This window comes from Comamonas aquatica NBRC 14918 (assembly GCF_000739875.1).
In the GTDB taxonomy this organism is placed as follows: Bacteria; Pseudomonadota; Gammaproteobacteria; order Burkholderiales; family Burkholderiaceae_C; genus Comamonas; species Comamonas aquatica.
The window spans coordinates 56,043-112,003 of the sequence record NZ_BBJR01000021.1; the positions used below are offsets into that span (position 1 = coordinate 56,043).

52 protein-coding genes, 1 pseudogene and 1 riboswitch (1 of these 54 only partly in view) are annotated in these 55,961 nt (G+C 67.8%); of the genes and pseudogenes, 29 read left to right on the forward strand and 24 right to left on the reverse strand.

What is annotated here, in order from left to right; genetic code table 11:
- Positions 1–184: 184 nt before the first annotated feature.
- A complete protein-coding gene (locus CA2_RS01620) occupies positions 185–526 on the forward strand; it encodes a YqcC family protein (protein WP_042411941.1) in 342 nt (113 codons plus the stop codon).
- A 74-nt stretch (positions 527–600) separates the two neighbouring features.
- Here CA2_RS01620 and garD read toward each other — a convergent pair.
- Positions 601–1,056 (reverse strand): annotated as a pseudogene (garD, locus tag CA2_RS17415) (galactarate dehydratase); the annotation flags it as partial.
- 20 nt (positions 1,057–1,076) lie between these two features.
- Positions 1,077–1,976, reverse strand: coding sequence for a YihY/virulence factor BrkB family protein (locus CA2_RS01635; RefSeq protein ID WP_042412130.1), 900 nt, complete (start codon positions 1,974–1,976; stop codon positions 1,077–1,079).
- 270 nt (positions 1,977–2,246) lie between these two features.
- On the opposite strand from CA2_RS01635, the gene scpC reads away from it, so the two are divergent.
- Positions 2,247–3,809, forward strand: a complete 1,563-nt coding sequence (gene scpC, locus CA2_RS01640) for a succinyl-CoA:acetate CoA-transferase ScpC (protein WP_042411947.1) — start codon at positions 2,247–2,249, stop codon at positions 3,807–3,809.
- A gap of 72 nt (positions 3,810–3,881) precedes the next feature.
- Here the strand turns inward: scpC and CA2_RS01645 are convergent, their stop codons facing one another.
- On the reverse strand, positions 3,882–4,577 hold the full coding sequence (locus tag CA2_RS01645) for an LrgB family protein (protein ID WP_042411949.1): 696 nt from the start codon (positions 4,575–4,577) through the stop codon (positions 3,882–3,884).
- Between the two features lie 3 nt (positions 4,578–4,580).
- Positions 4,581–5,048, reverse strand: a complete 468-nt coding sequence (locus tag CA2_RS01650) for a CidA/LrgA family protein (RefSeq protein ID WP_042411951.1) — start codon at positions 5,046–5,048, stop codon at positions 4,581–4,583.
- A 77-nt stretch (positions 5,049–5,125) separates the two neighbouring features.
- On the opposite strand from CA2_RS01650, the gene CA2_RS01655 reads away from it, so the two are divergent.
- Positions 5,126–6,037, forward strand: a complete 912-nt coding sequence (locus CA2_RS01655) for a LysR family transcriptional regulator (RefSeq protein WP_042411953.1) — start codon at positions 5,126–5,128, stop codon at positions 6,035–6,037.
- Between the two features lie 50 nt (positions 6,038–6,087).
- Here CA2_RS01655 and argE read toward each other — a convergent pair whose 3' ends face one another.
- On the reverse strand, positions 6,088–7,248 hold the full coding sequence (gene argE, locus CA2_RS01660) for an acetylornithine deacetylase (RefSeq protein WP_042411955.1): 1,161 nt from the start codon (positions 7,246–7,248) through the stop codon (positions 6,088–6,090).
- A 531-nt stretch (positions 7,249–7,779) separates the two neighbouring features.
- On the opposite strand from argE, the gene CA2_RS01665 reads away from it, so the two are divergent.
- On the forward strand, positions 7,780–9,810 hold the full coding sequence (locus CA2_RS01665) for an acetate--CoA ligase family protein (protein ID WP_052369790.1): 2,031 nt from the start codon (positions 7,780–7,782) through the stop codon (positions 9,808–9,810).
- Between the two features lie 104 nt (positions 9,811–9,914).
- On the opposite strand, the gene CA2_RS01670 is transcribed toward CA2_RS01665, so the two are convergent.
- A complete protein-coding gene (locus CA2_RS01670; RefSeq protein ID WP_042411957.1) occupies positions 9,915–10,976 on the reverse strand; it encodes an NAD(P)-dependent alcohol dehydrogenase in 1,062 nt (353 codons plus the stop codon).
- Positions 10,977–11,100: 124 nt separating this feature from the next.
- On the opposite strand from CA2_RS01670, the gene CA2_RS01675 reads away from it, so the two are divergent.
- The 5 genes from CA2_RS01675 (at position 11,101) to CA2_RS17870 (ending at position 13,782) form a co-directional block, all read left to right on the forward strand.
- Positions 11,101–11,592: a copper resistance protein NlpE N-terminal domain-containing protein gene (locus CA2_RS01675; RefSeq protein WP_052369791.1), complete on the forward strand. Its 492-nt coding sequence runs from the start codon at positions 11,101–11,103 to the stop codon at positions 11,590–11,592.
- Between the two features lie 219 nt (positions 11,593–11,811).
- Positions 11,812–12,192, forward strand: coding sequence for a hypothetical protein (locus CA2_RS01680; protein WP_156105933.1), 381 nt, complete (start codon positions 11,812–11,814; stop codon positions 12,190–12,192).
- Between the two features lie 198 nt (positions 12,193–12,390).
- The gene (locus CA2_RS01685) at positions 12,391–13,041 is read left to right on the forward strand and encodes a HEPN domain-containing protein (protein ID WP_042411959.1); all 651 of its coding nucleotides are present in this window, start codon (positions 12,391–12,393) and stop codon (positions 13,039–13,041) included.
- Positions 13,042–13,326 (forward strand): hypothetical protein, encoded by a 285-nt coding sequence (locus tag CA2_RS17865; protein WP_156105934.1) that lies wholly within the window; start codon positions 13,042–13,044, stop codon positions 13,324–13,326. It begins immediately after the preceding gene.
- A 21-nt stretch (positions 13,327–13,347) separates the two neighbouring features.
- Positions 13,348–13,782 (forward strand): hypothetical protein, encoded by a 435-nt coding sequence (locus tag CA2_RS17870; protein ID WP_156105935.1) that lies wholly within the window; start codon positions 13,348–13,350, stop codon positions 13,780–13,782.
- Between the two features lie 49 nt (positions 13,783–13,831).
- On the opposite strand, the gene metH is transcribed toward CA2_RS17870, so the two are convergent.
- Both metH and CA2_RS01695 read right to left on the reverse strand, forming a co-directional pair.
- On the reverse strand, positions 13,832–16,570 hold the full coding sequence (gene metH / locus CA2_RS01690) for a methionine synthase (RefSeq protein ID WP_081888824.1): 2,739 nt from the start codon (positions 16,568–16,570) through the stop codon (positions 13,832–13,834).
- Positions 16,571–16,608: 38 nt separating this feature from the next.
- A riboswitch (S-adenosyl-L-homocysteine riboswitch) is annotated at positions 16,609–16,718 on the reverse strand.
- A 147-nt stretch (positions 16,719–16,865) separates the two neighbouring features.
- The gene (locus CA2_RS01695; RefSeq protein ID WP_154164011.1) at positions 16,866–17,354 is read right to left on the reverse strand and encodes a PACE efflux transporter; all 489 of its coding nucleotides are present in this window, start codon (positions 17,352–17,354) and stop codon (positions 16,866–16,868) included.
- Between the two features lie 70 nt (positions 17,355–17,424).
- On the opposite strand from CA2_RS01695, the gene CA2_RS01700 reads away from it, so the two are divergent.
- From CA2_RS01700 to CA2_RS01710, 3 genes are all read left to right on the forward strand, one after another.
- Positions 17,425–18,345: a LysR family transcriptional regulator gene (locus CA2_RS01700; RefSeq protein WP_042411962.1), complete on the forward strand. Its 921-nt coding sequence runs from the start codon at positions 17,425–17,427 to the stop codon at positions 18,343–18,345.
- A 129-nt stretch (positions 18,346–18,474) separates the two neighbouring features.
- Entirely contained in the window at positions 18,475–19,446 is a 972-nt protein-coding gene (locus CA2_RS01705) for a Bug family tripartite tricarboxylate transporter substrate binding protein (RefSeq protein WP_042411963.1), read from the forward strand.
- A 64-nt stretch (positions 19,447–19,510) separates the two neighbouring features.
- Complete coding sequence (locus CA2_RS01710; protein ID WP_052369792.1) at positions 19,511–20,839, forward strand: hypothetical protein; 1,329 nt, start codon at positions 19,511–19,513, stop codon at positions 20,837–20,839.
- A gap of 1 nt (position 20,840) precedes the next feature.
- Here CA2_RS01710 and CA2_RS01715 read toward each other — a convergent pair whose 3' ends face one another.
- Entirely contained in the window at positions 20,841–21,743 is a 903-nt protein-coding gene (locus tag CA2_RS01715) for a LysR family transcriptional regulator (RefSeq protein WP_042411966.1), read from the reverse strand.
- Positions 21,744–21,894: 151 nt separating this feature from the next.
- Here CA2_RS01715 and CA2_RS01720 point away from each other — a divergent pair, with 151 nt between their 5' ends.
- The 7 genes from CA2_RS01720 to CA2_RS01750 all read left to right on the forward strand — a co-directional run bounded on the left by CA2_RS01720 (position 21,895) and on the right by CA2_RS01750 (position 29,168).
- Positions 21,895–22,788, forward strand: a complete 894-nt coding sequence (locus CA2_RS01720; protein ID WP_042411969.1) for an HTD2 family dehydratase — start codon at positions 21,895–21,897, stop codon at positions 22,786–22,788.
- A 69-nt stretch (positions 22,789–22,857) separates the two neighbouring features.
- Positions 22,858–24,024: an acyl-CoA dehydrogenase family protein gene (locus tag CA2_RS01725; protein ID WP_042411970.1), complete on the forward strand. Its 1,167-nt coding sequence runs from the start codon at positions 22,858–22,860 to the stop codon at positions 24,022–24,024.
- A 62-nt stretch (positions 24,025–24,086) separates the two neighbouring features.
- Positions 24,087–25,259: a CaiB/BaiF CoA transferase family protein gene (locus CA2_RS01730; protein ID WP_042411972.1), complete on the forward strand. Its 1,173-nt coding sequence runs from the start codon at positions 24,087–24,089 to the stop codon at positions 25,257–25,259.
- 105 nt (positions 25,260–25,364) lie between these two features.
- The gene (locus tag CA2_RS01735) at positions 25,365–26,729 is read left to right on the forward strand and encodes an MmgE/PrpD family protein (RefSeq protein ID WP_042411973.1); all 1,365 of its coding nucleotides are present in this window, start codon (positions 25,365–25,367) and stop codon (positions 26,727–26,729) included.
- Positions 26,730–26,835: 106 nt separating this feature from the next.
- Complete coding sequence (locus tag CA2_RS01740; protein WP_042411974.1) at positions 26,836–27,843, forward strand: tripartite tricarboxylate transporter substrate binding protein BugD; 1,008 nt, start codon at positions 26,836–26,838, stop codon at positions 27,841–27,843.
- A gap of 63 nt (positions 27,844–27,906) precedes the next feature.
- Complete coding sequence (locus CA2_RS01745) at positions 27,907–28,284, forward strand: VOC family protein (RefSeq protein WP_042411975.1); 378 nt, start codon at positions 27,907–27,909, stop codon at positions 28,282–28,284.
- Between the two features lie 11 nt (positions 28,285–28,295).
- Complete coding sequence (locus CA2_RS01750) at positions 28,296–29,168, forward strand: HpcH/HpaI aldolase/citrate lyase family protein (protein WP_042411978.1); 873 nt, start codon at positions 28,296–28,298, stop codon at positions 29,166–29,168.
- 49 nt (positions 29,169–29,217) lie between these two features.
- Here the strand turns inward: CA2_RS01750 and CA2_RS01755 are convergent, their stop codons facing one another.
- Positions 29,218–30,525 (reverse strand): Glu/Leu/Phe/Val family dehydrogenase, encoded by a 1,308-nt coding sequence (locus CA2_RS01755; RefSeq protein WP_042411979.1) that lies wholly within the window; start codon positions 30,523–30,525, stop codon positions 29,218–29,220.
- Between CA2_RS01755 and CA2_RS17875 the strand changes: the two genes are divergently transcribed.
- Complete coding sequence (locus CA2_RS17875; RefSeq protein ID WP_156105936.1) at positions 30,524–30,865, forward strand: hypothetical protein; 342 nt, start codon at positions 30,524–30,526, stop codon at positions 30,863–30,865. The genes CA2_RS01755 and CA2_RS17875 overlap by 2 nt on opposite strands.
- A gap of 9 nt (positions 30,866–30,874) precedes the next feature.
- Positions 30,875–31,813, forward strand: coding sequence for a fumarylacetoacetate hydrolase family protein (locus CA2_RS01760; RefSeq protein WP_081888825.1), 939 nt, complete (start codon positions 30,875–30,877; stop codon positions 31,811–31,813).
- 202 nt (positions 31,814–32,015) lie between these two features.
- Here the strand turns inward: CA2_RS01760 and CA2_RS01765 are convergent, their stop codons facing one another.
- The 5 genes from CA2_RS01765 to CA2_RS01785 form a co-directional block, all read right to left on the reverse strand.
- Positions 32,016–35,330 (reverse strand): bifunctional diguanylate cyclase/phosphodiesterase, encoded by a 3,315-nt coding sequence (locus CA2_RS01765; RefSeq protein ID WP_042411981.1) that lies wholly within the window; start codon positions 35,328–35,330, stop codon positions 32,016–32,018.
- 259 nt (positions 35,331–35,589) lie between these two features.
- Entirely contained in the window at positions 35,590–36,654 is a 1,065-nt protein-coding gene (locus CA2_RS01770) for a homocysteine S-methyltransferase family protein (RefSeq protein ID WP_042411983.1), read from the reverse strand.
- 96 nt (positions 36,655–36,750) lie between these two features.
- On the reverse strand, positions 36,751–37,413 hold the full coding sequence (gene alkB, locus CA2_RS01775; RefSeq protein ID WP_042411985.1) for a DNA oxidative demethylase AlkB: 663 nt from the start codon (positions 37,411–37,413) through the stop codon (positions 36,751–36,753).
- Positions 37,414–37,417: 4 nt separating this feature from the next.
- Positions 37,418–38,224 (reverse strand): N-formylglutamate deformylase, encoded by an 807-nt coding sequence (hutG, locus tag CA2_RS01780; RefSeq protein WP_042411987.1) that lies wholly within the window; start codon positions 38,222–38,224, stop codon positions 37,418–37,420.
- A 65-nt stretch (positions 38,225–38,289) separates the two neighbouring features.
- A complete protein-coding gene (locus tag CA2_RS01785) occupies positions 38,290–39,672 on the reverse strand; it encodes an FAD-binding oxidoreductase (protein ID WP_042411989.1) in 1,383 nt (460 codons plus the stop codon).
- A 285-nt stretch (positions 39,673–39,957) separates the two neighbouring features.
- Here CA2_RS01785 and CA2_RS01790 point away from each other — a divergent pair, with 285 nt between their 5' ends.
- Positions 39,958–41,826 carry a phosphoenolpyruvate carboxykinase (GTP) gene (locus tag CA2_RS01790; RefSeq protein WP_042411992.1) on the forward strand — a complete coding sequence of 623 codons (1,869 nt, stop codon included), beginning with the start codon at positions 39,958–39,960 and terminating at the stop codon, positions 41,824–41,826.
- A gap of 162 nt (positions 41,827–41,988) precedes the next feature.
- Here the strand turns inward: CA2_RS01790 and CA2_RS01795 are convergent, their stop codons facing one another.
- Positions 41,989–42,204, reverse strand: a complete 216-nt coding sequence (locus CA2_RS01795) for a hypothetical protein (protein WP_042411994.1) — start codon at positions 42,202–42,204, stop codon at positions 41,989–41,991.
- A 146-nt stretch (positions 42,205–42,350) separates the two neighbouring features.
- Between CA2_RS01795 and CA2_RS01800 the strand changes: the two genes are divergently transcribed.
- From CA2_RS01800 to CA2_RS01810, 3 genes are all read left to right on the forward strand, one after another.
- Positions 42,351–43,307: a LysR family transcriptional regulator gene (locus tag CA2_RS01800; RefSeq protein ID WP_042411995.1), complete on the forward strand. Its 957-nt coding sequence runs from the start codon at positions 42,351–42,353 to the stop codon at positions 43,305–43,307.
- 55 nt (positions 43,308–43,362) lie between these two features.
- A complete protein-coding gene (locus CA2_RS01805) occupies positions 43,363–44,217 on the forward strand; it encodes a metallophosphoesterase (RefSeq protein WP_042411997.1) in 855 nt (284 codons plus the stop codon).
- 102 nt (positions 44,218–44,319) lie between these two features.
- The gene (locus CA2_RS01810; protein WP_042412000.1) at positions 44,320–44,745 is read left to right on the forward strand and encodes a universal stress protein; all 426 of its coding nucleotides are present in this window, start codon (positions 44,320–44,322) and stop codon (positions 44,743–44,745) included.
- A gap of 77 nt (positions 44,746–44,822) precedes the next feature.
- On the opposite strand, the gene CA2_RS01815 is transcribed toward CA2_RS01810, so the two are convergent.
- From CA2_RS01815 to CA2_RS01825, 3 genes are all read right to left on the reverse strand, one after another.
- Positions 44,823–46,091 carry an ATP-binding protein gene (locus tag CA2_RS01815; protein ID WP_042412002.1) on the reverse strand — a complete coding sequence of 423 codons (1,269 nt, stop codon included), beginning with the start codon at positions 46,089–46,091 and terminating at the stop codon, positions 44,823–44,825.
- 7 nt (positions 46,092–46,098) lie between these two features.
- Positions 46,099–46,827, reverse strand: a complete 729-nt coding sequence (locus CA2_RS01820; protein ID WP_042412004.1) for a response regulator — start codon at positions 46,825–46,827, stop codon at positions 46,099–46,101.
- Positions 46,828–46,965: 138 nt separating this feature from the next.
- Positions 46,966–48,309 carry an AmpG family muropeptide MFS transporter gene (locus tag CA2_RS01825; RefSeq protein ID WP_042412005.1) on the reverse strand — a complete coding sequence of 448 codons (1,344 nt, stop codon included), beginning with the start codon at positions 48,307–48,309 and terminating at the stop codon, positions 46,966–46,968.
- A 58-nt stretch (positions 48,310–48,367) separates the two neighbouring features.
- Between CA2_RS01825 and CA2_RS01830 the strand changes: the two genes are divergently transcribed.
- The 3 genes from CA2_RS01830 to CA2_RS01840 all read left to right on the forward strand — a co-directional run bounded on the left by CA2_RS01830 (position 48,368) and on the right by CA2_RS01840 (position 50,984).
- Positions 48,368–49,054: an AraC family transcriptional regulator gene (locus CA2_RS01830; RefSeq protein ID WP_042412006.1), complete on the forward strand. Its 687-nt coding sequence runs from the start codon at positions 48,368–48,370 to the stop codon at positions 49,052–49,054.
- Positions 49,055–49,120: 66 nt separating this feature from the next.
- On the forward strand, positions 49,121–50,017 hold the full coding sequence (locus CA2_RS01835) for a DMT family transporter (protein WP_042412008.1): 897 nt from the start codon (positions 49,121–49,123) through the stop codon (positions 50,015–50,017).
- Positions 50,018–50,066: 49 nt separating this feature from the next.
- On the forward strand, positions 50,067–50,984 hold the full coding sequence (locus tag CA2_RS01840) for a M48 family metallopeptidase (protein ID WP_081888826.1): 918 nt from the start codon (positions 50,067–50,069) through the stop codon (positions 50,982–50,984).
- A 96-nt stretch (positions 50,985–51,080) separates the two neighbouring features.
- Here the strand turns inward: CA2_RS01840 and CA2_RS01845 are convergent, their stop codons facing one another.
- From CA2_RS01845 to azu, 5 genes are all read right to left on the reverse strand, one after another.
- Positions 51,081–52,031 carry a lactate/malate family dehydrogenase gene (locus CA2_RS01845; protein WP_042412009.1) on the reverse strand — a complete coding sequence of 317 codons (951 nt, stop codon included), beginning with the start codon at positions 52,029–52,031 and terminating at the stop codon, positions 51,081–51,083.
- Positions 52,032–53,540, reverse strand: coding sequence for an SLC13 family permease (locus CA2_RS01850; protein WP_042412010.1), 1,509 nt, complete (start codon positions 53,538–53,540; stop codon positions 52,032–52,034).
- Between the two features lie 272 nt (positions 53,541–53,812).
- Positions 53,813–54,046: a hypothetical protein gene (locus CA2_RS01855; RefSeq protein WP_042412011.1), complete on the reverse strand. Its 234-nt coding sequence runs from the start codon at positions 54,044–54,046 to the stop codon at positions 53,813–53,815.
- The gene (locus CA2_RS01860; RefSeq protein ID WP_042412013.1) at positions 54,046–54,684 is read right to left on the reverse strand and encodes an MBL fold metallo-hydrolase; all 639 of its coding nucleotides are present in this window, start codon (positions 54,682–54,684) and stop codon (positions 54,046–54,048) included. Before CA2_RS01860 ends, CA2_RS01855 begins: the two co-directional genes overlap by 1 nt.
- 99 nt (positions 54,685–54,783) lie before the next feature.
- Entirely contained in the window at positions 54,784–55,239 is a 456-nt protein-coding gene (azu, locus tag CA2_RS01865) for an azurin (protein ID WP_042412014.1), read from the reverse strand.
- A gap of 427 nt (positions 55,240–55,666) precedes the next feature.
- On the opposite strand from azu, the gene CA2_RS01870 reads away from it, so the two are divergent.
- Positions 55,667–55,961 carry the 5' portion of a flavin reductase family protein gene (locus tag CA2_RS01870; RefSeq protein ID WP_231499101.1) on the forward strand. 212 nt of this gene lie beyond the right edge of the window, so the window shows 295 of its 507 coding nt (coding positions 1–295); its start codon is at positions 55,667–55,669; its stop codon lies beyond the right edge, outside the window.

The window sequence follows — 55,961 nt, forward strand, 5'->3', positions numbered from 1 at the left end:
GTCCAGACTAGGGCCAGCTTTTGCAAATAAACAGTGGGAAATTCCGCTGTGCAGAACAATTCCGGGCAAACCCCGAAGGTTTGAAGGCCCGCGCAGTAACCTAGTTGACGCGGCCTGCGGGGAAACCTTATGAGGGCAACCACGGTGACCTGTCAGGGATTGGCGAAGCGGGGACAATGGCGCCATGAGCGATACATCCACCACCTTGCGCCACCACCTGCAGCAACTGGAAGCCGAACTGCGCGCGGCCGCCTTGTGGGGCGCGCAGCCGCCGTCGGAACAGGCACTGGCATCGACCATGCCCTTCATGTACGACACCCTGCAGATCGAGGAATGGCTGCAGTGGGTGTTCGTGCCGCGCCTGCATGCGCTGCTGGACGCCAACGCCCCCCTGCCGGGCAACTGCAGCGTGCACCCGCTGGCCGAGCACGAATGGAACAGCCGCTTTCCCCAAGGCCCCCACGCCACGGCCTTGCAGGTGTTGGCCCGGATCGATGCCACGCTGACCGTGGCCGCCGCGGGCTAGGCCACACCCGGGCATCCCCCCAAAAACAAAGCGCTGCCTCGGCAGCGCTTTTTGCAGGGTGCGGCGCCGTGCGCTCAGGTCACCGGCGCCGGGTTGAACAGCACCAGCTGGTTGGCCAGCTTCCACTGTTCGGCCCAGGTCTTCTTGCGACCACTGGCCACGTCCAGCATGAACTGGAACATCTCCCAGCCCACGTCGGCAATCGTCTTCTCGCCCGTGGCGATGGTGCCGGCATTGATGTCCATGAGGTCGTGCCAGCGGCGCGCCAGATCGTGGCGCGTGGCCACCTTGATCACCGGCACCTCGGCCAGGCCTTAGGGCGTGCCGCGGCCCGTGGTGAACACGTGCAGGTTCATGCCAGCCGCCAGCTGCAACGTGCCAAAGATGAAGTCGCTGGCCGGCGTGGCCGCATAGGTCAGGCCCTTGCGCTGCAGCTTCTCGCCGGGCGAGAGCACGCCCGTGATGGGGGCGCTGCCGCTCTTGACGATGGAGCCCATGGCCTTCTCGACGATGTTGGACAGGCCACCTGCACCGCTAAATGCACCCGGGCTCAGGGCGGCGCTGCAGAACTGAGGTCCAGCGCCTTGGCCACGCTGGCGGCCAGCAGCAGGATGGCGGACGTCACGTAAATCCACATCAGCACCACCACCAGCGACCCCGCCGCGCCATAGGCCGAGACCACGGCCGCCGTGGACAGGTACCAGGCCAGGGCCTGCTTGCTCAGCGTGAACAGCGCGGCCCCGACCACGGCGCCGCAGACCAGGTGGCGCAACGCCGGGCGGATCCCGGTACCCAGGCGCATCAGCCCCACGAACAGCACCGTGACCACGGCAAAGGACACGGCTTCGTTGAGCACGCTGATGAGCAGCCCCGGCGATGCCATGTCCAGCCAGGCGCCGGCCAGTTGGGTGAACAGCTTCAGCGCGGTGGACAACAGCATGGTCACCAGCAGCAAGAAGCCCAGCACCAGCACATAGGCCAGCCCGCGCAGGCGCAGCGTGGCCAGCTTCCACCAGACTTTGCGCGGTGGCGGGGCATCGCTGCGCCCATAGCGCCACAGCTTGTCCAGGGCGTTCTGCAGTTCCACAAACACACCGGTGGCGCCCGACAGCAGCAGCACAAAGGCCACCAGCGATGCCAGCCGCCCCTCGGCGGGCCGCTGCGCGCTGGCCATGGCCGCCTGCACCACGCTGGCGCCGCGTTCGCCCATCACGCCGTGCACCTGCTCCAGCAAGGTGCTTTCGACCACGCTGCGGTCCATCCACCAGCCCAGCAGGCCGACCACCAGCAAGACCAGCGGCGACAGGCTGAGCAGGCCATAGAAGGTCATGGCCGCGCTCATGCGCAGGCCGTCGGCATCCAGCCACAGCCGCACGGCGTCGATCAACGGGGTGAAGGGGCGCGCCAGTCGTGCCGCGCCAGCTATCCAGCGAGAAAGTGCAAAGGCCATGCCGGCGATTGTGACCGCCACCGTGGTCGGCCCCGTGTCAGCCCATGCCGTCGCCGCGCCCACGGGGTTGGCCTGCGCCGGTTTTTGGGGGCGCCCGGCGTGGACCAAAGCACGGCTGGCACCCTCTGCGCCACCCGCGTTTTCCCTGATCAACTACGCTGGCATTGGGCTGGGGCTTGTGTTTCACTGCGGGTTGCCACCTAAGGTGCAACCCGAAAAAAGACAACAAGGCGCACATGCAACGACAGTGCCGCCGTGGAGACCGCCCCTATGCACACGACTTTCACCCACGCTTCCCCCGCGGACCGCGTGCTGTGCCCCGCCCTGCGCGAACGCATCATGACGGCCGACCAGGCAGCCAGCCTGATCCAGTCCGGCATGACGCTGGGCATGAGCGGCTTCACGCCAGCCGGCGCCCCCAAGGCCGTGCCCCAGGCGCTGGCGCGCCGCATTGAAGAACAGAACGCGCAGGGCGGCAACTTCCGCATCAGCCTGTGGACGGGGGCCTCCACCTCGGCCGAGCTGGATGGCGCCCTGGCCAAGGTGCACGGCATCGAACGCCGCCTGCCCTACCAGTCCGACCCGACGGTGCGCAAGGAGATCAACGACGGCCGCATGCAGTACGTCGACATCCACCTCTCGCACGTGGCGCAGTACGTGTGGTTCGGTTTTCTGGGCCACCTGGACGTGGCGGTGATCGAGGTGGCGGGCATCCTGCCCGACGGGCGCCTGATCCCCTCGACCTCGGTGGGCAACAACAAGACCTGGCTGGAGCAGGCCGACAAGATCATCCTGGAAGTCAACAGCGCCCAGCCGGCCGAGCTGGAGGGCATGCACGACATCTACTACGGCGCCGCCGTACCGCCCAAGCGCAAGCCGATTCCCATGGAGCACCCGTTCGACCGGATTGGCGCCCCCTACCTGCACTGCGACCTGAGCAAGGTGATTGCCGTGGTGCCCACACAGCAGCGCGACAAGCTGGCCGGCTTCACGCCGCCCGATGCCGACTCGCAGCGCATTGCCCAGCACATCATTGACTTCCTGCAGCACGAGGTGCAAGTGGGCCGCCTGCCGCCCGAGTTGCTGCCCCTGCAGTCCGGTGTGGGCAACATCGCCAACGCCGTGCTGGCCGGCCTGAACCACGGCCCCTTCGACCACCTGAACGCCTACACCGAAGTGCTGCAGGACGGCATGCTGGACATGCTGGAATCCGGCAAGCTGGATACGGCCTCCACCACCTCACTGGCGCTCAGCCCCGCCGCCATGGAGCGCTTTCTGGCCAACATCGAGTACTACCGCCAGCGCATCATCCTGCGCCCGCAGGAAATCTCGAACCACCCCGAACTGATCCGCCGCATGGGTTTGATTTCGATGAACGCGCTGATCGAGGCCGACATGTACGGCAACGTCAACAGCACGCACGTGATGGGCTCGTCCATCATGAACGGCATCGGCGGCAGCGGCGACTTTGCGCGCAACGCCTACCTGTCCATCTTCATGACGCCGTCCATGGCCAAGGGCGGCAAGATCAGCTGCATCGTGCCCATGGTGTCCCACGTGGACCACACCGAGCACGATGTGCAGGTCATCGTCACCGAGCAGGGCCTGGCCGATCTGCGCGGTCTGGCGCCGGTGCAGCGCGCGCGCTTGATCATCGAGAAATGCGTGCACCCCGACTACCAGGCCGCGATGACCGACTACCTGGAACGCGCGCTGCGCGAGGCGCCGGGCAAGCACACGCCGCACCTGCTGGACGAAGCCTACGCCTGGCACCAGCGCTACCTGAAGACCGGCAGCATGCACGCGCCCGCCCCGATCCTGCGCGCCGCCTGAGTGGCAACGCCACGCAATTCAGCACCTCATTGGCTTCTAGCGCTTGCCCCATCAGCGCTAGAAGCTATATTTTTAGAAGAATATATTCCGCACCCAGGGCGCCGCCAGCACATTCACGGCGCCGGCAATCATCATCACCAGCGAGGCCACCACGGCCTGCACCTCGCCGAACTGGCGCGCCTTGGCCACACCGCTGCCGTGGGCCGCACCGCCGAAGATGGCCCCGGCCGCCAGCTTGCTGCGCACGCGCGGCAGCAGGCGCAGCACGGTCTCGCCCATCAGCATGCCGCTGACGCCGGTCAGCAGCACGAACAGCGCCGCCAGATCGGTGGGGCCGCCCAGCACCTTCTCGGCCTCGATGGCGAAGGGCGTGGTGACGGAGCGCACGGCCAGGCCCTTTTGCAGTGCTTCGGACAGGCCGAACAGATCGGCAAACGCGATGGTGGTGGCGATGGACACCGTGCTGGCCACCAGCACGCCGGTGGCGATCGACATCCAGTGCTTGCGCAGCAGCTGGCGGTGTTCGTGCAGCGGCAGCGCAAACGCCACCGTGGTCGGCCCCAGCAGCCACACCAGCCAGTGCGTCTGGGCGATGTACTGCGGGTAGCTGACCCGGGTCAGCAGGGCCAGGCCGATCAGCACCATGGGCGTGGCGACGATGGGCATCAGCAGCGGGTGCGGGTGCTGGCGGTACAGGCGCTTGTTGAACGCGTAGCAGGCCACGGTGGCCAGCAAGGACAGCACGCCGATGACTTCGTTCGACAGCATGGCTCAGCCCCTCCCTGGCGCGCTGGTCTCGCGCGAGGACCGGCGCCGCGCCAGCCACAGCTCGAAACGGTAGACCCGGTCCACGGCCAGGGCGGTCGCGGCCATCACGCAGGCGGTGCTGGTGACGATGACCGCCAGGATGCGCAGGCCCTGGTGGCGGATCAGGTCGGGGTATTCGGTGACCACCAGCATGGCGGGCACAAAGAACAGCAGCATCTCGGCCAGCAGCCAGTTGGTGCCGCTTTGCAGCCAGCGGGCCTGGACCAGGCCGGTGAACAGGCCCACGGCCAGCAGGCCGAAGCCGATCAGGCCGGCCGGCATGCCCCAGCCAAAGTGCTGGCGCAGCACGTCCATGCTCACCCAGATGGCGCTGAGCAGGCCCACCTGCAGCACCCCCTTGGCCAGCGGCCAGGCACGCTGCGCGGCACGGGCGGTGAAGGGTTGGGCGGACAGGAACGAAAACTTTGACATGGCGCAAAGTCTAGGGTTTACCCATATATTCGTAAAATGAATAATTCCCATCAAAGCGATGCCATAAAGGAATCCCTATGGACCTGCGTGCCCTGCGCTATTTCATCGAGGTCGTGCGCCAGAACGGCTTCACCCGCGCGGCCGAGACGCTGCATGTGACCCAGCCGACCATCAGCAAGATGGTCAAGGCGCTGGAGGACGAACTGGGCGGCCCGCTGCTGCTGCGCGAGGGCCGGGGAGTGCAGCTGACCGACGCCGGCCAGGTGGTCCATGACCGCGGTCTGGAAATGCTGGAGCAGGCCCGGCTGCTGCGCCAGCAGGTGGCCGAGGTGGACGACATCACGCGCGGCGAACTGTCGGTGGGCATCATGCCCACCGCCGGCCACTACATGGCGCCGGTGATCGCCCGGTTCCAGCAGCGTTTTCCGGGCGTGAACCTGCAGGTCAACGAACAGGGCGCGCGCGCCCACTACCAGATGATCCAGGAAGGCCAGCTGGACCTGGCGCTGGGCCTGTTCGATGCGCCCGACCCGGCGGTGGAACGCTACACCGTGGCGCGCCAGACCACGCGCGTGGTGCTGCCCGCGCACCGCGTGACCGACCCCAACCTGCCGATGCGCTGGCAGGACCTGCGCGAGCTGCCGCTGGTGCTCTACACCTCGGACTTCGCGTTGCACGAGCATGTGTTGCAGCAGTGCGCGGCGGCGGGCTTCACGCCCCGGGTCACGCTGCAGACCCGCTACTGGGACTTCATCGGCCACCTGGTGGCCGCCGACGTGGGCGTGGCCGTGATGTTCGAGCACGTCATCGCCCAGTACGACCCGCAGCGCGTGGCCAGCCGCCCGCTGGTCGGCCCGGCGATCACCTGGGACGTGGCCCTGATGTGGCGGCCGGGTTATCTGTCACGCGCCGCCCGGGCCTGGCTGGACTGCGTGCGCGAGGTCTATCCGCCCGCGGATGGCCACGCCCCAGTCACAGAAAAAACATAGCTGCCCGCGCAGGCAGGGCAAGCGATACAGCCTGTTTTGACTTCAACTCGTTAGAGCGACTGCGCCAGCTTGCGCAGGAACTGCTCGCAGCGCGCCAGCTGCGCCAGCTCCACGTATTCGTTGGCCTTGTGCGCCTCGGTGATGGCGCCGGGGCCGCAGACCACACTGGGAATGCCGGCCTGCTGGAACAGGCCCGCCTCGGTGGCGTAGGCCACCTTGCGCTTCTCGCGGTCGCCGGTCAGCGCCTGCACCAGGACGTTGATGGCCTCGGTGTCGGCGCTGTCGAAGGACGGTGCGCCGGCCAGCGACTCGAACTCGATGCGCGCCTCGGCAAACTCGCGGCGCATGCGCGGCAGCAGCTCCTGCTGCACATAGGCCTCCACCTGGGCCTGGATGTCGTCGGGCGCCATGCCGGGCAGGTTGCGGAATTCGTAGGCGAACTCGCAGTGCTCGGGGATGGTGTTGACCGCAATCCCGCCGCTGATGCGGTTGGTGGTCATGGTGGTGTAGGGCACGTCGAAGAACGGGTCGTACGGCCCCTGGGCCTTGAAGGCCTCGGCCAGGTCGCGGATGCGGCAGATCAGGCGCGCCGCGTATTCGATGGCGTTGCTGCCGCTGGGCGTCAGCGAGGAATGCGCCGCCTTGCCATGCACCTTGCAGCGCCACACGTTGATGCCCTTGTGCGCCACCACGGGCTGCATGCTGGTGGGCTCGCCCACGATGCAGCCGTCCAAGCGCTGGCCCTGCAGCTTCAGCTGCTCCAGCATCACGGGCGCGCCGATGCAGCCCACCTCCTCGTCGTACGACAGGGCAAAGTGCAGCGGCTTGCGCCGCGGCATGGCCAGGAACTCGGGCACCAGGGCCAGCCCGGCGGCGATGAAACCCTTCATGTCGCAGGTGCCGCGCCCATACAGGCGGCCGTCGCGCTCGGTCAGCGCGAACGGGTCGGTGTCCCACTGCTGGCCATCGACCGGCACCACGTCGGTGTGGCCCGACAGCACGATGCCGCCCTGGGTGCCGCCATCCTGGGCCGGCAGCGTGGCGAACAGGTTGGACTTGGCGCCGTCGGGCGACTTGAACAGCTGCACCGGCACGCCGTGCGCGGCCAGCGCATCGCGCACATGCTCGATCAGGTGCAGGTTGGAGTTGCGGCTGGTGGTGTCGAAGGCCACCAGGGTCTGCAGCCAGTTGCGGGTGTGGGGTGTGGTCATGGAAAGGTCGCTCGGCAATCCGCCCGGGCGCACCGCGCCGGGCCTCACGGCGAGTGTACGGTGCAGCCCGGCTGTGCCGGCGGCCCGGGCGGCCATCGCCCCTGCACCCGGCGTGGCAAACCCCGCCCCTTGGCGGACTGTTGCCCAGATGGCCCGCCATCCTGTTAAGCTGGCGCCCGTTGTTTTCTGCCGATGGAGCGATGGCAGACAATGGTTGCCCGGCGGCATCGCTCCGCTCTTTTGAACAGGCCCCACACCGCAAGCCAGCAGTCCGCGCACGTGGGCTGGGCTTGGAAAGTCCCGTATGACTGACATTCACATGCCGTTGCGCGTGGATGGGCCTGCCCTGGTGCAGCGCCGCTGACCCCCTGGCCCCGCCACTGCCTGCATCCATGCCTGCGTCCAACGCACCCCTTTTCCCCGTGTGCTGGCACACCACCGCCGGTGGTACCCTGCACCGCGCCTGCTGGTCCTGGCAGCGCGGTCCACGGCCAGCAGACACCCCCCGTTTCAGACCCTGAAGGCTTGCTTATGCGCGTCCTCAACCCCTCTGTCCCGCACATCGAGAAAGTGCACAACTGCCAGCAGGCCTACGTCCTGCGCACCCGCCACTGGACGGGCAACAACCTGTGGAGCCCGCACCCGGTGCTGGAGGCCCAGCTGCTCGACATGGAGACGCCCCTGTGGCCCCAGCTTGAAGAACTGCTGCACGCCCTGCTGCAGGCCGTGGCCCTGCCGGACCGCGTGTGCGAAAGCCACCCCCAGTCCAACGGGCGCGGCACCATCGTGCTGGAAGCCAGCGAGGCCGCCCTGGGCCGCTGCGTGCTGCAGCAAGCCCTGGAACTGCTGGCCCTGTCCGCCACGCAGCGTGCGGTCGAATGGGCTGCCGCCCTGGCCCGCATCCGCTTCGTGATCGATGAGGAATGCCTGGGCCCCAGCACCGCCTGCATCGCCAACGCCGCCGTGCAGCGCTACCTGCCCGCCTACCGCCTGTTCCCCAAGGGCAACCTGGTGCAGCTGGGCATGGGGGCGGCGCAGCAGCGCATCTGGACGGCCGAGAGCGACCAGACCGGGGCCATCGCCCAGGACATCGCCTCGGACAAGGCCCTGACCAAGCGCCTGCTGGCGAATGCCGGCATTCCCACGCCCCAGGGCGACCTGGCCGCATCGCCGGCCCAGGCCTGGCAGATCGCCCAGCGCCTGGGCGTGCCGGTGGTGGTCAAGCCGCTGGATGGCAACCGCGCACGCGGCGTCAGCCTGGACCTGGTGGACCAGGCCTCGATCGAAGCCGCCTGGCAGCTGGCCAAGCGCGAAGGCACCCAGGTGCTGGTGGAGCGCTGCATCCGCGGCCATGAGCACCGCGTGCTGGTGGTCGGCCACCAGGTGGTGGCGGCCACGCGCGGCGAGACCCTGGGCGTGGTCGGCGACGGCCAGTCCACCGTGGCCGAGCTGGTGGAAGCCCAGATCAACCAGCACCCACGCTGCCTGGTGGACATGACGCTGGAGCGCATCGAGCTGTCGCAGAACGCCAAGATCCTGGTCGAACTGCAGCGCCAGCAGCTGCAGCCGGAATCCGTGCCCGCCGCCGGCCAGGAAGTGCTGCTGCTGCGCACCGGCAACCTGACCGTGGACTGCACCGACGAAGTCCACCCCGACGTGGCCCACCACGCCATCATGGCGGCGCGCACCATCGGCCTGGACATTGCCGGCATCGACATGGTGCTGCAGGACATCCGCCAGCCCATGCTGGAGCAAGGCGGCGCCATCGTCGAAGTCAACGCCGGCCCCAGCCTGCTTATGCACCTGTACCCCGTGCACGGCCAGCCGCGCGCCGTGGGCGAGGCCATCTGCACCCACCTGTTCCCGCACCCGGCCGACGGCCGCATTCCCGTGACCGGCATCCTGGCCGAAGCCGACACCGGCCTGCGCATCGCGCAGACCCTGGCCGTCTGGCAGCAGGCCCAGGGCCACACCACGGGCGTGGCCAGCGGCAATGCCATGTACCTGCAGGCCCAGCGCATGCTGCCGCCCGCCAGCCCAGCCCCCTCGGCCGGCCAGCGCGTGCTGATGCACTGCGCCGTCACGGCCGCGGTGATTGCCCAGGACCTGGACACCGTCGTGCAGGACGGCTGGGCCTACGCACAGTGCGACCTGGCCATCATCCAGCCCGAATCCGGCACCGACGCCGCCGTGCAGCGCCGCGTCCTGGCGGCCCAGCTGCGCAGCGTGCGCCCCGGCGGCACGGCCGTGCTGACCCCGGGCGACGCCGCGCTGGAAGACCTGGCGCTGACTTGCCCCGGCCGTGTGGTCTGGGTGCACCCGGATGAACAGCACCCTGTGCTGCAGTCGCACCGCCGCCAGCAGGGCAGCGTGGCCTTCCTCCGCGACGGCCAGGTGGTCTGCGCCGACGGCGCCACCGAAACCCGGCTGCCCCTGCCACCCCAGCAGGCCCACTGGGATCTGTACGCCTGGCTGGGCGTGGCCGCCGCCGGCTGGGCGCAGCAATGGCCGCTGCCGGTGCTGGACGTGATCGCCCAGCAAAGCGGCGTGGATAAGCGCTGAGCACCTGCACAGAGCTTTTCAGCTTTCATAGCTGACTGCGCAGACGGGACGTGCCTGGGAGGTGATTTTCACCCCTCAGGCGCGCGCGGACTGCAAAAGCCTTTTCAACCCTGGCCCGCGAAGCGCGCCATGTCGATCACGAACCGGTACTTCACGTCACTGCGCAGCATGCGCTCGTAAGCGGCGTTGATGTCCTCCAGCGCGATCACCTCGGTATCGGCGGTGATGCCGTGCTGGCCACAGAAATCCAGCATCTCCTGCGTCTCCGCGATCCCGCCGATCAGCGAGCCCGCTAGCGCCTTGCGCCCGACCACCAGGGCGCTGGTGTTCAGCGGCGGCTCCTGGCTGCCCAGAAAACCCACCAGCACCAGCGTGCCGCCCGTGGCCAGGGTGGGCGTGTAGGGATTGAGGTCGTGGGCATACGGCACGGTGTCGAGGATCAGCTCGAACTGGCCGCGCACCGCCTTCATCTGCGCCTTGTCGGTGCTGATGACCACGCGGTCCGCGCCCAGGCGCCGGGCGTCGGCCTCCTTGCCGGGGGAACGGCTGAACAGCGTCACCTCGGCCCCCAGAGCCTTGGCCAGCTTCAGGGCCATGTGCCCCAGCCCGCCCAGGCCGACCACGGCCACCTGGCTGACCGGCCCCACCTTCCAGTGCCGCAGGGGCGACCAGGTGGTGATGCCGGCACACAGCAGCGGCGCCGCACCGGCCAGGTCCAGCCCACCGGGCACCTTCAGCACGAATTCCTGGCGCACCACGATCTGTTCCGCATAGCCGCCCTGAGTGGGGCTGCCATCCACGCGGTCGACGCTGTTGTAGGTGTAGGTGGCGCCGCGCTCGCAGTACTGCTCCCAGCCCTTGGCGCAGGCGCGGCAGGCCTGGCAGCTGTCCACCATGCAGCCCACGCCGACCACGTCACCGGGCTGGACACGCTGCACCGCACTGCCCACGGCGCGCACGCGGCCGATGATCTCGTGCCCAGGCACCGTGGGATAGACCGTGCCCCCCCAGTCGTTGCGCGCCGTGTGCAGGTCCGAGTGGCACACGCCGCTGTAGAGGATGTCGATCACCACGTCCTCGGGACGCGGGTCGCGCCGCACAAAATGGAACAGCCCGAGCGGGCTGGTGGGCGACTGTGCGGCATAGCCGCGGGTGGCTTGGCTCATGGAATGCTCCTGTGCAGGGGTAAGAAATGGCCTACATGCTTTCACTGGCCGGGGCGATAGGCAGCACGGCCATTGTCCCTAGCATGGCCACAAGCACCATTAAAAAACGCTATCGTTCCTGCCCATGACGCACCACCCCACCGCCCGCCGGGCCCTTCTGCTGTCGCTGGCCACGGCGGCCCTGCTGGCCGGCTGCCAGAGCCCGCCCCCCACCGAAAACGTGCCGCCGCCGCGCATCGACCTGCTGGGCCGCGGCCCGCTGGGGGACGTGCCGCAGACCATGCTGGACTGGGCCGGCACCTACCAGGCCATCCTGCCCTGCAACGGCTGCCCCGGCATTGCCATGAGCGTGCAGCTGCGCGCCGACCAGACCGCCGTGGTGCGCGAACGCCGCCTGGGCGGCGATGCCGAGCCCACACCGGCCCAGACCTACCAGGGCCCCTTCCGCTTCGACCCGCCCGCCGGCAGCATGGTCACGCTGGGCCAGGAGGCCGAGCCCCCGGCCTACCGCTTCTTTGTGGCCGAAGGCTGGATCGAACTGCGCGACCGCCACACCGGCGCCGCGCTGACCAGCACCCCGGCCTACCGCCTGCGCAAGACCAGCCTGTCGCCGTAAGGCACGCGCCTCGTCCCCAGCGACCGCCCTGGCGGCACCGCATCGGCCCATGGTGTCGCCCCCGCCAGACACGCAGGGGACACGCAGGCCGGCGCGCCGACGCCACACATTCGCTTGCATGCAGTAACAATTGTTAAACTTTGGTACTTCGAGGCCTGCCCCGCGCAGCTGCCATCGGGCTGAAAACGGTTTCAGTCGTGCTGCCAAGAGAAATTGTTCATGCGTTTGCCACATTCGGCGGCACTGGCCGCTGCGTTCGTTCTGTCCGGGTGCTTTGACGAGCGCGCCCTGCCTGAGACCCTGATGTTTCCACCCGGGATCGATATCGAATACCTGGGCAAGCCCGCCAAGCTCTACGGCACCTCGCAGTGCGCCCAGGGCCAGCTGACCGGCAACTCCTGCCTGATCTTCCCCCCGCACGAACCGCGCGCCACCGGCGTCATCCTGTCGGGCCAGCAAGTGCGCGAAGTGGCCCTGACCGCCATCCGCGACCCGCAGGACCCCGTGCGCTTCATCGTCCAGGACGCCCAGGGCCGCCGCCTGCTCAGCACCACCGGCCGGCACGACGAACACGCCAACATCCAGCTGGCACCGTACTGAGCCGGCCTGCGGGTGGGCGCCTGCAAGTTGCAAGCCTTTTTGGACTGCAGCGCTTGTACAGCAAGCGCCAGCAGCTCTCTTTTTCAGCCCACCGCAGCGCCCACAACTTGCACCACCGCGACACCGTCCATGCGGTAAGTCGTTGCTCGCCTAGCGCCGGCCCCGCTAAGCTGCGCCCCAACCATCCAGGAGGGGACGATGCAGGCCATCCACGCCACACTCAAAGACCGCCACCGTGCCACGCGCGACGGCCTGCCCGCAGGGCTGAACCTGCGCGTGCACCGCGCCCTCAGCTGGCTGCAGCGCGCGGCGCAGTGCGACGACCCCGACGCCCGCTTTATCTTCCTGTGGATTGCCTTCAACGCCGCCTATGCGCAAGACATTCCATCCCAGCAACGCCTGTCCGAGCAGGACAGCTTTCGAGCCTTTCTGCACAAGCTGCATGGGCTGGACGCCCACCGGCAGCTCGACGATCTGGTGTGGCACAGCTTCAGCGGCCCGATTCGCATCCTGCTGGACAACCCCTATGTCTTTGAATCGTTCTGGAGCTTCCAGCGCGGTGAGATCGATGCCACCACCTGGCAGGAACGCCTGGCCGCCGGCCAGCGCAAAGCCGCCATCCTGCTGGCCCAGGGCCACACGCCCGAACTGCTGGCGCTGGTCTTCCAGCGCATCTACACCCTGCGCAACCAATTGATGCATGGCGGCGCCACCTGGAACAGCACCACCAATCGCGCCCAGGTGCAGGACTGCGCCAACCTCATGGGCCAAATCGTGCCCGTGGTGGTGGAGATCATGATGGCCCATCCGGAAGCAGTATGGGGTGAGGCTTCTTATCCGGTAATTTAAATGGCAGCAGATACATCGCACCCATCTTTCCTTCAGCCGAGTAATCCAGATATTTGGATCTGGCGTTATATGGACATTGCAAAATATATTTCTTTTATCAAAGATAGAAGTTTATATTTCACAAGATTAGATCAATTTGATGATCCATACGAAGGACGTCCAGACAATATTATATTGGACCATATTCATGAAATGGAATTTTTTGATGAGAATGGTGAAAAATATCCATTACCTAAAAATTTTGTCTCATCCATAATAAAAAATCTAAAGAACCACCCCAAATAATTCTTTGCCAATTGTTGGCACATGAATAATTCAGAGTCAGAAGCAATGTGGAAGCTTTATGGAAGCCAAATTGCCGTTAGAACAACTTATAACAAATTAAAAATTAGCTTGCCTGAGAACGTTGGATTGGGCAAGGTTCAGTATAAAAATTATAGCGAAAGCGCAATAGGATTTAATAATTCATTCAATTACCCAATGCACAAAAGAGATTCATTTTCTCATGAAAATGAATGCAGAGCATTGATTTGGAGTGCAGATGAGAAATATAAAGAATTTTCAGATTTAACTGGAATAAAAATTCAAATTGAATTAGATTTACTTAATCTAAATGTTTTTCTATCACCAACAGCACCAGATTGGTTACTTGATATAGTGGTAGACATTAATGAAAAGTATCAAGTCAATGCACATGTGCTGAAGTCAAAATTATTAGAAAAGCATAAGATTGAAAGTTGACAACTCTAAAAAAGGCCGCTGACGCGGCCTTTTTTAGATCTGGGCAATATCACCCCAAATTCGGCGCCAGGAAACGGCGCAATGCGTCGATGTCCATGCCACGGCGCTCGGCCATGTCGGCCAGCTGGTCTTCACCGATCTGGCCCACGTTGAAATAGCTGGCCTCGGGGTTGCCGATGTAGAAGCCGCTGACGCTGGAGGCGGGGTTCATCGCCAGGCTTTCGGTCAGCGTCATGCCGATCTCTTCGGCCTGCAACACCTGGAACAGGTCGATCTTGGCCGTGTGGTCCGGGCAGGCGGGGTAGCCGGGCGCGGGGCGGATGCCCTGGTACTGCTCCTTGATCAGCTGTTCGTTGCTCAGCTGCTCATCGGCGGCATAGCCCCACAGGTCCTTGCGCACGCGCTCGTGCAGGCACTCGGCAAAGGCTTCGGCCAGGCGGTCGGCCAAGGCCTTGAACATGATGCCGCTGTAGTCGTCCAGCGCGGCTTCGAATTCCTTGTCCTTCTTCTCGGCACCAATGCCGGCCGTGACGGCGAACAGGCCAGCGTAATCGGCAATACCAGAATCCTTGGCGGCCACGAAGTCGCTCAGGCAGCGGCTGGGGCGCAGCACGCCGTCCACGGCCTGCTTTTCGGTCTGCTGGCGCAGGCCATACCAGGTGGTCAGCACCTGGCTGCGCGACTCGTCGGTGTAGAACACGATGTCGTCGCCCACACGGTTGGCAGGGAACAGGCCCATCACGCCGTTGGCCTGCAGCCAGCGGCCTTCGATGATCTTCTTGAGCATGGCCTGGGCATCGGCCAGCACCTTGCGCGCCTGCTCGCCGACGATCTCGTCCTGCAGGATGGCGGGGTAGGGGCCGGCCAGGTCCCAGGTCTGGAAGAACGGGCCCCAGTCGATGTACCTGGCGATCTCGGCCAGGTCGAAGTTCTTGAACACGCGACGGCCCAGCACGCGTGGCACCACGGGGGTGTGGGCCACCACGGCGGCATTCGCGCGGGCCTGGGCCAGGGGCCACAGCGGGGTCTTCTTCTTGTTGGCGTGCTGGCTGCGCACCTTGTCGTAGTCGGCGCCCAGCTCATCCAGATAGGCCTGCTTGCCCTCGCCCAGCAGGCTTTGCGCCACGCTGACCGAGCGCGAGGCATCGGGCACATAGACCACCGGGCCTTCGTAGTTGGGCGCAATCTTCACGGCGGTGTGCACGCGCGAGCAGGTGGCGCCGCCGATCAGCAGCGGGATCTTCTTGATGCGGAAGTAGTCGTCCTTGTGCATCTCGCCGGCGACGTACTGCATCTCTTCCAGGCTGGGGGTGATCAGGCCGGACAGGCCGATGATGTCGGCCCCCTCAGCCTTGGCGCGCGCCAGGATCTCGTGGCAGGGCACCATCACGCCCATGTTGATGACCTCAAAGTTGTTGCACTGCAGGACCACGGTGACGATGTTCTTGCCGATGTCGTGGACGTCGCCCTTGACGGTGGCGATGACGATCTTGCCCTTGCTGGTCACGTCCAGGCCGGCAGCTTCCTGCTGGCGCTTTTCTTCCTCGATGTAGGGCACCAGGTGGGCCACGGCCTGCTTCATCACGCGCGCGGACTTGACCACCTGGGGCAGGAACATCTTGCCGGCGCCGAACAGGTCGCCCACGATGTTCATGCCGTCCATCAGCGGGCCTTCGATCACGTGCAGCGGACGGCCACCCTTGGCCAGCACCTGCTGGTAGGCCTCTTCCGTGTCCTCGGTGATGAAGTCGGTGATGCCGTGCACCAGCGCGTGCGCCAGGCGCTCGCCCACGGTCTTGGGGGCCTCGGGCGTACCGCGCCATTCCAGCTTCTTGCTGTCGTCCTTGGCGGCGCCCTTGGCGCTGTCGGCAATCTCCAGCAGGCGCTCGGCGGCATCGGGGCGGCGGTTCAGCACCACGTCCTCGACGCGCTCGCGCAGCGTGGGCTCCAGGTCGTCGTAGACGCCGATCATGCCGGCGTTGACGATGCCCATGTCCATGCCGGCGGCAATCGCGTGGTACAGGAACACGGTGTGGATGGCCTCGCGCACGGGGTCGTTGCCGCGGAAGGAGAACGAGACGTTGGACACGCCGCCGGACACCTTGGCACCGGGCAGGTGCTGCTTGATCCAGCGCACGGCCTCGATGAAATCGACGCCGTAGTTGTTGTGCTCTTCGATGCCGGTGGCCACGGCAAAGATGTTGGGGTCGAAGATGATGTCCTCGGGCGCAAAGCCGACTTCATCGACCAGGATGCGGTAGGCGCGTTCGCAGATCTCGATCTTGCGCGCAAAGGTGTCGGCCTGGCCCTTCTCGTCAAACGCCATCACCACAGCGGCCGCGCCGTAGCGCTTGACCAGCTTGGCGTGCTTCTTGAACTCGTCGACGCCTTCCTTCATGGAGATGGAGTTGACAATGCCCTTGCCCTGCAGGCAGCGCAGGCCAGCCTCGATCACCTCCCACTTGGAGCTGTCCACCATCACCGGCACCTTGGCGATGTCGGGCTCGGAGGCGATCAGGTTCAAAAAGCGCACCATGGCGGCCTTGCTGTCCAGCATGGCCTCGTCCATGTTCACGTCGATGATCTGCGCGCCGTTTTCCACCTGCTGGCGCGCCACGGCCAGGGCTTCCTCGTACTGCTCGTTGAGGATCAGGCGCGCAAACGCCTTGGAGCCGGTGACGTTGGTGCGCTCGCCCACGTTGACGAACAGCGTGTCCTCGCCGATGAACACGGGCTCCAGGCCCGACAGGCGCATGGGAGGAATAGAAACGGGGGCAGCAACGGTCATCGCACTCACCTGTGTGAAAAAACTCAGTCAATCGTGGGAACAGGTGAACGCCGTTGCAGTGGCGGCTGCTGCACAACAGCCGCAGGCCCCAAGCCTGACAGCGCAGCCAATCACTGGCTCGCGCGCTGCTGCAGCGCTCCTTGGGGCGAAGCCCATGATTTTAGAGGGCTGCGGCGGATTGCGGCAGCCTGCATGCGCTATGCCCGGTGACGGCGGGGGCGCTGGCGGGCGATGGAAGGTGTTTTGGGCCACCAGCGCTGATGCAGTCAGCGCCAGCAGCTATCAAAAACGGAGATCACGCCTGGGGCGCCAGCACCTGGGCCGAGGCCGGCAGGCCGAAGACACGGTCGAAACACCAGTTGAAGACGTAGGTGTAGATCAGGAAGAACACCAGCAAGCCAGCCTCCAGCACCGTGGCTTCCCACAGCGAGATGCCGAACCACCAGGCCATCAGCGGGATCAGGATCAGCGCCAGGCCGCCCTCGAATCCCACGGCATGCACCACGCGGCGCAGCACCGAGCGGCCCCGGGTGGCCTGGCGGGCCTCCCAGCGCTCGAACAGCCAGTTGAAGCTGAGGTTCCACAGGATGGCCAGGGTCGAGGCCACCACGGCCATCGCGCCAGAGCTGCCCGCGCCCTGGCCGATGGCCATGAACAGCAGGCTGGAGGCCACGATGGCGATGAGCTCGTACAGACCGACAAACACGATGCGGCGCTTGGCGCCTTGCAGGCCCACGGCCTGGGAAGCAACGGACACGGTAGAAGACACGGAAGAAACAGACATGCGGCGCAGTGTATGTTCATAAAATTGACAGCAAAAGTTAGGTTATTTCAGTTTTATTGATAGGTCAGCCATGCCCTTCCCCCCCGAACAAGTGCCGCTGTTCCTGGCCGTGCTCGACACCGGCTCGTTCTCGGCCGCCGCGCGCCAGCTGGGGCGCGTGCCCTCCGCCGTCAGCATGGCCGTGGGCCAGCTGGAGGCCGAACTGGGCCTGCAGCTGTTCGACCGCCGGGGCCGCGAGCCCACGCCCACGGCCGCCGCGCGCGCCCTGGAACCCCAGGCCCGGCTGCTGGCCCAGCAGCTGCAGCAGTTGAACCAGCAGGCCCTGGCCCTGCACCAGGGGCTGGAAGAGCGGCTGACGCTGGCGATTGCCCCGGAGCTGCTGACCACCCCCTGGGCCGACGCGCTGCGCCCGGTGACCGAGCGCTACCCGGCCCTGGCGCTGGAAGTGCTGGTCGCCCCGCAGGCCGATGCGCTGGAGCTGCTGCACGCCGGCCGGGCCCAGCTGGCCCTGGTGTTCGAGCGCAGCAGCCTGGACGGCCGCGAGGACTTCCAGGAGATGGGCCACGAGGTGTTGGTGGCCGTGATGGCCCCGCACTTCGCCCCGTGGCAGGCACAGCAGGCCCTGCACGGCGCCGGCGCGCGCCTGAGCGTGGACCACCTGCTGGGTCAGCGCCAGGTGCTGGTCGCCAGCCGCGACCTGCAGCAGACCGACCCGCGCTTCGTCTTCTCGCGCCAGCTGTGCCGCACCGACAGCCACCAGGCGGCGCTGCAGCTCATCAGCGCTGGCCTGGGCTGGGGTTGGCTGCCCAAGGGCCTGGTGGAATCGCACATCGCGGCACAGACGCTGCTGGAGATCCCCATGCAGAACCTGAGCAACGGCACGCGCCTGTTCGTCGACTGGGTGTGGTCCCAACAGCGGCCGCTGGGCCTGGCGGCGCAGCACTTCGTGCAGGGGCTGCGCCAGCACGCCCCCTGGGGGCGCACGCCCTGACCGCGCGGCGCGGCACTGTCCTTGCTTGAGAGGGGCACCGGCTGGCGGCCCCGGGTCCACCCTCTTGAGGGGGTGACCGCGGTGCGCCAGCATGCCTGTCTGCCCCACCCCGCACCAAGGAGTCCCCGCATGATCGATCGCCGCCAGTTCCTCTCCGTCAGTGCCGCCGCCCTGGGTCTGCCCAGCAGCGTGCTGGCACAAGCCGCCTGGCCCACCCGCCCGGTGCGCGTGGTGATTCCCTACGCCGCCGGCGGCGTCACCGACAGCGTGGGCCGCAAGCTGGCCGAACACCTGGGCCAGCAGCTGGGCCAGGCCCTGGTGGTGGAGAACAAGGGCGGCGCCGGCGGCACCCTGGGCATGGCCGACGTGGCCCGCGCCCCGGCCGACGGCTACACCCTGGCCCTGAGCGCCATCAGCCCGCTGACCCTGTCGCCCCACCTGGGCAAGCTGCCCTACGACCCGTTCAAGGACATCGTGGCCGTGGCCCCGATGATGTATTCGCCGGTCTACGTGCTGGGCACCAGCGCCCTGTCGGCCACCAGCTGGCAGGCGTTGCTGGCGCGCGCCAAGGCCCAGCCCGGCAGCATCCGCATGGCCACCTCGGGCATGGGCTCGGTCGGGCACATCATGCTGGAGCAGATCCAGGCCCAGACCGGCGCCCGCTTCACCCACATCCCCTACAAGGGCGTGGGCCAGACCGTGAACGATGCGGCCGGCGGCCACTTCGAGGTCATGCTGGGCAACCCCTTTGGCACGATCAACGGCCTGATCGAACAAGGCCGCCTGCGCGTGCTGGCCACCACCGGCCCGCAGCGTGCGCCCAACCAGCCCCAGGTGCCGACGCTGGCCGAACTTGGCGTGCCCGCGGCCAACCTGACCTCGCTGTTTGGCTTCATGGCGCCCGCCGGCACGCCCCCCGAGATCGTGGCCCGGCTGAACCAGGAGGTGCAGCGCGCCCTGGCCGCCGCAGACGTGCAGCACACGCTGCGCAGCACCGACAACGTGGCCCTGCACCACAGCCCGCAGGAATTTGCCGCCCTGCTGCAGCAGGAAAGCCGCAACAACGCCGCCATCATCCGGCAGGCCAACATCCAGCTCTGAGCCACCGACGTATGCGGCCCCCGGCCGTGCACGGGCACGCCGGGTTTTGCACTACAGTCGGCGCGTGACCCAAGCCCTTCCCCCCTCCAGCAGCACCCCGCCCCTGGCGGCCCCCCCCGTCACGCCCCCCGGCGCCAGCACGGGCGGTGCGGGCTTTGGTGCGGCAGCGGCCGCCCAGGGCTTGCCGCCACCGGCCAACACCGGCACGCCGGCGACCCCGGCACCCCCAGCGCCGCCGACGACCCCAGCCACCACAGCCACCACAGCCACCACAGCCACCACAGCCACCAGCAGTGTCACGGCCCCGGCCAGTGCGGCCCAGGTGGCACCGGTGGTGGCCGCCGTGCAGGCGGCCCTGGCACAGACCGTCAACCTGTCGCCCCAGGCACAGCTGGCCGTCAAGCTCGACGCCTTCCACCAGCTGGTGGCCAATCTGGTCACCCAGATTCCAGCCGGCAGCGCCACCCTGCCCGGCAACTGGCCGGCCGCCGGGGTCAGCCCGCAGCTGCAGGCCTTCGTGACCGCCCTGCTGCAGAACGCCACCGCCAGCCAGCCGCTGCCGCAGCAGCTGGTCAGCCTGCAGGCCTGGCCCACGGCCCTGGCCAATGCCGTGCTGCAACTGGCCGGGCAGGCCGCGGCGGCAGAGGGCGCACCGCCCGCCCTGGCCGCCCCCCCACAGGCCGCCCAGGCGGCTGCGACGGCCACGGCCGACATCCGCCTGCCCAGCCTGCAGAACTGGCTGGTGCAACAAGGGGTGGTGCAGGGCACGGATGGCGAACGTGCTTTCACGCTGTCGCTGCGCGTGCCGGTGGCCTGGGCCCAGGCCCAGGCGGCCCTGGGGGCGGCCTTGCCGCGTCCAGCCGAAGGCCCTGGCGCGACCCCCACCGGTGCTGCGCTGCCCATCGCCTGGGCGGGGCCATCCACCCCGGCAGGCATGCCCAGCCTGGCGGGCCTGCTGCAGCTACCGTTTGCCGGCAGCGTGCAGCAGTTGAGCAGCGGCAGCATGGGCCTGGTGATGCAGCCGCAGGTGCTGCCCGGCACACCGGCCGCGGCCGCCGCCCAGGCCATGCGCACCAGCGCCATCCTGCAGCTGGAGTTTCAGCCTCTGGCCCAGGCCGTGCAGAGCGCGCAGGCCGCGTCGGTCTATCTGCCCGCCCACCTGGTGCCGCAGGAGGTGCAGGCCATGCTGCAGCACAAGGCCACCGACCCCTGGCTGCTGATGGCCCAGGCGCAGGCCGAAGGCCAGGGCCGCAAGCAGCAGAAAAACGCCAACGAGCAATCGCTGTTCTGCAACCGCGCCGGCTGCCAGTACCAGGGCCGCGCCCTGTGCGCCCAGCCCTTTTGCGCCGAAATGAACTACCTGTGGTCCGTGGACCGCGCCCAGCGCCGCTGACTCAGGCGGGCGGGACCGCGTGGTGGCGCTGCACGGCGGCCATCAGTTCCTGCACATGGCTGGCCGGCGCCACGCCTTCGCGCACCAGCATGTAACGCGGGCGCACCGCCCAGGCGTCGCTCAGTGCGATGCGGCACAGCTGGCCATCGGCGGTGCTGCGCAGGGCCGCGCTTTCCGGCACCACCGCCACGCCCACCCCGGCCGCGACCATGCGGCACATGGCATCGAAGTTCGAGACCTGGATGCGCAGCTTGAGCGTCTGCCCCAACTGCTGGGCGACCTGGCTCAGGAAGGTCTGCAGCGTGCTGCTGCGGTGCATGCCCACGAAGCGCTCATGCAGCACCTCGGCAAAGGCCACCGCAGCCACGCCCTGCCAGCGCGCATCGTTGGGCGCCACCAGCACCAGGCAGTCGGTGCTGAAGTGCAGGCTGCGCAGGCCGTGCGTGTCGACCTCGCCGGCGATGATGCCCAGGTCCGCGCGGCCTTCACGGATGTCGCTGGCGATCGCGGCATTCGGGCGCTCCTGCAGGTCCACGCTGATGTGCGGGTGCGCCATCAGGTAGGCGGCCAGGATGTCGGGCATGAACTCCGTCACCGCCGTGGTGTTGGCAAAGACCCGCACATGGCCGCGCAGGCCGGCGCCATATTCCTGCAACTCGGACTGCAGCTGCTGGGCCTGCTGCAGCATGGCCCGGGCGTGGAACAGGAAAGCCTCGCCCGGCGGCGTCAGGCGCACGCCGCGAGCCTCTCGAATCAGCAAAGGCATGCCGGCCTCTTCCTCCATCGCCTTGATGCGTGCACTGGTGGCCGCCAGTGACAGGTGGGATTGCTCCGACGCCTTGGTGAGGCTGCCGCTTTTGGCCACCTGCAGGAACAGCTGGAAGTCTTTCAATTCAAGGCGCATGGTGATTCCGGGTTAATACCAGGGTGCGCCTGGCTTTTGAAAAACCGAAGGCTTGCTCCCAAAAGCTGTGATTGTAGAAAGCCTGGCGGCGCCAGAAGATGGCGGCAACACCCCCTGCTCCAGGCCGCGTGCCTGATGGAGAGAACGCCGCATGAACCACGCTGTGACACCCCAAATCGACCCCGCCCTGCTGGCCCATCTGCAATCCTGGCAAGGCAAGTCCGAGACCACGCCCGACACCGTCACCGCCGCGCCGCTGCGTGCGCTGTCGGCCACGCTGGACCGCGACGACCCCGCGCCCCACGCCGGCACGGCCGTGCCGCCCCTGTGGCACTGGCTGTACTTTCTGCCGCACGCCCGCCAGAGCGAGATCGGCCCCGACGGCCACCCGCAACGCGGCGGCTTCCTGCCGCCCGTGCCCCTGCCACGCCGCATGTGGGCCGGCGGGCGCCTGCGCTGGGACACGGCCAACCCGCTGCAGGTCGGGCAGGCGGTGGAGCGCGTGTCCACCATCCGCTCGGTGACGCACAAGGCCGGGCGCTCGGGCGAGCTGCTGTTTGTGCTGGTGGAGCACCAGTTCCGCAACGCCCAGGGTGTCTCCCTGACGGAGGAGCACGACATCGTCTACCGCGCCGCCGCGCAGCCCGGGGATGCGGCCCCCGTGCCCGTGCGCCCGCTGCTGGACGGCCAGCAAAGCTGGTCGCGCGTGATCACGCCGGACGATGTGCTGCTGTTCCGCTACTCGGCGCTGACCTTCAACGGCCACCGCATCCACTACGACCGCAAGTACGTGACCGAGGTGGAAGGCTACCCCGGGCTGATCGTGCACGGCCCGCTGATCGCCACGCTGCTGATCGACCTGCTGCGCCGCAGCCTGCCCCAGGCCCAGGTGCAGAGCTTCAGCTTCAAGGCCGTGCGCCCCACCTTCGACCTGCACGCCTTCAGCGTGCATGGCAAGCCCTCGGCCGACGGCAAGACCATCGAGCTGTGGGCCCAGGACCACGAAGGCTGGCTGACCATGCAGGCCACCGCCACCCTGGCCTGACACATCCAAAACAGGAGCTGCCAGCGCTTGCCGGACAAGCGCTGCAGGCCCAAAACGCTTGAAACCGCCATGATCGAAAAAACCCTCTCCCACAACCACCACGAGATCCGCGACGCCATCCGCGACCTGTGCCAGGCCTTCCCCGACGAGTACTTCCGCAAGGTGGACGAGGCGCGCGCCTATCCCGAGCAGTTCGTCCACGCACTGACCGAAGCCGGCTGGCTGGCCGCGCTGATCCCGCAGGAGTACGGCGGCTCGGGCCTGGGCCTGACCGAGGCCAGCGTGATCATGGAAGAGATCAACCGCTGTGGCGGCAACTCCGGCGCCTGCCACGGCCAGATGTACAACATGGGCACGCTGCTGCGCCACGGCTCCGAGGCGCAAAAGCAGAAGTACCTGCCCAAGATTGCCTCGGGTGCATGGCGCCTGCAGTCCATGGGCGTGACCGAGCCCACCACCGGCACCGACACCACCAAGATCAAGACCAGCGCCGTCAAGAAAGGCGACCGCTACGTCATCAACGGCCAGAAGGTCTGGATCAGCCGCATCCAGCACAGCGACTTCATGATCCTGCTGGCGCGCACCACGCCGCTGGCCGAGGTGAAGAAGAAGAGCGAAGGCATGTCCATCTTCATGGTCGACCTGCGCGAAGCGGAAAAGAAGGGCATGACCGTGCGCCCCATTCCCAACATGGTCAACCACGAGACCAACGAGCTGTTCTTCGAGGACCTGGAGATCCCCGCAGAGAACCTCATCGGCCAGGAGGGCCAGGGTTTCAAGTACATCCTCGACGGACTGAACGCCGAGCGCACGCTGATCGCCGCCGAGTGCATCGGCGACGGCTACTGGTTCATGGACCGCGTGACCCAGTACGTCAAGGACCGCAACGTGTTTGGCCGCCCCATCGGCCAGAACCAGGGTGTGCAGTTCCCGATTGCCGAGAGCTTCATCGAACTGGAAGCCGCCAACCTGATGCGCTGGAAGGCCTGCGAGCTGTTCGACGCGCACGAAGCCATGGGGGCCCAGGCCAACATGGCCAAGTACCTGGCGGCCAAGGCCAGCTGGGAAGCGGCCAACGTCTGCCTGCAGTTCCACGGCGGCTTCGGCTTTGCCTGCGAGTACGACGTGGAGCGCAAGTTCCGCGAGACGCGCCTGTACCAGGTGGCGCCGATCTCCACCAACCTGATCTATTCCTACGTGGCCGAGCACCTGTTGGGCCTGCCCCGTTCTTTCTGACATGGACAACCCCCTGAGCGGCTGCGCCGCATTGCAGGCCCACTTCGGATATTGGATTGCACATGATTCGACCTCTTGACGGCATCACCGTCGTCTCTTTGGAACACGCGGTGGCCGCACCGTTTTGCACGCGCCAGCTGGCCGATTTGGGGGCGCGCGTCATCAAGGTGGAGCGGCCCGGCAGCGGCGACTTTGCGCGCGGCTATGACCAGCGGGTGCAGGGCCAGTCCTCGCACTTCACCTGGATCAACCGCAGCAAGGAAAGCCTGGCGCTGGACGTGAAGAAGCTCCAGGCCAAGCAGGCGCTGCTGGAACTGCTGAAGACCGCCGACGTGCTGGTGCAGAACCTGGCGCCCGGCGCGGCCGCGCGCATGGGCCTGTCGTACGCGGCCCTGAAGGCGCACAACCCGAAGCTCATCGTCTGCGACATCAGCGGCTATGGCGCCGATGGTCCCTACCGCGACAAGAAGGCCTACGACCTGCTGATCCAGAGCGAGGCCGGCTTCCTGTCCGTCACCGGCACGCCGGAGACGCCCAGCAAATCCGGCATCTCAGTGGCCGATATCGCCGCGGGCATGTACGCCTACACCAACATCCTGTCGGCCCTGCTGCTGCGCGGCAAGACGGGCAGCGGCAGCCACATCGACGTGTCCATGCTCGAAGCCATGGGCGAGTGGATGGGCTACCCGCTGTACTACGCCTACGACGGCGCGCCACCGCCGCCGCGCACCGGTGCCAGCCACGCCAGCATCTACCCCTACGGCCCCTTCGTCGCCGGGGACGGCAAGACCGTGATGCTGGGCCTGCAGAACGAGCGCGAATGGAAGGCGTTTTGCGACACCGTGCTGCAGCAGCCCGCAGTGGCCACCGACGCCCGTTTTGACAGCAACGCCCACCGCAACGCCCACCGCGAAGCCTTGCAGGCGCTGATCCTGCAGACCTTTGCCGCGCTGACGGCGGCGCAGGTGGTGGAGCGGCTGGAGGCCGCCGGCATTGCCAACGCCCGCGTCAACGACATGGCCGACCTGTGGCAGCACCCGCAGCTGCAGGCGCGCCAGCGCTGGCGCACCGTGGGCACGCCCGCAGGCGAGGTCCCGGCCCTGCTGCCACCCGGCGTGAACAGCGCCTTCGACTACCGCATGGACCCGATTCCCGCCGTGGGCCAGCACAACGCCAGCATCCTGGCCGAGCTGGGCTGGAGCGCCGAGCAGATCGCCGCGCTGGCCGCTGCCTGATGCCTGATGCCTGATGCCTGATGCCTGATGCCTGATGCCTGATGCCTGATGCCTGATGCACAAAACATAGCAGTCATCGCAAGCCCTGCCTGCACTGGAGAACTTATGAAGCAAGAAACTGCCATCCAGATCCATCCCCTGGCCACCTTTGCCGCCCAGCTGCGCTGGGACGATGTGCCAGAGCCTGTGCAGCGCAAGGCCGAGGACCTGTGGGTGGACTGGTTCGGCTCCGTGCTGGCCGGTCAGAACGCCCGCCCGGTGCACAGCATTGCGCGCTTTGCGCTGTCGCAGGGCCCGGCATCGGGGCCATGTGAAGTGGTGGGTCAAAGCACCACAACCTCCCCCATGATGGCCGCGCTGGCCAATGCCGCCGCCGCACACGTGGCCGAGCAGGACGATGTGCACAACGGCTCGGTGTTCCACCCCGCGGCCGTGGTCTTCCCGCCGGCCCTAGCCGTGGCCCAGAGCCTGGGCGCCAGCGGCGCGCAGCTGATGGCCGCCTGCGTGGCCGGCTATGAAGTCGGCATCCGCGTGGGCGAGTTCCTGGGGCGCAGCCACTACCGCATCTTCCACACCACGGCCACCGCCGGCACGCTGGCCGCGGCCGCCGCCGTCGGCCACCTGCTGGGCCTGACACCGGCGCAGATGCAGCACGCCTTCGGTTCGGCCGGCACGCAGTCGGCGGGCTTGTGGGAGTTTTTGCGCACCGCCGCAGACAGCAAGCAGCTGCACACCGCGCACGCCGCCGCGGCCGGCCTGATGGCGGCCTACCTGGCCCAGGATGGCTTCACCGGCGCGCAGGACATCTTCACCGGGCCACAGGGCCTGGCCGCCGGCATGAGCACGGACGCCCATCCCGCGAAGCTGAGCGACGGCCTGGGCACACGCTGGGCCACGGCCGAAACCAGTTTCAAGTGGCATGCCTCCTGCCGCCACACCCACCCGGCCGCCGATGCGCTGCTGCAGGTGATGCAACACAACCATTTGCAGCCCGCCGACCTGGCCCAGGTGACCTGCCATGTGCACCAGGGCGCCATCGATGTGCTGGGCCCCGTGGTGCAGCCCAGCACGGTGCACCAGAGCAAGTTCTCCATGGGCACCGTGCTGGCCCTGGCCGCGCGCTTTGGCCATGCGGGTTTGACCGAATTCGACAGCCACTTCCTGGCCCCGGACACTGTGGCGCTGCGCGAGAAGGTGCGGATGGTGCTGGACACCGAGGTGGACACCGCCTACCCGCAGCGCTGGATCGGCAAGGTCACGGTGCAAACCACCGATGGCCGCACGCTGCACGGCCGGGTGGACGAGCCCAAGGGCGACCCGGGCAACAGCTTGAGCCGCCAGGAGATCACCGACAAGGCCTTGCGCCTGGCGGCCTATGGCAGCCAGGTGCCCGCCGCGCAGGCCCAGCAGGCCGTGGCCCGGCTGTGGCAGGTGGCCCTGTGGCCCCGTGTGCAGCGCCTGCTGGACTGAGCAACTGTTTTTGCATGCCGGTGGCGGGGGCCGCCGGCATGTGTTCCCCCCGGGCACAGAGGCGACACCGACAACGCCCGTCCCATGTTCTACCTAGGAGACCACCATGACCCACCCATCCACCTCTTCCTCGCGCCGCTGGGCACTGAAGGCCTGCGCCGCAGGGGCCGTGCTGGCCTGCAGTGTGGGCCCGGCCCTGGCCAGCAACTGGCCCGACAAGCCCGTCACCCTGGTGGTGCCCTACAGCGCCGGCGGCCCCACCGATGTGGTCGCCCGCCTGCTGGCCGTGCCCATGGGCCAGAGCCTGGGCCAGACCGTGCTGGTGGAGAACACGGTGGGCGCCGGTGGCACCATCGCCCCCACGCGCGTGGCCAAGTCCAAGAACGACGGCTACACCATCCTGATCCACCACATGGGCATGGCCACCGCACCGGCGCTGTACAAGAAGCTGCCCTATGACCCGCTCAAGGACTTCGAGTACATCGGCCAGGTGCTGGACGTGCCCATGACGCTGCTGTCGCGCAAGGACTTTCCGGCCAACAACTTCCAGGAGCTGCAGGACTACGTCAAGAAGAACCAGGACAAGGTGTCGCTGGCCAACGCCGGCATCGGTGCGGTGTCGCAGCTGTGCGGCATGCTGTTCATGCACCAGTTGGGCGTGAAGCTGACCACCATCCCCTACAAGGGCGCCGGCCCGGCCATGAACGACCTGATGGGCGGCCAGGTCGACCTGCTGTGCGACCAGACGACCCAGACCGTGCCCGTGATCAAGGATGGCAAGCGCGCCAAGGTGTTCGGCGTGACCACGTCCGAGCGCCTGTCTTCGCTGCCCGACATTCCGACCCTGAACGAGCAGGGCCTGAAGGGCTTTGACGTGAAGGTCTGGCACGGCATGTACGCCCCCAAGGGCACGCCCAACGAGGTGATCACCAAGATCAACCAGGCGCTGAATGTGGCCCTGAAGGACGCGACCGTGAAGGCCCGCATCGCGGACCTGAGCTCCGACCTGGTCTCGCCCGATAAGGCCACGCCGGAAGGCCTGCGCAAGCACCTGGAGGCCGAAGTGGCGCGCTGGGGCAAGGTGATCCGTGAAACCGGGGTCACGGCCGAGTAAGCCCCGACAGGCGCGCGTCGGCCGGTGGCGGCCCCGCGCGCCGCCCATCTGGAGACTGCCCCCATGATTGACCACCTGGACCACCTGGTGCTGACGACCACCGACGAGGCCGCGTGCACGCACTTTTACTGCACCGTGCTCGGCATGCAGCTGGAAGTGTTCGGCGCGGGCCGCAAGGCCTTCGTCTTCGGCGCGCAGAAGATCAACCTGCACATCGCCGGGCGCGAGTTCGAACCCAAGGCACAGCACCCCACGCCCGGCGCCCTGGACCTGTGCCTGATCACGCGGCTACCGATGGACCAGGTCCAGGCCCGGCTGGCCGCGCATGGGGTGGCGGTCGAATGCGGCCCCGTGGCCCGCACCGGCGCGCAAGGCCCTATCACCTCGGTCTATGTGCGCGACCCCGACCAGAACCTGATCGAGCTTTCCCAATACCCGTGACCCCGTCGACCATGTCCCCCCTGCTGCGCAATGCCTGCTCTTTCCTCTTCGTTCCGGCCCACCAGCCCGAGCGCCTGACCAAGGCCCTGGCCAGCGGCGCCGACCTGGTGATTGCCGACTGGGAGGACGCCGTGGCCCCGGGCGCCAAGGCGGACGCCCGCCGCGCGCTGGAAGCGGCCGTGCAGGCCCTGCCGCCCGCGCAGCGCGCCCGGCTGCTGGTGCGCACCAACGCCACCGGCACGGCCTGGTTCACGGCGGACGTGCAGGCCCTGGCACGCCTGGTGCAGCTGGGCGTGGCCGGTGCCGTGGTGCCCAAGGCCGACCACCCCGCCACCTTGCAGCAGCTGGCCCAGGTGGCCGGCCCCCACTGCGCCCTGGTGCCGCTGATCGAAAGCGTGGCCGGCCTGGATGCCGTGGATGCCCTGGCCCAGGTGCCGCAGGTGGTGCGCCTGGCGTTTGGCCACCTGGATTTCCAGGTCGATGCCGGCATGCAGTGCGGACCCGACGAAGGCGAGCTGCTGCCCACCCGCATGGCCCTGGTCATGGCCAGTCGCCGCGCGGCCCTGGCCGCGCCGATTGACGGTGTGACCGTCGACACGCGCGATCCGGCCCGCACCGCCGCCGACAGCCAGCGGGCCTTGCGCATGGGCTTTGGCGGCAAGCTGTGCATCCACCCGGCGCAGCTGGCGACGGTCCACCAGGTGTTTGCCCCAAGCGCCACCGCCGTGGCCCAGGCCCAGGCCGTCGTGCAAGCCATGGCCGACGCTGCCGGGGGCGTCTGCACGGTCGACGGCAAGATGGTCGATGCCCCGGTGCTGCAGCTGGCGCAGCGCACGCTGCAGCGGCATGCCTGGGCACAGCAGCGCACGACCCCCACGGCATGAAAAAAGCGGCCAGGCGGCCGCTTTGTTGAGGGGTGCGCGCAGCGCACGATCAGGGGTACAGACCGCGCATTTCGCGGGCGTGCAGGATGCGCTTGCACGCCACGATGAAGGTGGCCGTGCGCAGGCTGACCTTGTTTTCCTGCGCCACCTGCCAGATGGAGGCAAAGGCCTCCTGCATGATGCGCACCAGGCGGGCGTTGATCTCGTCCTCGCTCCAGAAGAAGCTGGAGAAGTCCTGCACCCACTCGAAGTAGCTCACCGTCACGCCGCCGGCGTTGGCAATCACGTCGGGCAGCACCAGCACGCCCTTGTCGTTCAGGATGTCATCGGCCTCAGGGGTGGTCGGGCCGTTGGCGCCCTCGATCACCAGCTTGGCCTGGATGCGGTGGGCATTGTCCTTGGTGATCTGGCCTTCCAGTGCGGCTGGAATCAGGATGTCGCAGCCCACGCCCCAGAAGTCGTCGTTCGCCATGGATTCGGCACCGGCGAAGCCGCCTACACCTCCCTGGGTGCGCACGTGCTCCAGCAAGGCCGCCACGTCCAGGCCGCTGGCGTTGTAGATGGTGCCCGTGTGGTCCTGCACCGCCACCACCTTGGCGCCCGCATCGGCAAACAGCTTGCCGGCGGTGCCGCCCACATTGCCGAAGCCCTGGACCGCCACGCGCGCCCCTTCCACGGGCAGGCCGGTCAGCTTGGCCGCTTCCACGCCCACGGTGAACACGCCGCGGCCCGTGGCCTCGACACGGCCCAGCGAACCGCCCAGGTCCACGGGCTTGCCCGTGACCACGCCGGTGGCGGTGGCGCCGGTGTTCATGGAGTAGGTGTCCATCATCCAGGCCATGATCTGGCCATTGGTGTTCACGTCCGGTGCGGGGATGTCCTTGGAGGGGCCGATCAGCAGGCCGATCTCGCTGGTGTAGCGGCGGGTCAGGCGCTCCAGCTCACCCTTGGACAGCTTGCGCGGATCGACGCGGATGCCGCCCTTGGCACCGCCGTAGGGCACGTTCACGGCCGCGTTCTTCACCGACATCCAGGCCGACAGGGCCATCACTTCGGACAGCGTCACGTCCTGGTGGAAACGCACGCCGCCCTTGCCAGGGCCGCGGCTGAGGTTGTGCTGCACGCGGTAGCCCTCGAAGTGGGCGATCGAGCCGTCATCCATTTCGATCGGCACATCCACGATCAGGATGCGCTTGGGGCGCTTGAGCGTCTCCACCCAGCGAGCCAGCGATCCCAGATAGGGCGTCACGCGGTCCACCTGCTTCAGGTAAGTGCCCCAGGGGCCGACATCGTCAGGGTTCAGGTAGGAGGGCAGCGCGTGCTGCATCAATTGCGCGGAATGGTCATGGACGTGCATGGAAACAACCTTTGAGAAATGGTGCGACAGACGCACAGCAAAAAGCAGCCAGGGCTCGCTTTTTTTCCAGCGTACGCACGGCCCTTCTTGCTGTCCAAAGCCTCTTGCTTGTCAATTTATGCATTTAACGCATAAAGATGCTTTTCCGCTCAAAATTCAGCAACTTAGCATCAACGCCAAATTATCTACCTGCAATTGTGAAATGCCTATCCGCGATATTTTTTGCGAACCGCCACCGCGCGGCGCAGGCACCAATCCCGCGTTTGCGGCAAGGGAATCCGCCTGCGCTGTGCGGGATCCTGCGCGCCCCCGCGCCACGCTGCGCCAGCTTTTGCCATGATGCCGAACCATGTCGACCAACTCTGAAAAAGATTGCACCACGGGCTTTTGTGCCCAGGGCCCGTCCCCCTTTGCCAACCAGCCGCCAATGGGCCTGAACCTGCTGGCCAAGGATGGCCCCGAGGACATCCTGCCCGACTGGCCCCAGGTGGCGCCCGAGCTGCCCGCGGACGCCTATGCGATTGCCGATGCCCTGTGGTGGTCGCGCAAGCTGGGCGAGCGCTCGGCGCGCGCCGAGGACATGGCCTTCATGCTGCAGGACGCAGACGCAGCCCGCGCCGTGCAGCGCGCCCTGGCGCGCACCTGGCGCTGGTGGCCCGAGGGCAGCGTGCCCCGCTACTGGAAGTCGGGCGCCCCGCAGCGCAGTGCCCCCCTGGTCCATGCGCCCCTGCCCGAGCCGGGCGTGCATGTCGGCGTGGACGTGGCCCCCGCGCCGGGCACGGTATTCAGCCTGCGTGGGGTGGAAGGCGAGATCGCCCTGCGCCTCGGTCAGGACGTGAGCGCCGCCGACGCGGCCGCACTCACCCCGGACACGGCCGCCGCCCTGGTGGATGCCTGCGCCGTGGCCATCGAATGGGTGGACAGCCGCTGGCGCGAAGGCCTGCAGGCCCCGGCACTGACGCTGCTGGCCGACGGCCAGTGCCACGGCGGCCTGGCCCTGGGCCCCTGGCAGGACTTTGCCCCCCTGCGCCAGCACGACTGGATGCGGCAGACCTGCACGCTGCAAATCAACGAGGGTCCGGCCCAGGCGTTCACCGGCACACACAGCCTGCAGGACCCCACCTGGCTGCTGGCCGGCTGGCTGCAGCACGTGACCCAGCACTACGGCACGGTGCCGGCCGGCACCGTGGTCACCACCGGCACCTGGACCGGTTGCCCCGCCGTGCAGGCCGGCGACCGTGTGCAGCTGCAGTTTGAGGGCCTGGGCACGGTGGCTTGGCAGTTCTAAGCGCCACGATCTCCCAGTACTTTCATAGCATCCAGCGCTGGTTGGACGGGCGCTAGAGGTCGATTTGACTCCATAAGGCATGGGCCACCATGCCGGGGGGCGACCCGGATGCCCAAACAGACTGGCCGCCGTCCAGCGAAAGACCAAGCGGCCCTGCCACTCTGGCACCCGCCCCCTCCCCGCCCAGGGCGGCAGGCGCCGTTCACTGGGGCAGCGCCAGCGACGACCGGTGGCGCTGGACGAACGCGGCAAAGGCCTGCGGCTCCAGGGGCCGGCTGTACCAGTAGCCCTGCATCTCGTCGCAGCCATAGGCCTGCAGCAGCTGTGCCTGCTTGGCGGTTTCCACGCCTTCGGCGATGGTGCGCAGGCCCAGGCTCTGGGCCATGCGGATGATGGCCGTGACAATCGCTTGGTCGCTGCCCTGCTCCGCCAGGTCGCGCACGAAGGACTGGTCGATCTTCAGCTTGTCGATGGCATAGCGCTTCAGGTAGCTCATCGAGGAATAGCCGGTACCGAAGTCGTCCAGCGCCACGCGGAAGCCCGCGGCATGCAGCTTGCGGATGGTGATCTCGGCCTGCTCGGGCTGCTTCAGCGCCACGGCCTCGGTCAGCTCCATCTCGATGCGCTGCGGCGCCACCCCGACCCGCTGTAGCGTGGCCAGCACCTCCTCCACGAACTGGGTGCGGCCGAACTGCGCCGCCGACACGTTGACCGCCACCACCAGCTCCGGCAGCCCCTGGGCGTCCCAGGCGCGCAGCTGCAGCGCCGCATGCTCCAGCACCCACAGATCGATGGCCACGATGGTGCCGCTTTGCTCGGCGATCGGGATGAATTCCGCTGGCGAGACCAGCCCCCACTGTGGATGGCGCCAGCGCAGCAAGGCTTCGGCCCCGGTCAGGGCGCCGCTGCCCAGTGCGCACTGCGGCTGGAAGACCAGGAACAGCTCGCCGTGCGCGGTGGCGTGCTTGAGGCCCGAGGCCAGCTCCAGCGAGCGGCGCGTGTGCGCCTGCATCTCGGGCGCGAAAAAGCGCAGCGTGTTGCCCCCGTCCTGCTTGGCGCGGTACATCGCCACCTCGGCCGCCGAGGCCAGGGTGCCCGCCGTCTGGGCATCGTCCGGGAATACCGCCACGCCGGCCGAGGCGCTGGTCATCAGCGTGTGCCCCTGCAGGCGCACCGCCGTCTGCAGCAGGGTCAGGGCCGCCTGCACCATCAGCGCCACGGCCGCCTGGTCCGCGCGGGGCACGATGGCCACATACACGTCGCTGGAATAGCGCGCCAGTGGCACCTGCGTGCCCAGGCTGTGGCGCAGGCGGTTGGCCTGCTCCACCAGCAGCTCGTCGCCGGCCGCGTGGCCCAGGCTTTCGTTGATCAGCTTGAACTGGTCCAGGTTGAACCACAGCAGCGACAACCGCTCGTGCTGGGCCGTGCTGCGTTCGATGGCCTGGGCCAGCTGTTCCTCGAACGACTTCTTGTTGCTCAGCCCGGTCAGGGTGTCGAAGTTCGACAGCGCGCGGATGCGTTCCTCGGCCTCGCGGCGCAGGCTGATGTCCTCCTTGTGCGCCACGTAGTGCGTCACCTGGCCGAAGGCGTCGCGGATGGGGTAGAGCGAGGCGCTCTCGGTGTAGGTCTGGCCGTTCTTGCGGCGGTTGATCAGCTCGCCCTGCCAGGACTGGCCCTGGGGCAGTTTGTGCCACATCTCGGCATAGGTGCTGCGTGGCGTCAGCCCGGACTGCAGCAAGCGCGGGTTGCGGCCCAGCACCTCCTCGGCGCTGTAGCCGCTGACCTCGGTGAAGGCGCGGTTGACATACAGGATGCTGGCCTGGGTGTCGGTCATCATCACCGGCGAAGGGCTCTGGTCCAGCGCCTCGGACAGACGGTGGATGATGGCCTCCTGCCGCCGCTGCATGATGCGCTGCCAGATGGTGTCGGCCAGGGCCTGCAGGGTCTGCACGTCCTGCTCGCTGTAGCCCTCGGGCTTGTTGCCCACCGCCAGCACCATGCGCACCCGCCCGCCCTCCACCACCGGTAGGCAGGCGCAGCGCTGCACCAGGGTGGTGTCGCCGCACTGGCAGGGCCACACCACGGCGCGGCGCTGGCGCAGCACCTCCTGCCAGGGCAAGGCCTGGGCCAGGGCCTCCCGGTCCATGCCCTGCGGGATCAGAGCCATGGCCAGGTCCGTCCCCTGCTCATCGGGGCGTGCAAACAGCAGCAGCGCCACGGGGCTGTGGCTCAGGCGCCGGGCGTGCTCCACGCCGCGGCGCAGGAAATCGCTTTCCAGCTCGTAGCCGTCGTGGTGCTGCAGGTCCAGCAAGGCGGCATTCAGAAAGGACTCGGCCATCAGGTGCTGCTCGTTGTGCACGGCATCCGTGACGTCGCGCGACAGCACCAGGTAGGTCGACGGGCGCCCGGGCGCCACCGCCTTCTTGGCCACGGCCAGCTCGAAGTAGCGCAGGCCGTCGGCCTGGGACAGGCAGATGCGCTGCCCGCGGGCCACGCCCTGGGACTCGGCCTGCTCCAGCGCCGCCAGGCAGGTGGCCGCGGCCTCGGGCGGCAGGACCTCGGTCACAGACTTGCCCAGCAGTTGCTGGTTCGAGGCCGCCAGCCGGTCGGGGTCGTTGGCATGCACCTCCAGGTACACCCCACCGCGGTCCATTTCGAACAGTATGTCGGGCAGGGTCTCCAGCGTGGCGCGTTGGCGTGCCTCGGCCTGCTGCAGCCCCAGATAGGGCTGGCGCACGGTTTCGACGAACAGCCCGCGGTACAGGAAACCGTAGGCGATGATCTTGTACAGGTGCCCCGCCAGGTTGTAGACGTCGGTCACGTTGGCGTACAGCGTGAAGAAATACTCGCCAATCCCCAGGATGAACGCCGCCAGCGCCAGGTAGACTCGCCCGGGCTCGCGCGTGCCCTGGGCCATGAAGCCCAGCCCCGCCACGAGGTAGGCCAGCATCAGCGCGTATTCCAGCTGGATCTTGAGGGGTGTCAGCCCGCTGCCGGTCGCAAAGGTGCGCGGGATGAGGTCCGCGTGGACCAACAACAGGTAGTGCACGACGCCGACGATGGCGCCCATGGCCAGCAGGCTGAGGTAACGCCCCCGCCGGTTCAGCCAGCCACTCCAGCCCTCGGGCCACAGCGCCGCCCACAGCAGCGCCGCCGCGGCCATGGCCCGCGCCGCCAGCCAGAAGTTGATGGCCTTTTCCGGGCCACTGGGGGTGATGAAGTTCGGCATGCCGGCGTACGACAGGGCGTGCGACAGATCCAGCAGCGCCACGCCCAGCAGGCCGATGCCCAGCACCAGGGCGCGGCCGTTGAGGCGGTATTTCTGCGTGACCCAGGCGATGCTGAAGACCATGGCCGCCACCGCGATCGACAGCATCTCCATGATGGTGTGCAGCGGCAGATAGCTGGCCAACCCGCGCGCCGCATCGGGCGCCGGCAGGATCCGCACCAGCAGCAGCCCGGCCAGCAGGGCCAACAGCCAGTACGCCGATTCGCGAAGCTCCCGGTGGTGGGTCATGGGTGCAAACTTCCTTCAGACATGCAGAAATGCCCCATGACGGTGCATCACGGGAATCTGAGCGGATTGTTGCATTCACTCACCCATTTGCGGCATAGCAAGATGCGCGCCACCGCGTGGTGATTCGAATTCACCACAGCGGCATGGCAGCGGCAGGACGCATCAAAAAACAGAGCATCCTGCGCGCGCGCAGCAAGCGCAAACTGTCAATTTAACCTGCAATCGCCCGACAAGGTGGCGGCAGGCCGTGGTGCGCGCATCAGGCGTTGGCGGGGTAAAACAGCTTGCGGCCCTGGTCGGCCGAGACGGCCTTGGCGATGGCGCCAATGTGGTCGGGGGTGGTGCCGCAGCAGCCGCCCACAATGTTGACCAGGCCTTCGGCCGCGAACTCATGCACCAGGCGGCTGGTGACATCGGGCGTTTCGTCAAAGCCGGTGTCGCTCATGGGGTTGGGCAGGCCGGCGTTGGGGTAGCAGCTGATGAAGGTGTCCGGCGCGGCCTTGGCCAGCTCCTGGATGTAGGGGCGCATCAGCGTCGCGCCCAGGGCGCAGTTCAGGCCCACCGACAGCGGGTTGCTGTGGCGCACGCTGTGCCAAAACGCCGTCACGGTCTGGCCCGACAGAATGCGGCCCGAGGCATCGGTCACCGTGCCGCTGATCATGATGGGCAGCACCTCGCCCGTGGCCTCAAACGCTTCTTCCACGGCAAACAACGCGGCCTTGGCGTTGAGCGTGTCAAAGATGGTCTCGACCAGGATCACGTCCGCGCCGCCTTGGATCAGCGCCACGGTCTGCTCGAAATAGGCTTTGCGCAGGGTTTCAAAGTCCACGTTGCGCGCACCGGGGTCGTTCACATCGGGGCTGATGGACGCCGTCTTGGGCGTGGGCCCCAGGGCGCCGGCCACATAGCACTTGCGGCCGTTGACGCTGTACTTGTCGCAGGCGGCGCGCGCCAGCTGGGCGCTCTTGAGGTTCATCTCGCGCGCCAGATCGGCCATGTGGTAGTCCTCCTGCGCCACGGTGGTCGCGCCGAAGGTGTTGGTCTCGATCAGGTCGGCCCCGGCGGCCAGGTACTTTTCGTGGATGTCGCGGATCACGTCGGGGCGGGTCAGCGACAGCAGCTCGTTGTTGCCCTTCACGTCGTGCGGGAAGTCCACAAACCGCTGGCCGGCACCGTCGGCACCCGCATAGCCCTCGCCCCGGTACTGGGCCTCGCCCAGCTTGAAGCGTTGGATCATGGTGCCCATCGCGCCATCGAGGATGGCAATACGCTGTTGCAGCAGGGCGGGCAGTTCTTGGGCACGGGTGTAGTGGGGCAGGCTCATGGGCCCGATTGTAGGAAGCTGTGCATGCCCTGCGCCGCTGCCCGTGGATTCCCGGCCCCCGCATCTGGCGCACGCCCTCCCAGCCGATGGCGCAGCTCAGCCGCGGTAGGGGCGCTGCGCCATGCGGAAGGTCAGGTTCCAGCGCTCGGCACCCAGCAGGTGGTGCTGGCCCGCCGGCAGCGGCCGCACCCCATGAAACACCATGCGCGAGGCCCCGCCCCAGACCAGCACATCGCCATGCTCCAGCCGTAGGCTGCGCACCGGGTCGCTGCGCTGCAGGCCACCCCAGACAAAGCTGCAGGGCAGGCCCAGCGACACCGAGACGATGGGCGCGGTCTTGTCGCGCTCATCGGCATCGTGGTGCAGGCCCATCTTGGCGCCCACGGCATAACAATTGATCAGGCAGACATCCGGATCAAAGCCCGGATAGCCCGCCTGCGCTGCCAGCGCCTGGGCCTGCTGCTGCAAAAAAGTGGGCATGGCCGGCCACGGGCGGCCGCTCAGCGGATCGCTGCGCGTGTAGCCATAGCCCTGGTGCCCGGCAGCGGCCCAGCCCCATGTGCCGCAGTTGCTGGTGCGCACCGACATCGGCCGCCCGCCGGCCGTGAAGGCCGCCTGCAGGGGCTGCTGCGCCAGCACCTGCCGCACGGCCGCGATCCAGGCCGCATCCTGGCGCGCAGCCCAGCCGCGCAGCAAGACCGCGCCCTCGGCCAGCGGCTGGGCGGGCTGGGGCTCGGTGTCGAACAGCGGCAGGCTCATGCACTCATGCGCGGGCGAAGTCCAGCGCCGCCTGCAGCAGGCGCTGCAGTGTGGGCTGGATGCGCGCGGCGCGCTCGGGCAGGAAGTCGAACGGCATCTGCTCCTGCATGTAGCTGCACTGCGTCATCTCCAGCTGCACGGCGTGGATACCGCGCGCCGGTGCGCCGTAGTGGCGCGTGATGTGGCCGCCCTTGAAGCGGCCGTTGAGCACGGCCGTGTGGCCGGGCGCCGTCTGCGCGATCTGCAGCAGCTGCTGGGCCAGGCCCGCATCGCAGCTGGCCCCGTCGGCCGTGCCCAGGTTCAGGTCGGGCAGCTGGCCCTCGAAGAAGCGCGGCAGCACCGAGCGGATGCTGTGCGCATCCCACAGCACGACCCGACCGTGCACGCGCTGCAGGCGGTCCAGCTCGGCGCGCAGCTGGTCGTGGTAGGGTTGCCAGTACAGGCGCTTGCGGCGCTCGATCTCGGCCGCATCGGGCTCTTGCGCAGCCGACGCATACAAGGCAGTGCTGGCGAAGCTGTCGACCGGGCACAGGCCGGTCACGCTCTGGCCGGGGTAGAGGCTGGCGCCATCGGGCGCGCGGTTGAGGTCGATCACATAGCGCGAATGCGTGGCCACCAGGAGGGAGGCCCCCAGGGCCTGGGCGCAGGCGTACAGCTGGGGCATGTGCCAGTCGGTGTCGTGCACCTCGCGGGCCTCTGGTGTCAGCCGGGCGGCGATGTCGGCGGGCAGATGGGTGCCGGCATGCGGCATGGAAATCAGCAGCGGCGCCGTGCCTGGATGGAAAACAAAGGGCAAAGGGGCTTGGGACATACGCAATCAGCTATCAAAAAACATGCCATGGCCCCGGCGCCGCACAGCGCCGCGGGCCCGGGCCATCAGAACACCTTGCCGGGGTTCATCAACCCCAGCGGGTCCAGCGCGGCCTTGATGGCACGCATGGCGGCCAGCTCCTGGGGCGTGCGGCTCAGGGCCAGGAAGGGCTTCTTGTGCAGGCCGATGCCGTGCTCGGCGGACACGCTGCCGTGGAAGGCGCCCACCACGCGGTATAGCTCGGCCTCGACCGCCTCGCACGCGCCACCCACCGTGGCGCCGTCGGTGGAGACGTGCAGGTTGCCGTCGCCCACATGGCCGAAGAACAGCGTGTGGTGGCCGGGCCAGCGCGCGTCGAAAGCGGCCTGGATGGCCGCGGCGAAACGCCCGATCTCGGCCTGCGGCAGGCTGACGTCGAAGTTCACTGGCGGGTGCATCTGGGTGTTCAGCTCGGCCGGGGCTTCGCGCAGCTTCCACAGCGTCTTGGCCTGGGTCTGCGACTGGGCGATCACGGCATCCACCACCTCGCCGGCCTCCATGGCGTCCCCCAGGGCGGCTTCCACGGCCTCGCGCAGGCTGGCCTCGTCCTTGCCGTCCACGTCGATCAGCGCCAACAGCGGGTGGCGTTCCGCCAGCGGGGCCTGCAGCTGCTGCCACTGCACGGAGGCCTGCACGAAGTTGTCCCACATCAGCTCGAACGCGGCCACGCTGTTACCAAAGCGGCCCTGCATGCGCTGCAGCACAGCCAGCGCCTGGTCAAAACCCGGCAGGGCCACCAGGGCCGTGGCCTTGGCCTGCGGCAGCGGGCGCAGGCGCAGCAGCACGCGGGTGATCACGCCCAGCGTGCCCTCGGCGCCGATGAAGCACTGCTTCAGGTCGTAGCCCGTGTTGTTCTTGAGCATGGGGCGCAGCATGGGCAGCACCGTGCCGTCGGCCAGCACCACTTCCAGGCCCAGCACCTGCTCGCGCATCATGCCGTGCTGCAGCACGCCATTGCCGCCGGCATTGGTGGCCACGTTGCCACCGATCTGACAGCTGCCGCGCGCGCCCAGGTCCACGCCGAACGCCAGGCCCGCGTCCACGGCGGCTTCCTGCACGGCCTGCAGCGTGGCCCCGGCCTGCACCGTCATGGTGGCGGAGCGGGCATCGATGGCTTCGATCGCCGGCATGCGCTCCAGCGACAGCGCCACGCAGTCGGCGCTGGGCACGGCGGCGCCGGCCAGGCCGGTCAGGCCGCCCTGGGGCACCACGGGCACGCGGTGCTGGTGGCACAGGCGCAGGGTGGCGCTGACCTCTTCGGTGCTGCGCGGACGCACCAGGGCCAGCGGGGCGACGGGGGGCGTGCCGCTCCAGTCGGTGTGGTAGCGCGCGGGCACGGCATCGCCAGACAAGACGGCTTCAGCACCCAGGGTGTGGCGCAAGGCCTGCAGAAATTCTTGGGGGGACATGACTCAACCTTTCACTGCCTGCATTGTGCGGCGGACAGCCCTCCAGCGCAGGCAGCGCCCGCCATCGCCAACCGGCAAGGCGGCCCCGCATTCATTCCCATCACACATATTTCAATGCATCAAATGCATAGATTTACCGAATTCACGGATGGCATTTTTATGACGGCTCCCTAGAATGGCCGCCTGCTGCTGCAAAAAGCAGCAACTGGACCGTCCGAAAACGGTTGTGCCAGCCTCCGCCCCGGGGCCTGGCATAACCGCTTTTAAACATCCTGGAGACTTTTGATGAACGCCCCCGCCCCCCAAGCCCTGCAAGTGCAGGCCCCGGCCTATGTGAAGAACCCCAAGCTGATCGCCTGGGTCAGCGAAATGGTGGCCCTGTGCAAGCCCGCCAAGGTGCACTGGTGCGATGGCTCGCAGGCCGAGTACGACGCCCTGTGCGAGCAACTGGTGCAGGCAGGCACGTTCAAGAAGCTCAACCCCGCCAAGCGCCCCGGCAGCTACCTGGCCTGGTCCGACCCATCGGACGTGGCCCGCGTCGAAGACCGCACCTACATCTGTTCTGAAAAGAAGGAAGACGCCGGCCCGACCAACAACTGGATGGCCCCGGCCGAGATGCGTGCCACGCTGAACCCGCTGTTTGACGGTTGCATGGCCGGCCGCACCATGTACGTGGTGCCCTTCTCCATGGGCCCCCTGGGTTCGCCCATCGCCCACATCGGCATCGAGCTGTCCGACAGCGCCTATGTGGCCGTGAACATGAAGATCATGACCCGCATGGGCCAGGCCGTGTACGACGTGATCGGCACCGATGGCGAGTTCGTGCCCTGCGTGCACACCGTGGGCGCCCCGCTGAAGGACGGCGAGAAGGACAGCACCAGCTGGCCCTGCAACCCCACGACCAAGTACATCGTGCACTACCCCGAAACGCGCGAAATCTGGTCCTACGGCTCGGGCTACGGCGGCAACGCCCTGCTGGGCAAGAAGTGCTTTGCGCTGCGCATCGCCTCCACCATGGGTCGCGACCAGGGCTGGCTGGCCGAGCACATGCTGATCCTGGGCGTGACCAACCCCGAAGGCCAGAAGTACCACGTGGCCGCGGCCTTCCCCTCGGCCTGCGGCAAGACCAACTTCTCGATGCTGGTGCCCCCCGCCGGCTTCGCAGGCTGGAAGGTCACCACGATTGGTGACGACATCGCCTGGATCAAGCCCCAGGCGGACGGCAGCCTGCGCGCCATCAACCCCGAGGCGGGCTACTTCGGCGTGGCACCCGGCACCAACCTGCTGACCAACCCCAACTGCATGCGCAGCCTGGACAAGAACGTCATCTTCACCAACGTGGCGCTGACCGACGACGGCGACGTGTGGTGGGAAGGTCTGGAAAAGGACCAGGGCAAGCTGCCCGACCACCTGATCGACTGGAAGGGCCAGGACTGGACCCCCGCCATCGCCAAGGAAACCGGCGCCAAGGCCGCCCACCCCAACGCCCGCTTCACCGTGGCCGCGACCAACAACCCCGCGCTGGACGAAGCCTGGGATGACCCCAAGGGCGTGAAGATCGACGCCATCATCTTCGGCGGCCGCCGCTCCACCACCGTGCCCCTGGTGACCGAAGCCCGCAACTGGACCGAAGGCGTCTACATGGCTGCCACCATGGGTTCGGAAACCACCGCCGCCGCCTTTGGCGCCCAGGGCGTGGTGCGCCGCGACCCCTTCGCCATGCTGCCGTTCGCCGGCTACAACATGAGCGACTACTTCGCCCACTGGCTGAAGCTGGGCGCCCAGATCGAAGCGCAAGGCGCCGCCCTGCCCAAGATCTTCACCACCAACTGGTTCCGCAAGGACGCCGACGGCAAGTTCGTCTGGCCCGGCTACGGTGAAAACATGCGCGTGCTGAAGTGGATGATCGACCGCATCGAAGGCCAGGCCCAGGGGCAGGACACCGCCTTCGGCGTGGCGCCCCAGTACGGCGAGATCAACTGGACCGGCCTGAACTTCAGCGCCGAGCAGTTCGCCACCGTCACCGGCATCGACCAGGCCGCCTGGAACGAAGAGCTGAAGCTGCACACCGCCCACTTCGAACAGCTGGCCCAGGGCCTGCCCCAGGCCCTGCTGGACACCAAGGCCGCACTGGAAGCCCGCCTGTCCGCTTAAAAAGTGAGCAGCCAGCGCTGGTGTTTGAAGACGTTCAGACACCCAGCACTGCCAAAAGCAAAAGGAGCATGCGCAGCATGCTCCTTTTTTTATGCACCCACAAAAAAGCCGCTGACGGCGCAGCGGCGGTTTTGGGGGTGGGCCCGCAGGGGCCGGGGCGCCTTAGCGCTGGCCGGCGGTCGCCGACATGGCGCGCGACAGGTCGGCCATCACGCGGGCATCCTGCAGGGCCATGTTCCACGTCAGCTCATCGGCGCGCACGGCGCGGCGCGCGGCCTTCCAGGCCTTCCACTGCTGTGCAGCGATGGAGATCAGCCAAGGGAACAGGGCTTGGGGAGCCTGGCGGGGAGTGGAATGGGCGATGGTCGAGGTGGTCATGGTCAGGGCCTAAAACGTGCGCCTGGGTGTGGACTTGTGGTCCATCGGTCAGTGCACAGCCGCAATACTAGGGTTATCCCTAAAACCCTTCAAATTTATATTTTGAATCATCATCATTCACCACAGTGATGATTAAATCTTCCGCCATGACGCCCCACGACTTTCGCCTGCTGGACCTGAACTTGCTGCGCGTGTTCGATGCCGTCATGGCCGAGGGCAGCCTGACGCGCGCCGCCGACAAGTTAGCACTCACGCAGCCCGCCGTCAGCAACGCCATGCGCCGCCTGCGCGACGCCCTGGGCGATGAGCTGCTGGTGCGCCGCGGCCATGGCGTGCAGCCCACGCCGCGCGCCCAGGCGCTGTGGCCCGTGGTGCGCGAGGCCCTGGACAACCTGCAGCACAGCCTGGCGCCGCAGCGCTTCGATCCGGCCAGCGCCACCACCACCCTGGTGCTGGCCATGGCCGATGCCACGGCCTCCACCCTGATCCCCAACCTGGTCGGCATCCTGGAGCGCGAGGCCCCGCAGCTGGCCATCCGCATCGTGCCGCTGACCACCCGCGACCCGCGCGGCCTGCTGGATGCCGAGACCGCCGACATGGCCGTGGGCTACTTCCCCGCCGTGCTGGCCGACCTGACCGCCCGCGCCCAGGCCGGCACCCTGGTGGCACACGAGCACCGGCGCCTGTACGACGGCGAATACGTGGCCGTGATGCGCAAGGACCACCCCCTGGCCTGGATGCCGTTGACGCTGGAGCACTACTGCGCTGCCCGCCACCTGCTGGTCAGCTTTTCCGGCCGCGCCTACGGCTTCATCGACGAGGCCCTGGCCGCCCTGGGCCGCGAGCGGCAGATCGTGATGACCGTGAACCAGTACACCACGGCCGCCCGGGTGGTGGCCCAGTCCGACCTGGTGACCGTGCTGCCGCGCCACTTCGTGCCCATCACCGGGCTGGCGGCGCAGCTGCAGGTGCACCCGCTGCCGCTGGAAGTGCCCGCCGTGCACGTCGACGCGCTGTGGCACAAGCGCGGCCCGCACCGCCCTGCCTACGACTGGCTGCTGCAGGCGCTGAACCGCGCCGCCCTCAAAGCCTTCAGCCCCTGACCCCGCTGCGCCCCGGCGATGCCGGACAATGGCCGCCGAGCACCTTCCTGTCGCCATGAACCTGCAACTGCTGTCCGACCTCCACCTCGAAGTTCACCCCCACTTTCAGCCCACCCCGGCCGCCGATGCCCAGGTGCTGGTGCTGGCCGGCGACATCGGCTCCTACCAGGCCGGCAGCCTGCTGCAGGGCGAGTATTTCGGGCTGGAGCGCTTTTCGCCCCTGCCGCAGTTCGCCGGCTGGCCCTGCCCGGTGGTGTTCGTCCCCGGCAACCACGAGTACGACGCCCAGGACTGGGATGCGGCCCACGATCGCCTGCGCCGCGTCTGCGATGCGCTGGGCCTCATCTGGCTGGAACGCGCCACCACGGTGCTGGACGGCGTGCGCTTTGTCGGCACCACGCTGTGGACCGACTACGACGCCATCGCCCTGCTGGACGATCAGGTGCAGGCCGGCGACGTCGGTCGCCTGCTGAAGCTGCGCGAGAAGTCCTTCCGCGCCGCCAACTTCTACCTCAGCAAGACCGGCGGCACCCGCCACGGCCAGCCTTTCCTGGCCGAGCCCATGCGCGGCCAGGCGCTGGAATGCCAGGCCTGGCTGCGCAACGCGCTGCAGCAACCCTGCGACGGCCCCACCGTGGTCGTGACCCACTTCGCCCCCAGCCTGCGCAGCAGCGACCCGCGCTACGGACTGGTGCCCGGCACGGCCGGCTTTTGCAATACGCTGGACGAGCTGCTGCCCCAAGCCCAGCTGTGGCTGCACGGCCACCTGCATGCCCCCAGCGACTACACCGCCCAGGGCCACCATGCCGACGGCCGACCCTGGCAGTGCCGCGTGGTGGCCAACCCGCTGGGCTATGCGCGCAAGGGCGAGCAGGTGCATTTCCAGCCCAGCCGCTGCATCCGCTTATGATTTCTGGGCTTTCCCGCTGCGTCGCCCCAAAAACATGACGTAAGTCAAGACAACATTGGCGCCAGTGATTACGCTGTCCCTTGTCCTTTTGGAGAATTTGCCATGAAAATCCTGCTCGCTGTCGACGGAAGCCCCTTCACCAAGAAAATGCTGGCCTACCTGGCTGCGCACGAAGAGCTGATCACCGCAGGCCGCCATGAATACACAGCCCTGACCGTCCAGCCCTCCCTGCCTCCCCGCGCCCGCGCGGCCCTGAGCAAGGACATGGTGGATGAGTACTACGCGGAAGAATCGGCCAAGGTGCTGGACCCCGTCACCAAGTTCCTGGCGCAAAGCGGCATCACCGTGCACACCCGGGCCGAAATCGGCCCCGCAGGCACCACGATTGCCAAGATCGCCGAAGACGAGAAGTTCGACCTGATCATCATGGGCACCCACGGCCACGGCTCGCTGGGCAAGCTGGTGATGGGCTCGGTCTCCACCCAGGTGCTGGCCAACTGCTCGGTGCCCGTGATGCTGATCCGCTGATCCAGCGCACGCACACTGCACAAAGGGCTGCCGCTGGCAGCCCTTTTTTGTGGGTGGAAGATTCCGCCGGCGCGGCCTCAGCCGGCCGCCTGCAGCGGCAGGCGCAGCACGAAGCTGGCGCCAGGGCGCCCGTCGCGGCGGTCCTCGCAACGCACGCTGCCGCCATGGCGCTGCGCAATGCTGCGCACCAGGGACAGGCCCAGGCCCACGCCGCCCGAGCGCTCGCTGGCCCCGGGCAGGCGGTAGAACTTTTCAAAGATGCGTTCGCGCTGCGCTGGCGGCACACCGGGGCCGATGTCCTCGACCCGGATCACGGCCATCGCCCCCTCGCGCGACAGGGTCAGGCTGACCTCACCATGGCTGTAGCGGCGGGCGTTCTCCAGCAGGTTGCGCAGGGCACGGCGCACCAGCTTGGCAATCGCCGGCACCTCCAGGCCCTCGGTGGCCTCCACGTCCAGGTCGGCGTCCACGCGCGCGCATTCCTCGGCGGCCAGCCCGATCAGGTCCACCGCCTCGGTGCTGCCCACGTCCACCTCGGGCGACTCCAGGCGGCTGGCCAGCAGGATCTCGTCCACCAGTTGGTCCAGCTCGGCGATGTTGCGCTGGATCTCGGCCTTGGCCGCCGCCACCGAGGCGCTGTCGCCGCCCATCAGCTCCAGCCCCATGCGGATGCGCGCCAGCGGAGAGCGCAGCTCGTGCGAGGCATTCGCCAACAGCGATTTGTGCGACTGCACCAGGGCCTCGATGCGGCCGGCCGCAGCGTTGAACTGGCGCGCCAGGTCGGCCACCTCGTCGCGCCCCTCGGTGGGCACGCGCACGCTCAGGTCGCCTTCGCCGAAACGCTGCACGCCGCGCTGCAGGTTCTCCAACCGCTTGAGCAGGCGCCGGATGATGGGGAACACGCCCACCACCACCACCAGGCCGATCAGGCCCAGCAGCCACAGGAAGCCAAACGGCGGCCGCAGCCAGAAGGCCCAGTCCTGGCCGCCATGCCCTGGGGGCGGGCGGCCGCCCCCGGCGCGTTCGCGCGGATTGCCGCCACCGGGCTGGGCCCGCGGGGCCATCTCCAGGTGGTAGGTCTGGCCGTCCGTGCCCTCGATGTTGAACACCACGCCGTCCGCGCCGGGGCGGCGGATGCGCTCGAACGGGCCCTGCAGCAGGATCTGCCCCTGCCCGTCCCGTATCACCAGTTCGCGCGCGTTGTTGGTCTGCTGGGCGTTGTTGCTGGCGTTGTATTCCTCCGCCACGCGCCAGGCCCAGCCGACCACCAGGGTCAGCACGGCCACGCCGCCCACCACCGCCAGCCAGATGCGCAGGTACAGCCGCTGGGAAAAGACCTTGAACATGCGCGCCTCAGTCCTGCTGCTTGGCGAAGACATAGCCCACGCCGCGCACCGTCAGGATGCGCTTGGGGGCCTTGGGGTCGGCCTCGATGGCCGCGCGGATGCGGCCCATGTGCACGTCGATGGAGCGGTCGAAGGCCTCCAGCTCGCGGCCACGCACGGCCTCCATGATCTGGTCGCGCGTCAGCACGCGGCCAGCGCGCTCGGCCAGCGCCACCAGCAGATCGAACTGGTAGCTGGTCAATTCCGCCGGGTGTCCGGCCACGGTCACGGTGCGGGCATCCCGGTCGATCTCCAGGCTGCCAAACCGCAGGGCCGGTGTGCTGCGCACCGCGCTGGCGGCGGGCGCATCGTCACCACGGCGGCGCAGGATGGCGCGGATGCGCGCCAGCAGCTCGCGCGGCTCGAAGGGTTTGGGCAGGTAGTCGTCGGCGCCGATCTCCAGGCCGATCACGCGGTCCATGGGGTCACCCTTGGCCGTCAGCATCAGCACCGGCACCTTGGCGGCAGGCCCCTGCATGGCGCGCAGGCGGCGGCAGACTTCCAGCCCGTCCATGTCGGGCAGCATCAGGTCCAGGATGACGAGGTCCGGCAGCGCCCCCGCACCCTGCAGCTGGGCCAGGCCGCTGGTGGCATCGGCACAGTGTTGCACCGACAGGCTGTTCTGGCCCAGATAGGCGCTGACCATGTCGGCCAGGCGCACATCGTCCTCGATCATCAACAGGTTGTGTGTGCTCATGCCCGCCAGTGTAGGGGGCCTGTTTGTCTGTCACGTAAAGCCCGGGTAAAGCGCAGGCCACCCGGACGGCGCAGCGCAGCGGCCGGCCTGTATGGGCCGAACCGCTAGCTCAAAGCCATAGCAGTCTGCGCAGGCGCATCAAGCGCTGGAGGTCGTTTTGATGCGTGACGCCAAGGCCACCAGCAGCAGCACCGGCAGGCCCAGGCAGGCCGTGCCGACGAAGAACGTCGCATAGCCATGGACGTCGACAAACGCGCCCGAAAAACCGGCCAGCCACTTGGGCGCCAGCATCATCATGGAGCTGAACAGCGCGTACTGCGTGGCCGAGTACTGCACGTTCGTCAGGCTGGACAGGTAGGCGATGAACGCCGCCGAGGCGATGCCGCCGGCGAGGTTGTCGGCGCTGACCACCAGGGTCAGCCCGGTCAGGTCGTGGCCGCGCGTGCTCAGCCAGGCGAACAGCAGGTTGCTGGCGGCCGACAGCACGGCCCCCAGCATCAGCACGCGCATCACGCCGATGCGCATGCTGATCACCCCGCCGATGAAGGCCCCCACCAGGGTCATGATGACGCCGAAGACCTTGCTGACCGTGGCCACCTCGCCCTCGCTGTAGCCCATGTCGACGTAGAAGGGGTTGGCCATGATGCCCATCACCACGTCGCTGATGCGGTAGATGCCGATCAGCGCCAGGATCAGGATGGCCTGCCAGCCGTAGCGGCGCACAAAGTCAACAAACGGGGCCACCAGCGCCTCGCGCAGCCACTCGCTCAGGTTGCGCGCCGGGGTCTGCGCGCGGCCCGCCGGCTCCGGCGACAGCAGCACGGTACACACGCCGACCAGCATGCTGGCAGCCATCACGCCATAGGCCAGCTGCCAGGCGCCATGTACATAGGTGGTGGAGCCCTGCAGGGCCGCCGCCACCAGCCACAGCGCCCCGGCGCCGGCCCAGATCATGGCCAGCCGGTAGCCCGTCTGGTAAGTGGCCGCCAGCGCGGCCTGGCGCTCGGCGTTGGCCGATTCGATGCGGAAGGCATCCAGCGCAATGTCCTGCGTGGCCGAACCAAAGGCCACGGCCAGGGCGCACCAGACCATGCGGTTCAGGTCCTGCTGCGGATCGGTGAAGGCCATGCCCAGCAGCCCGCCAATGATCAGGCCCTGCGCCAGCAGCAGCCAGCTGCGCCGGCGCCCCAGCCAGCCGTGCAGCACCGGCAGCGGCAGGCGGTCCACCAGCGGCGACCAGACCCACTTGAAGGCATAGGCCAGGCCGACCCAGCTCATGTAGCCGATGGTGGAGCGGTCGATCCCGGCCTTGCGCAACCAAAATGAGAGCGTGCCCAGCACCAGCAGCAAGGGCAGACCGGCCGAAAAGCCCAAGGCCAGCATGCGCAGGCTGGCGGGTTCGGCATAGACCTTGAGGGTGTCCGCCCAGGAGCGGCGGGGCGAAGCGGAAGCGGGGGCAGCAGGGCGAGAAGCGTCGGGCATGGTGTGGGCAACAAGCGTTGTGCCATTATCACCAGCGCCACCCCCTTCGCCCGCCACCATGCCGCCGCCCTCACTGCCTGTTACCCTGGATTGCAGCCTGCGCCACTACGGCGGTGAGCATCCTGCGCACGCGCACGCCACGCATGCCCAGCTGCTGTACGCGCTGTCGGGCCGCATGGAGCTGGAGGTGGACGGCCACAGCGCCTATGTCGACACGGTCACCGGCCTGTGGATCCCGGCCGGCACGCGCCACGCCTACCTGGCACCGCCCGGGGCGCAGATGCTGGTGATGGACGTGGTGGCCCCGCCCTGCACGGCGCTGGACAAGCTGCGGCGCTTTCAGGTGCCGCGCGCGGCCAGCTGCCCGCCCCAGGCCCTGGCCGCCACCGAGCGCCTGCAGCTGCTGCTGGACGCCCCCACACTGCTGCCGCGCCGTGGCGTGGACGTGCAGGCCCTGGAGGCGCACATCCGCTGCGCACTGCACACCCCCTGGCCCACGGCCCGCATGGCGGCGTGGTGCCACCTCAGCCCGCAGCGCTTCCACGCCCGCTGGCTGGAGTTGACCGGCCGCACGCCGCAGCAATGGCTGCGCCAGCTGCGCCTGGACCAGGCCGAGCGCCTGCTGGCGCGCGGCCGCAGCCTGGAGGCCAGCGCTGCGGACTGCGGCTACGCCAGCGCCAGCGCCCTGGCCTATGCCCTGCGGCGCGACCGGGGCACCGGTGCGCGCGCCCTGCGCCGGCGCTGAGCCGGCGCGCGCAGAATGCGCGTTGCTCGACATTTGCCAGCGCCGCCGCTGGCAGCATTGCCCCCCATGCAGTCCTCGAATTCTTCCGCCCACGGCATCCTACTGGTGCTGGGTGCCGCCATGCTCTGGGGCACCACCGGTACCGCCCAGAGCTTCGCCCCGGCCGACCTCTCGCCCTACTGGGTGGGCGCCCTGCGCATGGTGGTGGCCGGCGCCTTCTTCGTCGCCCTGTGCGGGCTGGTGGGGCGCAGCGACCCGGCCCGCCGCCGGCTGGACCTGCCGCGCCTGCTGGTCTGCGCGCTGTGCATGGCCACCTACAACCTGACGTTCTTTGCCGGGCTGCAGCGCACCGGCGTGGGCTTTGGCACGGCCGTGGCCCTGGGCTCCAGCCCGATCTGGGCCGGCCTGCTGCAGGCAGTGCTGCTGCGGCGCTGGCCCGTGGGCCTGTGGTGGCTGGGCACGACCATCGGCGTGGTCGGCGGCTTTGTCATGGGGCTGGGCAAGCCCGGGGACTGGCAGGTGTCCTGGCTGGGCATCGGCCTGTGCCTGCTGGCCGGCCTGACCTATGGGGCCTATGCCTTGCTGAGCCAGACCCTGGTGCGCCAGGCCGGCGTGGCCCGCGTCAATGCCTGGGTCTTTGGCAGCGCCGCCCTGCTGTCCCTGCCGCTGGCGGCGGTGCTGGGCGGCGAGCCCCAACTCAGCCCCCGCGGGCTGAGCGTGGTGCTGTACCTGGGCCTGGTGGCCACCGGCGTCGCCTACCTGCTGTTCTCCAGCGGCCTGCGCACCGTGTCGGCCGCCACCAGCGTGGCCCTGAGCAAGTTCGAGCCCATCACTGCCTTCGTGCTGTCCATCCTGATCGTGGGCGAGGCGCCCACCTGGCTGGCCGTGACCGGCCTGGCCCTGGTGCTGTGCGGCCTGTGGCTGGTGGTGCACAGCGAAATGCGCCAAGACCGACACGGCTGAGGGCGCAGACGCTTCTACACTTGGGCTGGATTGAGGATGGACACCCCCTATGCACCCTGCACTGCCCCCCCGCCCCCCTTCTGATGACCACCCCACCGGCTGCTGGTGCGGCCAGGAGGACGCCTGCGCCCCGGCCGGCACACCACGCAGCCTGTGGCAGGCGCGCCGCGCCTTTCTGCTGCTGGGCGGCGCGGCCACGGCCAGCGCGGCGCTGCCAGCCTGGGCACAGGTGGATGTGGGGCAATCTTCGCGCCTGCGCCACCTGGTGCCGGCCGAAGAGTTGGAGCAGGCGGCCGAGCAGGAATACGCCAAGCTGCTGCAAGAGGCCCGCAGCCAGGGCAAGCTGGTGCCCGCCAGCGATGCCCAGACCCAGCGCCTGCAACGCATTGCCCAGGCCCTGATCCCGCACACCGCCGCGTGGAACGAACGCGCCCGGCAGTGGCAGTGGTCGGTGGCCCTGATCCGCAGCAACGACATCAACGCCTTCTGCATGCCAGGCGGCAAGATCGCCTTCTTCACCGGCATCATCGACAAGCTGCGCCTGAGCGACGACGAGATCGCCATGGTCATGGGCCACGAGATGGCCCACGCCCTGCGCGAGCACTCGCGCGAACAGCTGGCCAAGAACACCGCCACCAGCCTGGGCATTTCGCTGGGGGCCCAGCTGCTGGGCCTGGGCGATGTGGGCAACTACGCGGCCCGCCTGGGCGGCCAGTTGCTGAGCCTGCGCTTCAGCCGCAACGATGAAAGCGATGCCGACCTGGTCGGCCTGGAGATCGCCGCGCGCGCGGGCTACAACCCGAACGCTGCCGTCAGCCTGTGGGAAAAAATGGGCAATGCCACGGGCAGCAACGCCAATGGCCTGGCCTTTCTGTCCACCCACCCCAGCGGGCCCGAGCGCATCCGCGAACTGCAGCGCAACGTGCCGCGGGTCACCGGCTTGTACGAGGCCGCCCGCCGCCGCTGAGCGCGACGCCCCCTCATCGAGATCCAGAACAAAAGGCCCGCAGATGCGGGCCTTTTCGTGGTGGGTTGTCTGCCGGCGCGGCCGCAGGGACAGCGCTCAGCGCTGCAGAGACTGCAGCCCGTCGGCAATCGTGCCGGCCAGCAGCGCCGCGCTGGCGCGCAGGGCCTCGGTCTCCTGGGCATTCAAACCGGGCAGGAACGGGGCCGAGGCCCCGCGCGCACCGATCAGGTGGGGCAGGGACACGCAGGTGTCGCGCACGCCCAGCAACTCGGGCATGCAGGTGGACACGGCGAACACCGACTGCTCGTCGGCGACGATGGCCTTCACCAGCCGCGCGATGCAGCCGCCGATGCCGAAGTTGGACACGCCCTTGCCGGCCTTGATGCGGTAGGCCGAGGTGCGCACGTCCTCGGCCATCCGCGCCTGCATGGCGGCGTCGATGGGCCGGCCCAGCTGGGCGGCAAACTCCGTCACCGGCATGCCCGCCACCTGGGCGTGGCTCCAGTGCGGCACGGACGAATCCCCGTGCTCGCCCAGCACATAGGCGTGGACGGACTGCGAGGCCACGCCCAGGTAGTCGGCCAGCCGGTCGCGGAAGCGGATGGAGTCCAGTGAGCAGCCGGTGCCAATCGCGCGGCCCGGCGGCAGGCCGTAGCGGTGCACGGCGATGGCGGGCATCACGTCCACCGGGTTGGTGGCGAACAGCAGCACGGCGTCGGGCGCCACCTTCAGCACCTGGTCGATGATGGTGTCCGTCATCTTCAGGTTCTGCTGCAGCAGCTCCAGCCGCGTCTGGCCGGGCTTGAGGCTGGCGCCGGCGGTGATGACCACCACCGAGGCACCGGCCAGGTCGGCGTAGTCGCCTTCGCTGACGCGGGCGGCCGTGCCAAAGGCGGCAGCGTGGCCGATGTCGGCCGCCTCACCGGCGGCGCGGGCCTCGTTCTGGTCGACCAGTACGATCTGACTGATGCCCGGCGTGGCCGACAGCAGGTAGCCGGCGGCCGCGCCGACCTGGCCGGCGCCGATGATGCCAATGCGTGCCCCCATTTACAGCACCCCCATGGCGGGCCACAGGGTGGCGGACAGCAGCAGGATCAGGCCCAGGCCGGCCAGCGTGACCACGATACCGACCTTGGCGAACTGCGCGGTGTTGAAGGCATTGGTGCCGTAGCACAGCATGTTCTGCGGCGCGTTGGTGGGCAGGATGAAGCCAAAGGAGACCACGAAGCTCTGGATCATGACGATGCCAAACGCGGTTTCGGGGCTCACGGGCAGGGTCTGCGTGAAGGCGATCATGATGGGGATCAGCGTGCTGGCCAGGCCGGTGGCCGAGGCAAAGCCCAGGTGCAGCACGATGCTGAACACCGACAGCGCGGCAATCACGCCCACCACGGGCAGGGCCGACAGGCCCATCTGGCCCAGCGTCTGCTGCGCCAGCCAGCCGGCGGCGCCGGTCTTGGACAGCAGGTTGCCCAGCGAGATGGAGGCGGCGAACAGCACGATCGTGCCCCAGGGCACCAGCTTTTCGGCCTGCGACCAGTGCATCACCCCGATCTTGGGCATCAGCAGCAGGGCAATGCCGATCTGGGTGGTGGTGGTGGTGTCAAACGGGTGCAGCATGCCCTCGGTGGACCACATCACCAGCAGCAGTGCCGCCACGGCCATCAGGCGCTTTTCGGAACCGCTGACCGGACCCAGCTCGGCCAGTTGCTGGCGCAGCTTGGCGGTCATGTCCTCGCCGGCGGGCACCTGGGGACGCAGGATCCACATGGCGGCAAAGAACAGCACCACGCACATGCCGATGGTGAACGGCAGGGCGGTGATGAACCACTGGCCCCAGGTGATGTTGTGGCCAAAGGCCTGCTGCATGAAGTTCAGGCTGATGATGTTCTGCGCCGCGCCGGTCTTGATCGCCATGTTGAAGATGGAGCAGGCACTGGCGGTGACGATCATCAGGGTGGCACCCAGCGAGCTGTTCACGGCCAGACCCAGGGCGGCGGTGATGCCGATCATGATCGGAATCACGGCGCCCACGCGGGCCGTGGCCGAGGGGATGAACAGGGCCAGCACGAAGCCGACGATCATCGCGCCCAGCACCAGGCGGGCTGGCGAGACGCCGATCTTGCTCATGACGATCAGCGCAATGCGCTTGTCCAGGCCCGTGTGCTTGAGCGCCACGGCCAGGAACAGTGCGGCTGCCACCAGCAGCACGGCGGTGGACGAGAAGCCGCTGAGCATGGTGGTCAGTGCGGCCGAGGAATTCATCACCTTGCCGCCTTCGGTCAGCGAGGTGCCCATCAGCCCCAGCACGGCGGCGCCGGTCAGGATCACCGCGCTGTTGGCGGGCGAGACGCATTCGCTGATCCACAGCACCACGACCAGCACCAGCAGGCCCAGGGCCACCTGGCCCGAGGCGCTGAGGCCGGCCGGCTGCGGCAGGGCCAGCACGATGCCGTACAGCACCAGGGCCAGCAGCAGGAAGGCGAGTTTTTTGTTGGAATCGGGTTCCGGTCTGGAGGTGATGGGACCGGTTTCGGGTGCGGGCGTAGACGCCATAGGAACTCCTCGCAAGCAATGCATCGTTACGTGATGCAACCATGCTAGTTCTTGCGGGGAGGTTTAGGTATTAACCCGTATACGTTCTGCGCGAGATTTGATCCGCGTCAAGAGTTCCACGAACACGACACACGCGCCACGGCCGCCCGTGGTGCCGCCGACCGGCACGGGCGCAGCCGCGCTGGCGAGCGCGGGAAAATATCAGAAAAGTGAGCTGCCCGCGCAATCTGAATGGGCGATAGCCCTGGTTTTCATGCCAACTCCGGTATACCCTAGTAGCTGCGCAGCACGGCGCGCAGCAGCCACCCGGCCCCCGCCAGCAGCAGGCGCAACCCGCAGAACACGGCGCCCAGCACCGCCGCGTTGCGCAGGGACTGCGGCCAGTCCATGGCCCACGGCTGCCCCTGCCACGCGGCCCAGCCGCCCGCCAGGGCGGGCACGACCAGCAGACCGATCACCGCGGCCACGGCCAGCCACCACACGCAATGGCGCGCCGTGGCGCCCATCAGGTGTTGCCGACGTAGGGGTTGGCCTGGCGTTCGCGCCCGAAGCTGCTTTCCGGGCCGTGGCCGGGGATGAATACGGTCTGGTCGCCCATGGGCCACAGGCGCTGGACGATGGAGTCGATCAGCTGCTGGTGGTTGCCCTGGGGGAAGTCGGTGCGGCCGATGCTGCCGGCAAACAGCACGTCGCCGACGAAGCAGCGCTCGGCCTGCGGGGCGTGGAAGACCACGTGGCCCGGCGTGTGGCCCGGGCAGTGGCGCACCTGCAGCACCTCCTGGCCGATGGCCACGGTATCGCCGTCGTGCAGCCAGCGCGTGGGCTCGAAGGGTTCGGCCGGGGGAAAGCCGAACATGGCGCCCTGCTGGGGCAGGCCGGCGATCCAGAAGCGGTCGCCCTCGTGCGGGCCGATGATGTCCAGCTGGCGCTTGCGCGCCAGCTCGGCCACGGCGCCGGCATGGTCGATGTGGGCGTGCGTCAGCCAGATGGCCTTGAGCTGCAGGCCCAGGCGCTCCAGCTCCCACTCGATGATGTCGATGTCGCCGCCGGGGTCGATCACCGCCGCCTCCAGCGTCTGGTCGCACCAGACCAGGGAGCAGTTTTGCTGGAAGGCGGTGACAGGAATCGTGTGGTACTGGAACATGGCGGTCTCTGCAAAGTGGCTGCTGCGATTGTGCCCAAGCCCGGGCCGGAAAAAAGCCGGGCGCCGGGCTGCAGGCCCACCTTCTGTGAGGTGCGCCGCTCAGCTGCCCAGCTTGAGCACGCCGCGCATGATGAAGGAGTGGCCCGGGAAGGAGCAGAAGTAGGTGTACTCGGTGCCGGCCTTGAGCTTGGCGACGTCCAGGTTCACCGAGGTGGTCTCGCCGCCGCCAATCATCTTGGTGAACGCCAGCACGCGCGCATCGCCGGGCTTGACGTACTCGTTGGCTGCACCGGCCTTCAGGCCATCGGCGGCCGCAGCGTTGGTGTCGGCCGTGGTGGCCAGCACGATGTTGTGGCCCATGGTGGACTTGGACATCTTGCCGGTGTGCTTCAAGGTCATGGTGAAGCTGGTGCAGGACTTGGGCACTTCCTCGCTCTTGATGTTGAACTGCATCTGGTCATTGCCTTCGATGGTGACGGCGCAGTCGGCCGCCAGGACCGGGGTGGCAAGGCTTCCAAGGGCCAGCAGGGCGACAGTCGTGCAGATTTTTTTCACGCAAACATCCTTTGCATCAAGGGGGAGGAAAGATGGCGCAACGCCGGCGGCGCTGCTTCTGTCGGCATTCTGAAAGCAATCCCGGACAAAATTCTGCCTTGTTCGGCGTACGTGCCACAACGCGTGGGCGGTTTGCTGCGCCTCCTTTGACCCCCATCAAACCGCAGAGCGTCCCCCAGCCCCTGGCTGCTGCATTTACAGAAGCTGATGGCGCTTTCTCCATCAACGTTTCAGGCATTTGTATATCTGAAAACCTTATTTATCAAACGCAGGCAGCTATCAAAAAATACAGCCCCTGTGCCGCAGGCGACGCCCGCCCGCGCTGCGGGCGGTCAGGCCGGCTAGCATCGGCACGCACATTAGCCCCACCCACACAGCGCTCTATCAGAGTTTGCATAATCTCCCACCTACTTAGATCAACGCTGTCGTGAATATCCCCTCTCTTGCGGCACCGCCCGACGCGGCCGCTTTCACCGAACGAGATTTCCGCAACGCCCTGGGCCAGTTCGCCACGGGCGTGACGGTGGTGACGACGGCGGATGACCAGGGCCGACCCGTGGGCATGACGGTGAGCTCCTTCAACTCGGTGTCGCTGCAACCCGCACTGGTGCTGTGGAGCCTGGGCTGCCACGCCGGCAGCTACCCGGTGTTTGCGCAGTGCACGCACTACGCCATCCACGTGCTGGCCGCGCACGACAAGCCCCTGGCCCTGCAGTTCGCGC

Bases quoted from the DNA above. Each gene is read 5' to 3' on its own strand.
- CA2_RS01620 (WP_042411941.1), top strand. From the start codon at position 185: ATGAGCGATACATCCACCACCTTGCGCCACCACCTGCAGCAACTGGAA.
- CA2_RS01635 (WP_042412130.1), bottom strand. From the start codon at position 1,976: ATGGCCTTTGCACTTTCTCGCTGGATAGCTGGCGCGGCACGACTGGCG.
- scpC (WP_042411947.1), top strand. From the start codon at position 2,247: ATGCACACGACTTTCACCCACGCTTCCCCCGCGGACCGCGTGCTGTGC.
- CA2_RS01645 (WP_042411949.1), bottom strand. From the start codon at position 4,577: ATGCTGTCGAACGAAGTCATCGGCGTGCTGTCCTTGCTGGCCACCGTG.
- CA2_RS01650 (WP_042411951.1), bottom strand. From the start codon at position 5,048: ATGTCAAAGTTTTCGTTCCTGTCCGCCCAACCCTTCACCGCCCGTGCC.
- CA2_RS01655 (WP_042411953.1), top strand. From the start codon at position 5,126: ATGGACCTGCGTGCCCTGCGCTATTTCATCGAGGTCGTGCGCCAGAAC.
- argE (WP_042411955.1), bottom strand. From the start codon at position 7,248: ATGACCACACCCCACACCCGCAACTGGCTGCAGACCCTGGTGGCCTTC.
- CA2_RS01665 (WP_052369790.1), top strand. From the start codon at position 7,780: ATGCGCGTCCTCAACCCCTCTGTCCCGCACATCGAGAAAGTGCACAAC.
- CA2_RS01670 (WP_042411957.1), bottom strand. From the start codon at position 10,976: ATGAGCCAAGCCACCCGCGGCTATGCCGCACAGTCGCCCACCAGCCCG.
- CA2_RS01675 (WP_052369791.1), top strand. From the start codon at position 11,101: ATGACGCACCACCCCACCGCCCGCCGGGCCCTTCTGCTGTCGCTGGCC.
- CA2_RS01680 (WP_156105933.1), top strand. From the start codon at position 11,812: ATGCGTTTGCCACATTCGGCGGCACTGGCCGCTGCGTTCGTTCTGTCC.
- CA2_RS01685 (WP_042411959.1), top strand. From the start codon at position 12,391: ATGCAGGCCATCCACGCCACACTCAAAGACCGCCACCGTGCCACGCGC.
- CA2_RS17865 (WP_156105934.1), top strand. From the start codon at position 13,042: ATGGCAGCAGATACATCGCACCCATCTTTCCTTCAGCCGAGTAATCCA.
- CA2_RS17870 (WP_156105935.1), top strand. From the start codon at position 13,348: ATGAATAATTCAGAGTCAGAAGCAATGTGGAAGCTTTATGGAAGCCAA.
- metH (WP_081888824.1), bottom strand. From the start codon at position 16,570: ATGACCGTTGCTGCCCCCGTTTCTATTCCTCCCATGCGCCTGTCGGGC.
- CA2_RS01695 (WP_154164011.1), bottom strand. From the start codon at position 17,354: ATGTCTGTTTCTTCCGTGTCTTCTACCGTGTCCGTTGCTTCCCAGGCC.
- CA2_RS01700 (WP_042411962.1), top strand. From the start codon at position 17,425: ATGCCCTTCCCCCCCGAACAAGTGCCGCTGTTCCTGGCCGTGCTCGAC.
- CA2_RS01705 (WP_042411963.1), top strand. From the start codon at position 18,475: ATGATCGATCGCCGCCAGTTCCTCTCCGTCAGTGCCGCCGCCCTGGGT.
- CA2_RS01715 (WP_042411966.1), bottom strand. From the start codon at position 21,743: ATGCGCCTTGAATTGAAAGACTTCCAGCTGTTCCTGCAGGTGGCCAAA.
- CA2_RS01720 (WP_042411969.1), top strand. From the start codon at position 21,895: ATGAACCACGCTGTGACACCCCAAATCGACCCCGCCCTGCTGGCCCAT.
- CA2_RS01725 (WP_042411970.1), top strand. From the start codon at position 22,858: ATGATCGAAAAAACCCTCTCCCACAACCACCACGAGATCCGCGACGCC.
- CA2_RS01730 (WP_042411972.1), top strand. From the start codon at position 24,087: ATGATTCGACCTCTTGACGGCATCACCGTCGTCTCTTTGGAACACGCG.
- CA2_RS01735 (WP_042411973.1), top strand. From the start codon at position 25,365: ATGAAGCAAGAAACTGCCATCCAGATCCATCCCCTGGCCACCTTTGCC.
- CA2_RS01740 (WP_042411974.1), top strand. From the start codon at position 26,836: ATGACCCACCCATCCACCTCTTCCTCGCGCCGCTGGGCACTGAAGGCC.
- CA2_RS01745 (WP_042411975.1), top strand. From the start codon at position 27,907: ATGATTGACCACCTGGACCACCTGGTGCTGACGACCACCGACGAGGCC.
- CA2_RS01750 (WP_042411978.1), top strand. From the start codon at position 28,296: ATGTCCCCCCTGCTGCGCAATGCCTGCTCTTTCCTCTTCGTTCCGGCC.
- CA2_RS17875 (WP_156105936.1), top strand. From the start codon at position 30,524: ATGGAAACAACCTTTGAGAAATGGTGCGACAGACGCACAGCAAAAAGC.
- CA2_RS01755 (WP_042411979.1), bottom strand. From the start codon at position 30,525: ATGCACGTCCATGACCATTCCGCGCAATTGATGCAGCACGCGCTGCCC.
- CA2_RS01760 (WP_081888825.1), top strand. From the start codon at position 30,875: ATGTCGACCAACTCTGAAAAAGATTGCACCACGGGCTTTTGTGCCCAG.
- CA2_RS01765 (WP_042411981.1), bottom strand. From the start codon at position 35,330: ATGACCCACCACCGGGAGCTTCGCGAATCGGCGTACTGGCTGTTGGCC.
- CA2_RS01770 (WP_042411983.1), bottom strand. From the start codon at position 36,654: ATGAGCCTGCCCCACTACACCCGTGCCCAAGAACTGCCCGCCCTGCTG.
- alkB (WP_042411985.1), bottom strand. From the start codon at position 37,413: ATGAGCCTGCCGCTGTTCGACACCGAGCCCCAGCCCGCCCAGCCGCTG.
- hutG (WP_042411987.1), bottom strand. From the start codon at position 38,224: ATGTCCCAAGCCCCTTTGCCCTTTGTTTTCCATCCAGGCACGGCGCCG.
- CA2_RS01785 (WP_042411989.1), bottom strand. From the start codon at position 39,672: ATGTCCCCCCAAGAATTTCTGCAGGCCTTGCGCCACACCCTGGGTGCT.
- CA2_RS01790 (WP_042411992.1), top strand. From the start codon at position 39,958: ATGAACGCCCCCGCCCCCCAAGCCCTGCAAGTGCAGGCCCCGGCCTAT.
- CA2_RS01795 (WP_042411994.1), bottom strand. From the start codon at position 42,204: ATGACCACCTCGACCATCGCCCATTCCACTCCCCGCCAGGCTCCCCAA.
- CA2_RS01800 (WP_042411995.1), top strand. From the start codon at position 42,351: ATGACGCCCCACGACTTTCGCCTGCTGGACCTGAACTTGCTGCGCGTG.
- CA2_RS01805 (WP_042411997.1), top strand. From the start codon at position 43,363: ATGAACCTGCAACTGCTGTCCGACCTCCACCTCGAAGTTCACCCCCAC.
- CA2_RS01810 (WP_042412000.1), top strand. From the start codon at position 44,320: ATGAAAATCCTGCTCGCTGTCGACGGAAGCCCCTTCACCAAGAAAATG.
- CA2_RS01815 (WP_042412002.1), bottom strand. From the start codon at position 46,091: ATGTTCAAGGTCTTTTCCCAGCGGCTGTACCTGCGCATCTGGCTGGCG.
- CA2_RS01820 (WP_042412004.1), bottom strand. From the start codon at position 46,827: ATGAGCACACACAACCTGTTGATGATCGAGGACGATGTGCGCCTGGCC.
- CA2_RS01825 (WP_042412005.1), bottom strand. From the start codon at position 48,309: ATGCCCGACGCTTCTCGCCCTGCTGCCCCCGCTTCCGCTTCGCCCCGC.
- CA2_RS01830 (WP_042412006.1), top strand. From the start codon at position 48,368: ATGCCGCCGCCCTCACTGCCTGTTACCCTGGATTGCAGCCTGCGCCAC.
- CA2_RS01835 (WP_042412008.1), top strand. From the start codon at position 49,121: ATGCAGTCCTCGAATTCTTCCGCCCACGGCATCCTACTGGTGCTGGGT.
- CA2_RS01840 (WP_081888826.1), top strand. From the start codon at position 50,067: ATGCACCCTGCACTGCCCCCCCGCCCCCCTTCTGATGACCACCCCACC.
- CA2_RS01845 (WP_042412009.1), bottom strand. From the start codon at position 52,031: ATGGGGGCACGCATTGGCATCATCGGCGCCGGCCAGGTCGGCGCGGCC.
- CA2_RS01850 (WP_042412010.1), bottom strand. From the start codon at position 53,540: ATGGCGTCTACGCCCGCACCCGAAACCGGTCCCATCACCTCCAGACCG.
- CA2_RS01855 (WP_042412011.1), bottom strand. From the start codon at position 54,046: ATGGGCGCCACGGCGCGCCATTGCGTGTGGTGGCTGGCCGTGGCCGCG.
- CA2_RS01860 (WP_042412013.1), bottom strand. From the start codon at position 54,684: ATGTTCCAGTACCACACGATTCCTGTCACCGCCTTCCAGCAAAACTGC.